This window comes from Flavobacterium sp. 9AF (assembly GCF_902506265.1).
Lineage (GTDB): Bacteria > Bacteroidota > Bacteroidia > Flavobacteriales > Flavobacteriaceae > Flavobacterium.
In genome coordinates, this window is record NZ_LR733556.1 from 2,270,186 (window position 1) to 2,326,699 (window position 56,514).

General features: G+C 31.4%; 69 protein-coding genes (2 of these 69 only partly in view). 59 read left to right on the plus strand and 10 right to left on the minus strand.

What is annotated here, in order from left to right:
* Together HALO113_RS10205 and HALO113_RS10210 are read left to right on the plus strand one after the other, a co-directional pair.
* Positions 1-670, plus strand: partial view of a YjjG family noncanonical pyrimidine nucleotidase gene (locus HALO113_RS10205; protein ID WP_159778928.1) — the 3' portion only. The gene continues 20 nt to the left of window position 1, outside the view; the window shows 670 of its 690 coding nt (coding positions 21-690); its start codon lies beyond the left edge, outside the window; its stop codon occupies positions 668-670.
* A 1-nt stretch (position 671) separates the two neighbouring features.
* A complete protein-coding gene (locus HALO113_RS10210; protein WP_159778929.1) occupies positions 672-1,415 on the plus strand; it encodes a hypothetical protein in 744 nt (247 codons plus the stop codon).
* 178 nt (positions 1,416-1,593) lie between these two features.
* On the opposite strand, the gene HALO113_RS10215 is transcribed toward HALO113_RS10210, so the two are convergent.
* The 3 genes from HALO113_RS10215 to HALO113_RS10225 form a co-directional block, all read right to left on the minus strand.
* Positions 1,594-2,871, minus strand: coding sequence for a replication-associated recombination protein A (locus HALO113_RS10215; RefSeq protein WP_159778930.1), 1,278 nt, complete (start codon positions 2,869-2,871; stop codon positions 1,594-1,596).
* 73 nt (positions 2,872-2,944) lie between these two features.
* A complete protein-coding gene (gene yiaA, locus HALO113_RS10220; RefSeq protein WP_159779597.1) occupies positions 2,945-3,409 on the minus strand; it encodes an inner membrane protein YiaA in 465 nt (154 codons plus the stop codon).
* Positions 3,410-3,509: 100 nt separating this feature from the next.
* The gene (locus HALO113_RS10225) at positions 3,510-4,073 is read right to left on the minus strand and encodes a Crp/Fnr family transcriptional regulator (protein WP_159778931.1); all 564 of its coding nucleotides are present in this window, start codon (positions 4,071-4,073) and stop codon (positions 3,510-3,512) included.
* Positions 4,074-4,158: 85 nt separating this feature from the next.
* Between HALO113_RS10225 and HALO113_RS10230 the strand changes: the two genes are divergently transcribed.
* The gene (locus tag HALO113_RS10230; protein ID WP_159778932.1) at positions 4,159-4,914 is read left to right on the plus strand and encodes a rhomboid family intramembrane serine protease; all 756 of its coding nucleotides are present in this window, start codon (positions 4,159-4,161) and stop codon (positions 4,912-4,914) included.
* 13 nt (positions 4,915-4,927) lie between these two features.
* On the opposite strand, the gene rlmB is transcribed toward HALO113_RS10230, so the two are convergent.
* From rlmB to HALO113_RS10260, 6 genes are all read right to left on the minus strand, one after another.
* Positions 4,928-5,665: a 23S rRNA (guanosine(2251)-2'-O)-methyltransferase RlmB gene (rlmB, locus tag HALO113_RS10235; RefSeq protein WP_159778933.1), complete on the minus strand. Its 738-nt coding sequence runs from the start codon at positions 5,663-5,665 to the stop codon at positions 4,928-4,930.
* A 62-nt stretch (positions 5,666-5,727) separates the two neighbouring features.
* Positions 5,728-6,657: a Calx-beta domain-containing protein gene (locus HALO113_RS10240; protein ID WP_159778934.1), complete on the minus strand. Its 930-nt coding sequence runs from the start codon at positions 6,655-6,657 to the stop codon at positions 5,728-5,730.
* 13 nt (positions 6,658-6,670) lie between these two features.
* A complete protein-coding gene (locus tag HALO113_RS10245; protein ID WP_159778935.1) occupies positions 6,671-7,603 on the minus strand; it encodes a hypothetical protein in 933 nt (310 codons plus the stop codon).
* A gap of 10 nt (positions 7,604-7,613) precedes the next feature.
* Complete coding sequence (locus tag HALO113_RS10250; protein WP_159778936.1) at positions 7,614-9,038, minus strand: SusD/RagB family nutrient-binding outer membrane lipoprotein; 1,425 nt, start codon at positions 9,036-9,038, stop codon at positions 7,614-7,616.
* A gap of 11 nt (positions 9,039-9,049) precedes the next feature.
* Positions 9,050-12,205: a SusC/RagA family TonB-linked outer membrane protein gene (locus tag HALO113_RS10255; protein ID WP_159778937.1), complete on the minus strand. Its 3,156-nt coding sequence runs from the start codon at positions 12,203-12,205 to the stop codon at positions 9,050-9,052.
* Positions 12,206-12,300: 95 nt separating this feature from the next.
* Complete coding sequence (locus HALO113_RS10260; RefSeq protein ID WP_159778938.1) at positions 12,301-13,962, minus strand: hypothetical protein; 1,662 nt, start codon at positions 13,960-13,962, stop codon at positions 12,301-12,303.
* Positions 13,963-14,235: 273 nt separating this feature from the next.
* Here HALO113_RS10260 and rpsL point away from each other — a divergent pair, with 273 nt between their 5' ends.
* The 36 genes from rpsL to HALO113_RS10440 all read left to right on the plus strand — a co-directional run bounded on the left by rpsL (position 14,236) and on the right by HALO113_RS10440 (position 36,317).
* A complete protein-coding gene (gene rpsL, locus HALO113_RS10265) occupies positions 14,236-14,643 on the plus strand; it encodes a 30S ribosomal protein S12 (RefSeq protein WP_159778939.1) in 408 nt (135 codons plus the stop codon).
* A gap of 21 nt (positions 14,644-14,664) precedes the next feature.
* Positions 14,665-15,141: a 30S ribosomal protein S7 gene (gene rpsG, locus HALO113_RS10270; protein ID WP_130734238.1), complete on the plus strand. Its 477-nt coding sequence runs from the start codon at positions 14,665-14,667 to the stop codon at positions 15,139-15,141.
* 17 nt (positions 15,142-15,158) lie between these two features.
* Positions 15,159-17,315 (plus strand): elongation factor G, encoded by a 2,157-nt coding sequence (fusA, locus tag HALO113_RS10275; protein ID WP_159778940.1) that lies wholly within the window; start codon positions 15,159-15,161, stop codon positions 17,313-17,315.
* An 11-nt stretch (positions 17,316-17,326) separates the two neighbouring features.
* A complete protein-coding gene (gene rpsJ, locus HALO113_RS10280; protein ID WP_045968439.1) occupies positions 17,327-17,632 on the plus strand; it encodes a 30S ribosomal protein S10 in 306 nt (101 codons plus the stop codon).
* A gap of 229 nt (positions 17,633-17,861) precedes the next feature.
* On the plus strand, positions 17,862-18,479 hold the full coding sequence (rplC, locus tag HALO113_RS10285) for a 50S ribosomal protein L3 (protein WP_159778941.1): 618 nt from the start codon (positions 17,862-17,864) through the stop codon (positions 18,477-18,479).
* Positions 18,479-19,108 (plus strand): 50S ribosomal protein L4, encoded by a 630-nt coding sequence (gene rplD, locus HALO113_RS10290; protein ID WP_159778942.1) that lies wholly within the window; start codon positions 18,479-18,481, stop codon positions 19,106-19,108. The genes rplC and rplD overlap by 1 nt, the downstream gene beginning before the upstream one ends.
* A gap of 8 nt (positions 19,109-19,116) precedes the next feature.
* Positions 19,117-19,407, plus strand: a complete 291-nt coding sequence (gene rplW, locus HALO113_RS10295) for a 50S ribosomal protein L23 (RefSeq protein ID WP_159778943.1) — start codon at positions 19,117-19,119, stop codon at positions 19,405-19,407.
* A gap of 6 nt (positions 19,408-19,413) precedes the next feature.
* Complete coding sequence (rplB, locus tag HALO113_RS10300; protein ID WP_159778944.1) at positions 19,414-20,238, plus strand: 50S ribosomal protein L2; 825 nt, start codon at positions 19,414-19,416, stop codon at positions 20,236-20,238.
* A gap of 10 nt (positions 20,239-20,248) precedes the next feature.
* Positions 20,249-20,527, plus strand: a complete 279-nt coding sequence (gene rpsS, locus HALO113_RS10305; protein WP_045968430.1) for a 30S ribosomal protein S19 — start codon at positions 20,249-20,251, stop codon at positions 20,525-20,527.
* A 9-nt stretch (positions 20,528-20,536) separates the two neighbouring features.
* Complete coding sequence (gene rplV, locus HALO113_RS10310; protein WP_159778945.1) at positions 20,537-20,947, plus strand: 50S ribosomal protein L22; 411 nt, start codon at positions 20,537-20,539, stop codon at positions 20,945-20,947.
* An 8-nt stretch (positions 20,948-20,955) separates the two neighbouring features.
* On the plus strand, positions 20,956-21,681 hold the full coding sequence (gene rpsC, locus HALO113_RS10315) for a 30S ribosomal protein S3 (protein ID WP_159778946.1): 726 nt from the start codon (positions 20,956-20,958) through the stop codon (positions 21,679-21,681).
* Between the two features lie 19 nt (positions 21,682-21,700).
* The gene (rplP, locus tag HALO113_RS10320; protein ID WP_045968424.1) at positions 21,701-22,120 is read left to right on the plus strand and encodes a 50S ribosomal protein L16; all 420 of its coding nucleotides are present in this window, start codon (positions 21,701-21,703) and stop codon (positions 22,118-22,120) included.
* 12 nt (positions 22,121-22,132) lie between these two features.
* Positions 22,133-22,324, plus strand: a complete 192-nt coding sequence (gene rpmC, locus HALO113_RS10325) for a 50S ribosomal protein L29 (RefSeq protein ID WP_159778947.1) — start codon at positions 22,133-22,135, stop codon at positions 22,322-22,324.
* 17 nt (positions 22,325-22,341) lie between these two features.
* Positions 22,342-22,599 (plus strand): 30S ribosomal protein S17, encoded by a 258-nt coding sequence (rpsQ, locus tag HALO113_RS10330; RefSeq protein ID WP_159778948.1) that lies wholly within the window; start codon positions 22,342-22,344, stop codon positions 22,597-22,599.
* A gap of 2 nt (positions 22,600-22,601) precedes the next feature.
* Positions 22,602-22,970: a 50S ribosomal protein L14 gene (gene rplN, locus HALO113_RS10335; RefSeq protein ID WP_007803649.1), complete on the plus strand. Its 369-nt coding sequence runs from the start codon at positions 22,602-22,604 to the stop codon at positions 22,968-22,970.
* 11 nt (positions 22,971-22,981) lie between these two features.
* Positions 22,982-23,296 (plus strand): 50S ribosomal protein L24, encoded by a 315-nt coding sequence (rplX, locus tag HALO113_RS10340; protein ID WP_159779598.1) that lies wholly within the window; start codon positions 22,982-22,984, stop codon positions 23,294-23,296.
* Positions 23,297-23,298: 2 nt separating this feature from the next.
* Positions 23,299-23,850, plus strand: coding sequence for a 50S ribosomal protein L5 (gene rplE, locus HALO113_RS10345; protein ID WP_140996205.1), 552 nt, complete (start codon positions 23,299-23,301; stop codon positions 23,848-23,850).
* A 3-nt stretch (positions 23,851-23,853) separates the two neighbouring features.
* Positions 23,854-24,123 (plus strand): 30S ribosomal protein S14, encoded by a 270-nt coding sequence (gene rpsN / locus HALO113_RS10350; RefSeq protein ID WP_130734248.1) that lies wholly within the window; start codon positions 23,854-23,856, stop codon positions 24,121-24,123.
* A gap of 104 nt (positions 24,124-24,227) precedes the next feature.
* A complete protein-coding gene (rpsH, locus tag HALO113_RS10355) occupies positions 24,228-24,626 on the plus strand; it encodes a 30S ribosomal protein S8 (protein ID WP_130734249.1) in 399 nt (132 codons plus the stop codon).
* A gap of 16 nt (positions 24,627-24,642) precedes the next feature.
* The gene (gene rplF / locus HALO113_RS10360; protein ID WP_159778949.1) at positions 24,643-25,185 is read left to right on the plus strand and encodes a 50S ribosomal protein L6; all 543 of its coding nucleotides are present in this window, start codon (positions 24,643-24,645) and stop codon (positions 25,183-25,185) included.
* Positions 25,186-25,196: 11 nt separating this feature from the next.
* Positions 25,197-25,547: a 50S ribosomal protein L18 gene (gene rplR / locus HALO113_RS10365; protein ID WP_130734251.1), complete on the plus strand. Its 351-nt coding sequence runs from the start codon at positions 25,197-25,199 to the stop codon at positions 25,545-25,547.
* Between the two features lie 6 nt (positions 25,548-25,553).
* A complete protein-coding gene (gene rpsE / locus HALO113_RS10370) occupies positions 25,554-26,078 on the plus strand; it encodes a 30S ribosomal protein S5 (RefSeq protein ID WP_159778950.1) in 525 nt (174 codons plus the stop codon).
* 13 nt (positions 26,079-26,091) lie between these two features.
* On the plus strand, positions 26,092-26,274 hold the full coding sequence (gene rpmD, locus HALO113_RS10375) for a 50S ribosomal protein L30 (protein WP_130734253.1): 183 nt from the start codon (positions 26,092-26,094) through the stop codon (positions 26,272-26,274).
* A gap of 11 nt (positions 26,275-26,285) precedes the next feature.
* Positions 26,286-26,738 (plus strand): 50S ribosomal protein L15, encoded by a 453-nt coding sequence (gene rplO / locus HALO113_RS10380; protein ID WP_159778951.1) that lies wholly within the window; start codon positions 26,286-26,288, stop codon positions 26,736-26,738.
* Positions 26,739-26,751: 13 nt separating this feature from the next.
* Positions 26,752-28,095 (plus strand): preprotein translocase subunit SecY, encoded by a 1,344-nt coding sequence (gene secY, locus HALO113_RS10385; RefSeq protein WP_159778952.1) that lies wholly within the window; start codon positions 26,752-26,754, stop codon positions 28,093-28,095.
* Positions 28,096-28,105: 10 nt separating this feature from the next.
* Positions 28,106-28,321 carry a translation initiation factor IF-1 gene (infA, locus tag HALO113_RS10390; protein WP_045968400.1) on the plus strand — a complete coding sequence of 72 codons (216 nt, stop codon included), beginning with the start codon at positions 28,106-28,108 and terminating at the stop codon, positions 28,319-28,321.
* Positions 28,322-28,331: 10 nt separating this feature from the next.
* Complete coding sequence (gene ykgO, locus HALO113_RS10395; RefSeq protein ID WP_002987490.1) at positions 28,332-28,448, plus strand: type B 50S ribosomal protein L36; 117 nt, start codon at positions 28,332-28,334, stop codon at positions 28,446-28,448.
* Positions 28,449-28,450: 2 nt separating this feature from the next.
* Positions 28,451-28,825 (plus strand): 30S ribosomal protein S13, encoded by a 375-nt coding sequence (rpsM, locus tag HALO113_RS10400; RefSeq protein WP_045968397.1) that lies wholly within the window; start codon positions 28,451-28,453, stop codon positions 28,823-28,825.
* Positions 28,826-28,837: 12 nt separating this feature from the next.
* Positions 28,838-29,221 carry a 30S ribosomal protein S11 gene (gene rpsK / locus HALO113_RS10405; protein WP_130734256.1) on the plus strand — a complete coding sequence of 128 codons (384 nt, stop codon included), beginning with the start codon at positions 28,838-28,840 and terminating at the stop codon, positions 29,219-29,221.
* Positions 29,222-29,309: 88 nt separating this feature from the next.
* Positions 29,310-29,915 carry a 30S ribosomal protein S4 gene (rpsD, locus tag HALO113_RS10410; RefSeq protein ID WP_159778953.1) on the plus strand — a complete coding sequence of 202 codons (606 nt, stop codon included), beginning with the start codon at positions 29,310-29,312 and terminating at the stop codon, positions 29,913-29,915.
* Between the two features lie 20 nt (positions 29,916-29,935).
* On the plus strand, positions 29,936-30,928 hold the full coding sequence (locus tag HALO113_RS10415; protein WP_159778954.1) for a DNA-directed RNA polymerase subunit alpha: 993 nt from the start codon (positions 29,936-29,938) through the stop codon (positions 30,926-30,928).
* A 62-nt stretch (positions 30,929-30,990) separates the two neighbouring features.
* The gene (rplQ, locus tag HALO113_RS10420; protein WP_159778955.1) at positions 30,991-31,482 is read left to right on the plus strand and encodes a 50S ribosomal protein L17; all 492 of its coding nucleotides are present in this window, start codon (positions 30,991-30,993) and stop codon (positions 31,480-31,482) included.
* A gap of 85 nt (positions 31,483-31,567) precedes the next feature.
* A complete protein-coding gene (locus HALO113_RS10425; RefSeq protein WP_159778956.1) occupies positions 31,568-32,248 on the plus strand; it encodes a hypothetical protein in 681 nt (226 codons plus the stop codon).
* 92 nt (positions 32,249-32,340) lie between these two features.
* Positions 32,341-33,450, plus strand: coding sequence for a glutamine-hydrolyzing carbamoyl-phosphate synthase small subunit (gene carA, locus HALO113_RS10430; protein ID WP_159778957.1), 1,110 nt, complete (start codon positions 32,341-32,343; stop codon positions 33,448-33,450).
* A 101-nt stretch (positions 33,451-33,551) separates the two neighbouring features.
* Positions 33,552-34,844, plus strand: coding sequence for a phosphopyruvate hydratase (eno, locus tag HALO113_RS10435; protein ID WP_159778958.1), 1,293 nt, complete (start codon positions 33,552-33,554; stop codon positions 34,842-34,844).
* A gap of 189 nt (positions 34,845-35,033) precedes the next feature.
* The gene (locus HALO113_RS10440) at positions 35,034-36,317 is read left to right on the plus strand and encodes a citrate synthase (protein ID WP_159778959.1); all 1,284 of its coding nucleotides are present in this window, start codon (positions 35,034-35,036) and stop codon (positions 36,315-36,317) included.
* A 48-nt stretch (positions 36,318-36,365) separates the two neighbouring features.
* On the opposite strand, the gene HALO113_RS10445 is transcribed toward HALO113_RS10440, so the two are convergent.
* On the minus strand, positions 36,366-36,746 hold the full coding sequence (locus HALO113_RS10445; RefSeq protein WP_159778960.1) for a hypothetical protein: 381 nt from the start codon (positions 36,744-36,746) through the stop codon (positions 36,366-36,368).
* Positions 36,747-36,880: 134 nt separating this feature from the next.
* On the opposite strand from HALO113_RS10445, the gene HALO113_RS10450 reads away from it, so the two are divergent.
* The 20 genes from HALO113_RS10450 to HALO113_RS10545 all read left to right on the plus strand — a co-directional run.
* A complete protein-coding gene (locus HALO113_RS10450) occupies positions 36,881-37,795 on the plus strand; it encodes a dimethylarginine dimethylaminohydrolase family protein (protein ID WP_159778961.1) in 915 nt (304 codons plus the stop codon).
* A 49-nt stretch (positions 37,796-37,844) separates the two neighbouring features.
* Entirely contained in the window at positions 37,845-38,213 is a 369-nt protein-coding gene (locus HALO113_RS10455) for a four helix bundle protein (RefSeq protein ID WP_159778962.1), read from the plus strand.
* A 94-nt stretch (positions 38,214-38,307) separates the two neighbouring features.
* Complete coding sequence (gene ctlX / locus HALO113_RS10460) at positions 38,308-39,246, plus strand: citrulline utilization hydrolase CtlX (RefSeq protein WP_159778963.1); 939 nt, start codon at positions 38,308-38,310, stop codon at positions 39,244-39,246.
* A complete protein-coding gene (locus HALO113_RS10465; protein ID WP_159778964.1) occupies positions 39,247-39,660 on the plus strand; it encodes an Rrf2 family transcriptional regulator in 414 nt (137 codons plus the stop codon).
* Between the two features lie 75 nt (positions 39,661-39,735).
* Positions 39,736-39,969 (plus strand): DUF2061 domain-containing protein, encoded by a 234-nt coding sequence (locus HALO113_RS10470; protein ID WP_159778965.1) that lies wholly within the window; start codon positions 39,736-39,738, stop codon positions 39,967-39,969.
* Positions 39,957-40,682 (plus strand): phosphoadenylyl-sulfate reductase, encoded by a 726-nt coding sequence (locus HALO113_RS10475; protein ID WP_159778966.1) that lies wholly within the window; start codon positions 39,957-39,959, stop codon positions 40,680-40,682. Before HALO113_RS10470 ends, HALO113_RS10475 begins: the two co-directional genes overlap by 13 nt.
* An 18-nt stretch (positions 40,683-40,700) precedes the next feature.
* Positions 40,701-41,594 (plus strand): sulfate adenylyltransferase subunit CysD, encoded by an 894-nt coding sequence (gene cysD, locus HALO113_RS10480; protein ID WP_159778967.1) that lies wholly within the window; start codon positions 40,701-40,703, stop codon positions 41,592-41,594.
* 110 nt (positions 41,595-41,704) lie between these two features.
* The gene (locus HALO113_RS10485; protein WP_159778968.1) at positions 41,705-42,949 is read left to right on the plus strand and encodes a sulfate adenylyltransferase subunit 1; all 1,245 of its coding nucleotides are present in this window, start codon (positions 41,705-41,707) and stop codon (positions 42,947-42,949) included.
* A 226-nt stretch (positions 42,950-43,175) separates the two neighbouring features.
* On the plus strand, positions 43,176-44,423 hold the full coding sequence (locus tag HALO113_RS10490) for a T9SS type A sorting domain-containing protein (RefSeq protein ID WP_159778969.1): 1,248 nt from the start codon (positions 43,176-43,178) through the stop codon (positions 44,421-44,423).
* A gap of 41 nt (positions 44,424-44,464) precedes the next feature.
* Positions 44,465-45,052: a transglycosylase domain-containing protein gene (locus HALO113_RS10495; protein WP_159778970.1), complete on the plus strand. Its 588-nt coding sequence runs from the start codon at positions 44,465-44,467 to the stop codon at positions 45,050-45,052.
* Positions 45,053-45,433: 381 nt separating this feature from the next.
* Positions 45,434-45,976 (plus strand): hypothetical protein, encoded by a 543-nt coding sequence (locus tag HALO113_RS10500; protein WP_159778971.1) that lies wholly within the window; start codon positions 45,434-45,436, stop codon positions 45,974-45,976.
* An 810-nt stretch (positions 45,977-46,786) separates the two neighbouring features.
* Positions 46,787-48,982, plus strand: a complete 2,196-nt coding sequence (locus tag HALO113_RS10505) for an ATP-dependent endonuclease (RefSeq protein WP_159778972.1) — start codon at positions 46,787-46,789, stop codon at positions 48,980-48,982.
* On the plus strand, positions 48,979-50,868 hold the full coding sequence (locus HALO113_RS10510; protein WP_159778973.1) for a UvrD-helicase domain-containing protein: 1,890 nt from the start codon (positions 48,979-48,981) through the stop codon (positions 50,866-50,868). Before HALO113_RS10505 ends, HALO113_RS10510 begins: the two co-directional genes overlap by 4 nt.
* 231 nt (positions 50,869-51,099) lie before the next feature.
* The gene (locus HALO113_RS10515; RefSeq protein ID WP_159778974.1) at positions 51,100-51,417 is read left to right on the plus strand and encodes a hypothetical protein; all 318 of its coding nucleotides are present in this window, start codon (positions 51,100-51,102) and stop codon (positions 51,415-51,417) included.
* Between the two features lie 423 nt (positions 51,418-51,840).
* Positions 51,841-52,359, plus strand: a complete 519-nt coding sequence (locus HALO113_RS10520; RefSeq protein WP_159778975.1) for a hypothetical protein — start codon at positions 51,841-51,843, stop codon at positions 52,357-52,359.
* Between the two features lie 375 nt (positions 52,360-52,734).
* Positions 52,735-53,109, plus strand: a complete 375-nt coding sequence (locus tag HALO113_RS10525; RefSeq protein ID WP_159778976.1) for a hypothetical protein — start codon at positions 52,735-52,737, stop codon at positions 53,107-53,109.
* Positions 53,110-53,120: 11 nt separating this feature from the next.
* Complete coding sequence (locus HALO113_RS10530; protein ID WP_159778977.1) at positions 53,121-53,261, plus strand: hypothetical protein; 141 nt, start codon at positions 53,121-53,123, stop codon at positions 53,259-53,261.
* 30 nt (positions 53,262-53,291) lie between these two features.
* Complete coding sequence (locus tag HALO113_RS10535) at positions 53,292-54,227, plus strand: hypothetical protein (RefSeq protein WP_159778978.1); 936 nt, start codon at positions 53,292-53,294, stop codon at positions 54,225-54,227.
* 261 nt (positions 54,228-54,488) lie between these two features.
* A complete protein-coding gene (locus HALO113_RS10540; protein ID WP_159778979.1) occupies positions 54,489-56,165 on the plus strand; it encodes a CocE/NonD family hydrolase in 1,677 nt (558 codons plus the stop codon).
* Between the two features lie 229 nt (positions 56,166-56,394).
* Positions 56,395-56,514, plus strand: partial view of a hypothetical protein gene (locus tag HALO113_RS10545; protein WP_159778980.1) — the 5' end (the start) only. Its footprint extends 306 nt past the window's final position; the window shows 120 of its 426 coding nt (coding positions 1-120); its start codon is at positions 56,395-56,397; the stop codon falls past the right edge of the window.

A 56,514-nucleotide genomic window follows, 5' to 3' on the forward strand; every position in this document is an offset into this window, starting at 1 on the left:
ACATATTTTCTTTGATTTAGATCATACGCTTTGGGATTTTGATAAGAATTCTGAGGTTGCTTTTGAGATTATTTTTAAAACGTATAATTTTGATTTTTCTGTAACTGATTTTTTACATCATTATGTACCTAAAAATCAGTATTATTGGTCGCTTTATCAAGTGAATAAAATTTCTCAGGAAGAGTTAAGATTTAAAAGGTTAAATGATGTTTTTGAAATCCTAAATAAACCCATAACAAAAGATTTGGTGCATCAAATTTCTGATGATTATATTGAATTATTACCCAATAGCAATTATCTTTTTGATGGCGCTATAGATATTTTGGAATATCTAAAACACAAATATCAGTTGCATATTGTTACCAATGGTTTTCATTTGGTTCAGGATAAAAAAATGAAGAATTCCAATATTTTTCATTATTTTAGTACAATTACAAATTCTGAAATAGCGGGTGTTAAAAAACCTAATCCTACCATATTTCAATATGCTTTAAATTTAGCAAAAGCTAAAAAAGAAGACTGTATTATGATAGGAGATAGCCTTGAAGCTGATGTTGAAGGGGCTTTAAATTTTGGTATAGACGCTATTTTTTTTAATGACAAGAAAATAGAGATAAATAAAAACATTCCTCAAATAAATCATTTAATCGAACTAAAAAAAATTTTATAAAATGAAAAAAATAGTATTAATCATTTGCTTCTTTTTAAGTATAGCTGTTCATTCTCAAGAAAAGTATAAATATGTTATTGTGCCTAAACAATTTTCTTTTTTTAATGAACCTAATAAATTTAATTTAAATAGTTTAACCAAATCTTTTTTTGAATCGGAAGGATTTACTGTTTTTTTTGAAGGAGACGATTTACCCGATATTTTAGTTAGAGATAGATGTAATGCATTATATGCAGATGCTATTGAAAATAATTCAATGTTTGCTACAAAGATTGTTATTCAAGTAAAAGATTGTCAAAATAAGATTCTTTTGAATAGTTTAGAAGCGGTAAGTAGAGAGAAGAGTCTTGAAAAAGCCTATGTGCAAGTTTTTAGAGAAGCATTAACCTCTTTGAAAGGGAAAATTGATTTTGAGTCTAGGTTTTCTACTCCAGTTACTACAAATTCAAATGAAACAATTGCAATAAGTGAGGCCAAAGTGCTTTCAAATAATGTGGTTGCAATTACTCAAGAAACAAGCAATAAAAATTTATTATTTGCCTTGCCTACAGAAAATGGCTTTAAACTAGTGAATGCAGTCCCTAATGTTATTTTTGAACTTCAAAAAACAACTATTTCCGATCTTTATTTGGCTGAAAGAGGCATGTTAGACAATGGGATTTTTTATAAAAAAGGAGAAAAATATTTTTATGAATATTACAAAAAAGGAAAGTTAATCATTGAAAATGTTGAGGTTAAGTTTTAGAAATAATTAAGAGGTTGTCCAAAAAGTCTACAAAGGTATCATTCTGTATTTATTTGACTTCGTTGAGTCTTCAATTTCAGAATTTTGAAATGTTGATTATTAGTTTAATTTAGAATCTGAAACAAGTTCAGATTGACAAAAATCATTATTTTTTGGACCACTTTTTTGTTTAATTTTTTTAATATCTATATTTATCTTTCCATCTGTTTTTTAAGAAAGCCCTCAGTTCTTTCTCACGTGCGTTATCACCTGGTTCGAAAAATTTAGTTTCACTTAATGCTGTAGGTAAAAATTCTTGTTCAGCAAAGTTATTAGGAAAATCATGTGAGTATTTATATTCTTCTCCATAGCCTAATTCTTTCATTAATTTTGTCGGCGCATTTCTTAAGTGTAAAGGAACAGATAGATCACCCGTTTGTTTTACCACTTGTTGCGATTTGTTTATAGCCATATAACTGGCATTACTTTTTGCAGATGAAGCTAAATAAATGGCACATTGACTTAATATTATTCTGCTTTCTGGATAACCAATTGTAGTTACAGCTTGAAATGTATTGTTTGCCATTATTAATGCTGTAGGATTTGCATTACCAATGTCTTCACTTGCTAAAATGAGCATCCTACGAGCAATGAATTTAACATCTTCACCGCCTTCAATCATTCTGGCTAACCAATATATTGCTCCATTTGGGTCACTACCTCGTATCGATTTAATAAATGCAGATACAATATCATAATGTTGTTCTCCAGTTTTATCGTACAATACCGTGTTTTTCTGTACTAAATGAGTTACTCTTTCATTAGTTATCTCTATGATTTCAGTGTCAGAAGCATTAATGACTAGTTCAAAAATATTTAACAATTTCCGGCCATCACCTCCAGAGAGTCTTAATAAAGCTTCGGTTTCAATTAATTGAATGTTCTTTGTTTTTAAAAGAGTATCTGTTTTTATGGCTCTTTCTAATAAAGCTTCTAGGTCTTCTTTTGTAAAGGCATTTAAAATATAAACCTGACATCTTGACAAAAGAGCAGGAATCACTTCGAAACTTGGATTTTCTGTAGTTGCGCCAATAAGCGTAACCCATCCTTTTTCAACAGCTGCAAGCAAAGAGTCTTGTTGCGATTTACTAAAACGATGAATCTCATCGATAAATAAAATGGGGTTTTTAGCTGTAAATAATCCGCCACTTTGTTTTGCTTTTTCTATAACTTCCCTAATATCTTTAACACCCGAATGAATAGCACTCAATTGATAAAAAGGACGTTTGCTTTCTTGTGCCATTATTTGAGCTAAAGTCGTTTTACCTGTGCCTGGTGGTCCCCATAAAATCAAACTGGGTATAATTCCTTTGTTGATTTGATGTGTTAAAGATCCGTTTTCACCTACTAAATGTAATTGACTTATATATTCATTTAGAGTTTGTGGTCTTATTCGTTCTGCTAAAGGTGCTTCCATAATGTAAAATTACATTATTTAAAAATTAGCAAAAAATAAAGGTTTGAATTTTTTATCCAAACCTTATTTAATTTTAATCATTATTTTTTTCAAACTTAGTCACTACAAGTAAATCTCTAGTGTTTTTTTGAACTGTTATAGCTGAAAATAAACTTAATAAGAAAGACATAGCATAAAAACCTTTTTCACTTAACAGTAAATCAGCATTCCATAATCCTATAATTAGGAGTAATATGGATACCAAAGTTGTAAACCAACTTATTCCATAATACATGTCTGTTACAGCAATACCTTCAATTCGATCTCTGACTGATTTTTGCACTGAAATTACTGAGAAGAGTCCAAATAGTAGGATAGCAAAGTAATATCCTTTTTCATTTAACTCCATTTGTGCGTTCCATAGACCAATGCAATATGAAATCATTCCAGTTAATAATGCTATCCATGAAGCACCTATAAAGGCATTTGTAGGTTTAATAGCTTTGTTTTCAAAAATGTTCTTTCTTGTTTTAAGCACGTTTGTTTCAGAAGTTTCCATTTGAGTTGTTTCCATTATTTTTAATTTTTTAATTCAATAACAAAGAAATACAGATTGCTTACACAAAACAATGAACTTCGGTTAACAAATTTGAAAGGGATTAAATTTTACCTCTAATTCGACTTAAAGCTTGAGGTGTAATTCCTATGTATGAAGCAAGATATTTTTGAGGAATTTCTTGTATTAGTTGAGGCTGTTCTTTAACTAAATTTAAATAACGTTCAGTGGGAGAATCTTTTAGAAAAGATAATTCTCTTTTAGACTTGTATCTAAAGAATTCTTCTGCAAAAATTCTTCCAATAGATTCACCGCATTTTGTTTTTTGGTATATTTCATACAAATCTTTTTGCGTAATAAAAATAACTTTTCCTTTTGTAAGGCTTTGAATACAGGCTACACTTGGGGTTTGAGTTAGAAAAGAAGAATAGCTGCTTAAAAAATTATTAGGAAAACCAAAATCTATAGTTACATCTTTTTCCGGCATTTCAATGTATAAACGGAATATGCCATGTTGAATAAAATAAATTTTATCTTCAATTTGATGTGTTTCAATAATAAACTCTTTTTTTTTAAATTGCTTTTGTTGTAATTTAGAAGAGATGAATAACCAATCTTCTTCAGAAATTGTCGTTTTATTTTTTAATATTTGAAGTAAATCTTTCACTAGTCTTTCTATGACAAAAAAGCGGATAATAAAGAGTGGTGTTATATTTGAAATAATAATGTAGCAAATTAAAAGCTTTTAAATTATGAAACAAACGATACAAGATCATCAATTTAAATTTACTCAGTCTGTACTTGTGCTTCCAGTTATATTTATTCTATTGCTCTGGATTGTTTTTGTATTTGAAAAATTCTTTGGTTTGAATTTTCATCATTATGGAATTTATCCAAGGGAAAAATTTGGATTAAAAGGAATATTCTTTAGTTGGGCTATTCATGGTAATCTTGGTCATATCGCAAATAATTCGATAGCTCTTTTTGTCTTATTGTTTTTTTTACGATTTTTTTACAAAAGTCAATCGGTCATTGTGATTGTTTTTGGTATTCTTTTTTCGGGTTTAGGAACATGGTTATTAGGAAGACCAAGCTATCATATAGGAGCGAGTGGTTTAATCTATGTTTTAGTGAGTTTTATATTTTTTAAAGGTATTTTTACTAAATATTTTAGATTAATGGCTCTTTCATTTGTAATTGTTTTGTTATATGGAGGAATGATTTGGTATATGTTTCCCAATGTGGAAAAAGGAATTTCTTGGGAGGGTCATTTAAGCGGTTTTTTAACAGGGTTATCTCTCGCATTAATTATTAGAACACCACAATTTGGAAAACCAGTAATTTATGATTGGCAAAGACCAGATTTTAATCCTGAAAATGATTCTTTTATGAAGAATTTTGATGATAAAGGGAATTTCAATCCACCACCGAAACCAGATGAAACTATAAAAGATTACTTTACTTCCTCTTTAAAAGTAATTTATGAATTTATGGGGTTGAAAAAATAATAGTAATTTCTTCTTATATAATTCTTTGTCTTACAGCTTCATAAAGAAAAGCCCCACAAGCAACAGAAACATTTAGAGATTCTATAGTTCCAAACATTGGTAGTTTCGCTTTATGATCAACAATTTTTAGTACAGATGGATTTACACCTCTGTCTTCACTTCCCATAATAATTGCAGTTGGATTTGTGAAATTTATATCATAAAGTGTGTTTTCAGTTTTTTCTGTTGCTGCAACGGTTTGTATTCCGCTTGCTTGTAAATAATAAATGGCATCTTTAATGTGTTCTACTTTACAAATTGGAACGTTAAAGACTGCACCAGCACTTGTTTTAACTGTATCGCCATTTACAGGTGCAGAACCTTGTTTTTGGATAATAATTCCATTAACACCAGTGCACTCTGCAGTTCTTATAATTGCTCCAAAGTTTCTAGCATCAGATAATTGATCTAAGATAAGGAAAAGAGGACTTTTTTGTGAATTTACTGTTTTTTCAATCAAAGTTTCTAAATCATAAAAAGATACTGGAGAAATTGTAGCAACAGCTCCTTGATGATTTTTTGAAGTTAACCTGTTTAATTTTTCAACAGGAACATATGAAAAATTAATGTTGCCCTTTTTCATAGTTTTCATCAATTCCTGCATTAATTCTCCTTGATTTTCTTTTTGAATAAAAACTTTGTCGATTTCTTTTCCTGCTTGAATGGCTTCAATAATTGCTCTAATTCCGAATATTTGATTCTCTTTTTCCATGGTGCAAATTTATAAAAAAACCACCTCAAATGAGGTGGTTTTAATATTTAATATGAAATTAATTATTTTTTATTTTTATTTAAAATTTTTGTCCTTATTGCTTGTGAAATATTATTATACCTACCTTGAAAAACTTGAGCACTATTTTGGTCTGTTATAGTGTAAGTTTGTCCTGTTTTAACTATAGTATATTCTATATAAGCATTACTATTACCATCATCTAAACCTCCATCAGAAAGCAGAAAATAATTTGAAACATCTAATGATTCTGTTGGAGTTTGCCCACCAATTTTTGAAAATTCAACATTTGCAGGAATATTAATTGCAGCGGTTTCTCCATCATTTGTCCATAAGCTAACGACTAATGTGTATGTGTCATCTGGCATAAGAGAAGAAATAATGATTTCTTCAGGACAACTACTGTAGCTTGTTTCCACATAGTTTCCACCAGAATCTAATAATTCTAAATCCATATCAATATCGCAAAAATCTGTTGATCCATTATTACCATTAAAAGTACCATCCCAACTTAATTCAATTCTCAAGTTATCGCTGTTACCTATTTGAACAGTTATTTCTTGAGGGTCAAAATTAGCATTAGCAAATCTTTCATCTCCTATTTTCAAGGTAAATGTTTCAGTTGGTTCATAAGTTTCATCATATAAAATGGAAATAGAACCTGTAGCTGAAAGTTGATAAGCAGGAATTGTAATGGAATGATCATAATTGAAATCCTCACCTTCAGTTGCAGTACCGCTTACTAAAGAAACGTATGCAACTACATCAGCAATTTGAGGTTTATCTAATGAAATTGTATAAGTTAACACATCTTGATTTTCTTCATTATAAACTGTGGATTGAGAAAAATTTAGATTTAATGTAGCTTTAGCATCTGAAGTAGTTCTTGTGCTGTCTCCAGTATGATCGTCAGTATTACAACTCATTGTTAATAGAAGACCTAATCCTAACAATTTTATTTTTATATTTTTCATAATTTTTAGTCTCTTAGTTTACAATTTTTTCTAACTCATGATAGAATACTCTTGGCCCTGAACCCGTAGTGAAATATCCATAACTCATGTATAATTTATCTTTACCTTCCACATTATCTCTAACTCCTCTATTTGATGTAGATGTACAATCGATAGATACATCAGCAAAATCAGTAGGATTTGTTGCACAAGTTATAAAAGGTTGTCCATTTCCTAATTGTGGGGATCCATCAGGTCTATTAGCTGGATAAGTAATAACATCATTAGAATCCATATTGAAATAGTATTCATTATTGTTAAAGATTCCAAAATATTCTACTACTTTATAAGTGGTTTCATCTACAGATTCAATTGTTGTAGATCCAGGCCAATCAGCTGTTCCAGTTGAAAAAACACCTAATCTATAATATGCTCCAAAATTGCATTTATAAGTACCAGCAAATCTAGTTCCTACTGCAACTTTAGCGGTAGAAGCATTTTCTAGAACTTTTCCATCTGTCAAAGTTGAAACAAAAACTAATGTCCAAGATTCACCTATTTGTAATGTTGTATCACTTGTTGGAAGTGGAGAACCACCAATTGATAAACCTTGTATTAATTCTGGATAAGTAAATGTGAATTCATAATTATTAAACGAAACCCCTGTATCTAGGATTAATGTCTTTAGTAAAGTTCTGTTTGAATTTGTAAAACTTCCATCAAGATTTTTTTTACTAAAAAATTTGTATACATCAACTTTTGTTGTTTTTTCTTCACCTTGAATGATATCAAAGTTAGCCTTGTATTGATAAGTATCTCCGTTGCCAACCACATAACCAACAAGTTTTGATTTTACAGTTACTAATCCGCCTTGATTCTCATTTTGTGTTAGTAAATCATTATCGGCTGTACATGAAGTTATAAGTACAGCTATAATTAATGTTAAGTATAAATTGATTTTTTTCATAATATTTTTTTTAATTCATCCACCATACTGATGAAGTTAATTCATCACCATTTGATAAAGTTGCAATTGCTGCTAAATAATTATCTCTATTTATATTAATAGAATAAGTTGGATAATAATATCTTTTAGGGATACTTGGTATTGCTGCATTTAAAGCAGGAGATAGTGCAGGAACCCCAGTTCTTCTCCACTCTGTCCAAGCTTCTACTCCTTGTCCATAAAGAGCGATCCAGTTTTGTTCACCTATTTTAACCTTCCCGTCTGCTTGAGTGGTAAATACAAGACTTGGTAAAGCTAAGTAGGCATCGATTTCAGTTTGTGGAACTCCATTAAAGACTAAGCTAGCTTCAATTCCTTCTAGATAATAATTAAATGCAGCTGTTTGACCACCTGAGATTAAACCTCTATTGGCAGCTTCAGCTAATAAGAATTTAACTTGTGAATGTGATAAAATGACACCTGGTAAAGTTGGAGATAAATAAAATGTACCTGGTGAAGAGAATCCATTATAATTACTTGTGTTTTCTTGTCCTGGTATATTTCCTACATATTGTCCAGAGCTATTAGTTTGTGATATAATAGGTCTTCTAGGATCGTTAAGAGTTGTTAATTTATCAACCAAAACTGAACTATTTTTAAATTCAGCTCTATTTCCAAAAATTATAGTTTCATAAATTGGATTAGCATCTGGTTGAGCAGCTAAATAAATTAATTGAGCACTATCTTCATTAGAATCCATTAAATTTGCATCATTTACTAATGCTTGCAAGCTAGCACTAACATTAACTTTGTTTGAAATTCTCATCAAAACTTTAAATTTAAGGGAATTTCCTAATTTACGCCATTTTGAAATATCTCCTCCATAAATTAAATCAGAAGTACTTGGAACTTCACCTTGATTTAGTGCTAATAATTGTTCCGCTTGAGTTAAATAGTTAATTATGCCAGTATAAACATCTTCTTGACTATCAAATTTTGGTTTTAAATTCCCAGCTTGACCAACTTCTGAGAAAGGAACAGGACCATAAATGTCTGTTAAAATTTGAAATGCATTCGCTTGTAAAATTAATGAAATACCCTTAAGATTATTGTTGCCTTCCTTATCTGCTATTGTATACATACTTTTAGCATCTGAAATTACATCTGCATATAATTGATCCCAAATTCCATCTATGACTCCTCTTCTAGGGAGGTATTTTTCTTCATCATTATATTGTACTTTTGACCAATGTTGAGCCCAACATAGACCCATATCACCTCCCACAAATGTGTCGTATATAGCATTCTGATTGACTCTAACAATATTTCCTAAGAATAAATGTGCAGGCACTTCAGTAGGATTGTTTGGGTCAACATTTACTTCTTCGAAATTACTCGTACAGTTTTGTAAAAGTAAACTCGTAAAAAGTATAAAAATTAATTTAACGTTTTTCATATTTTATTTTTTTAAAATTGCACATTCAAGTTAAAACCTATGTTTCTAGCGCTTGGTAATTGACCAAATTCTTGTCCTTGTTCTCCATTAGCACTGCTAAATCCTGATTCAGGATCAATATGAGGTGTTTTCTTGTAAAGAATTGCAAGATTTCTTGCTACTACTGACAATTTAATATTATCTATAGAAGTGTTGTCTAACCATTTTTTAGGCAAACTATATCCTAGTCTTACTTCTCTTAATTTAACATAACTAGCATCAAAGATTGAGCTTTCTTCATTGTTATTGCCATAGACAGCCTGATTGAACTTTTTAGCTTCAGTAACAACATTGTTAGGAATCCATCCACCATTTCCATCTGAAATAACACCATCTCCAACTATTCCTGTTTCTCTTCCATAGAGAGTTTCTGCAAGAACTCCAGAATATCTGCCCCAAGCATATGTCATTGAATGTATTTTGCCTCCCATTTTTGCGTCAACTAGAGAGCTTAATGTGAAATCTTTATAACCTAGACTTAAATTTATACCTCCAGTCCAGTCTGGATTTATGTCTCCTAAAATCTTTTGAGTATTATCTACAACAGGTAAACCATTTTCGTAAATTATATCACCGTTTTCATTTCTTTCAAATCCTCTTCCAACTAATAAACCGAAAGGTTGACCTGGTTGAGCTTGTAAAGTTAATCCCCATTGCCCTCCTAATTCATAAGAATCTAAGCCGCCCAGACTTATAACTTTATTTTTATTTGTGGCAAAATTTAAGTCTATATCAAAGAAGAAATTTTCCTTTTTAATTACATTTACGCCTAATTGAACTTCAAAACCTTTATTTTCCATTTGCGCAAAATTACCAAAAGATCTTTGATATGTAGTTGCAGGATCAACGTCAGCAGCAAGTAATAAGTCATTACTTTTTTGAATATAATATGTTGCTGATAGTTTTGCTCTACTTTGAAATGCATACAAATCAAATCCAACTTCGCTACTTACTACATTTTCAGGTTTAGCATTAGGATTAAATTGTGTATTATTATTTGTTGCTTGATTACCCCAACCATTATTGTTTAATACAAATGTTGTGTTGATATTGTAAGGTCCAATTTCACCTAATCTTCCTACTTTAGATAAACCACCTCTTAACTTGAAAAAGTTAATTGTTTCAGATTCAATCTTTAATAAATCCGTTAAAACGGTAGATAATGTTGCTGAATAGTAGAAGAATGAATTGTTTTCTTTTGCTAATACAGAAGCCCAGTCATTTCTAGCTGTTAAGTTTAAAAAGATTGCATTTTTGTATGAAATATCTCCGAATCCAAGTAAACTATTAATTCTTTGCTCTTGGTAATTATTAGTTTGTTGAGCAATTGAACCTGTTTTTAAGTTCGATAAGTTGTATAAAAAAGGTAATTCAAGTGCAGGTGCAAGTCCAGAATTAAACGTTCTAATTCTTCTCATGCTATTTGAACCAAAATTCAAATTGAATTTAAAGTCTTCTCCTAATGAATTATTATATTTTGCTAAAAATTCCAAATTCGTTTCTCTATAGCTTCTAGCTACACTTTGAAATGATCCATCAATAGTTTCATTTGTACCTACTGCTTTTATTAATGATTCTTGTTGAGAGAATTGATCTATCATTAATTTCCCAGATACACCAAATTTATCAGAAAAATCATAATTCATTCCTACATTGCCATATATTCTATCTCTTGAATAAGTGTTTTTGTTGTTTTCAAGAACCCAATATGGGTTGTTTTGAAAATTATTATTCCAGTTAATAGGAACTTGAGCTGATAGATTGTCATATGATGGAGATAATGGTAAATTTCTCCAATCTTTTAAATCTGAAAAATTAATATTCCTTGCTGACCAAATAAACTGTTGCATAACGTTTTCTGAGTTATAACCTACCGTAGGTAAATTATTACTTTTTTCATTTACATAGTTTAAACTGAAATTGGTTGATAATTTATCTGATGCTTTGTGAGAACCATTTAAGCCAATATTAACTTTTTTGAAATCGGTAAAAGGAACCATTCCTTTTTGGTCGCTATTACCTACAGATAATCTATAAGTTGTTTTTTCATTTCCTCCTTGAAATGCTAAAGTATTGCTAATGTTTAAACCTGTATTGAAGAAGTTTTTAACATTATCTGGATGTGAAATCCATGGAGATGCTCCACCACCATATTTAAAAGAATCCCATTGTACAAATTCTAATCCAGAATCTAAAGGTGCTCCCCAACTTTCATCTACACCATCGCCAGTACCACTTCCTGCACCGTCCACATATTCGAAGTAATTTGCGATAGATCCTCCGTTTGGATCACTTCCTTGTCCGTAGGAATTTTGATAATCTGGTAAAACCAAAGGATTACTGAAAGTTATGTTTGTATTAAAGCTTACACCTAGTTTTTCTGAATTTTTTCCTCTTTTTGTAGTTATGATTATTGCACCGTTTCCAGCTCTAATACCATATAAAGCTGCTGCAGTTGGTCCTTTTAAAACTTCAATCGATTCAACATCATCTGGGTTTATATTTGAGATACCATTTGGCAAATCCCTTCCTCCTCCTGAACCTGCATTTCCATAGTTAGTATTGTCCATTGGTACTCCGTCAACTATGAATAAAGGTTCTGTATTTCCTGTTATGGATGAAATACCTCTAAGGATAATTCTAGATGAAGACCCAACAGATCCGCTACTGCTAGTTATTTGAACACCCGCAATTTTTCCAGATAGAGAATTTATAACGTTAGATTCTCTACCTTCAGTCATTTCATCCCCTTTGATGTTTTGGCTTGCATAACCTAGGGATTTTTCTTGTCTTTTGATTCCTAGAGCAGTAACAACAACTCCTTCTAATGTAGTTATGTCTTCTTGCAAAGTCACTTTTAAAGTTGTAGAATTTACAATAACTTCTTGTGTCTTCATGCTTACATAACTAAAAACAAGAATAGAACCTTGTTTTACATCAATTTTAAAATTACCATCAAAATCGGTTTGTGTACCATTGCCTGATCCTTTTTCTTGAATTGCGACACTTGGTAATGGGAGCCCATTTTGATCTACAACTGTACCAGAGACAGTTTTTACCTGAGCAAAAGCAATTTGCCCTAACATTACTACTAATACAGTTAGTAATACGTTAAATTTAGACCTCATATTTGTTAATTTGAATTAGTTGCCCAAAATTCAAAAAAAAAAGCTTTTAATCCTAATATTATTTAATATTTTTTTAACATTTAGTATTATTAATATTAAAAAATTGCTTTAAAACTAATTTGAATAACTGAGTTTGAAAGTTTTATTTTTTGGTTATTTAAACTTCCATTAGAATAGATTATTTGAAGTAATCCGTTGTTTGTTAGTAGTTTGATTCCTAATCCAGTTCCTAGTAGTTTGTTATTTTTTAATATTGTTTTATCTTGAGTGTAAGCATAATCTAAAACAGAATATAATTGTAAGTTTGGAGATGTTGAATATTGATATTCGGTCATTATTCCGGAAAAAAAGTTGGTTTGTAGAGAGTTTTCTCTAAATCCTCTTATGGAATTAATCCCTCCAAAGCGATAAAGTTCGTTAGTTAAGTAATTGTCGCTATTTAAGTAGTAAGTATTGCTTTTAATTAAGATATTGTTTTTATCGTTTAATTCAATTAATCGAGATGCTTCGATTTGTCCAAAATATTGTGTATTATTTTCTGTTTTATTTGTGCGATATCCTAATCCAGATTTAAAATCGAACCTTGTCTTTTGTTCGTTAAATTGATTAATGTTGTTTTTTTCGTTGTATTCATAACCAAATGTATAAAATACATTTTGAAAGTTTTGGAGATTGTTTGAATTGATATTTTGTATATCAACAGAGGTGGTTTTTTGTATGCCTACTAATGCTTTTTGATTAAATGAGAAATGATAAGATAAATTTAAATTTAGTTTTGTATTTTGAAAGCTTGAATCTTGTTTGAAAATGTTTAATTCTGATTGTATTCCGAGTTTTGTTTTAAATAGGTATGGAAGTTCATTTTCTATTGAAAAGAGAGTTTCTTGATTGCCATTGTTTTTCCAGAAAAATTTAATTTTTTCACCAGAATTTAAGGTGTTAATAAGAAGGAGATCCAAATAGCCATTAAAAACTAGTTTTTCCTCTTTGTTGTTAGCAAATCCAATAAAGCCGTCAAATTTGTTGGATTTCGTTTTGGTTATGTATGTGAAGATTTTTGTGGAATTTTCTGTGAATAAAATTTCAGGGTATTTTAATTGTTTTACATAATTAAGGGAATTTATTTGATTATTTATTTTTGATATTAAATTTTGATTGAAAGTTTTGTTTTTAATATATTTATTAAGTTGAATTTTTATGTTCTTTGGAAATTTTTCATAACCAAGTATGATTATTTCATCTGCCATTCTTTTTGAATCCAATTCGAAATGTAAGTCGCAATATAAGACGTTGTCTTTAATCTGATGGTTTGTTAATGATATTTTGGCTAATGGATATCCTTTTTTTTCTAATTCTTTTAGTTTATTGGTTATACAATTTTCAGTTGTAAAAAAAGGAATTGATAATGTGTCTTTTTGAATGGATAATAAGTTTTTATACTCCGCATTAATGTTGCGAGTTGTTATGATAGTTTTTTTTATAAGGTTGCCTAAGTGATACTGGTATAGAAATGTACTGTCATTAATCTTTTCTTGTTTGGTAATGGTATGATTTATATAGCCAATCCTTATTAATATTGAATCAATTTTTTTTACTTCATCTATAATACTGCTTACTGTAATGTGTTTTTTTGTGTAAGAAATACTGTCTATTACTTTTTGTTCTTTATTAGTTTTTCCATTGATATTGAGTTGTAATGATTGACTCTGTAGGTATACTGAGTTGATAAAGAATAATATTATGTATAATAATCTCATTGTTGTAAAATAACGCAAATTTGCTAAATAAATTTTGATTTGAGTTTATTGAGGGCTTTTTAACTAATTTAGAGTATGCTTTTTAATGATTTCTGATTAAAATATAACCCGAGTTTTTATTGTAAATCTCGATGTAGATTAAATATTTGTTAATAAAATTTTAATAAGCTTGAAAATAAACAATTTAGATTTGTTTTGTAAAAAAATATAATTACATTTGCACCCCCTTAAATAGAATCAGGGGGATTAATTTTAGTAATTTTATAAACAATTATGCCAACAATTCAACAATTAGTAAGAACTGGAAGAGCCAAAATAACTAAGAAGAGTAAATCGGCTGCTTTAGATTCTTGTCCTCAAAGAAGAGGGGTTTGTACGCGTGTTTATACTACAACACCAAAAAAACCAAACTCGGCAATGCGTAAAGTTGCCCGTGTTCGTTTAACAAATGGTAATGAAGTAAATGCTTACATCCCTGGAGAAGGACATAATTTACAAGAGCACTCGATAGTATTAGTTAGAGGTGGAAGGGTAAAAGATTTACCAGGTGTACGTTATCACATCGTTCGTGGTGCATTGGATACTGCTGGAGTAGCAGGTAGAACACAACGTAGATCTAAGTATGGAGCTAAACGTCCAAAACCAGGACAAGCACCTGCAACAACTGGAAAGAAAAAGTAATTAATCTTTTAAAGAAAAGACATGAGAAAAAGACAGGCTAAAAAGAGACCTCTTTTACCGGATCCAAAATTTAACGATCAGTTAGTGACACGTTTTGTTAATAATTTGATGTGGGATGGTAAAAAATCAACAGCTTTTAAGGTTTTTTATGATGCATTAGACATTGTAGAAACTAAAAAGCAAGATGCAGAAAAAACTGCATTGGAAATTTGGAAAGACGCATTAACTAATGTTATGCCTCATGTGGAAGTTCGTTCTCGAAGAGTAGGAGGGGCTACATTTCAAATACCAATGCAAATTCGTCCTGATAGAAAAATTTCTTATTCTATGAAATGGATGATTTTATATGCAAGAAAAAGAAATGAAAAATCAATGGCTAGTAAGTTGGCTTCTGAAATTTTAGCTGCTGCTAAAGAAGAAGGTGCTGCTGTTAAGAAAAGAATGGATACTCATAAAATGGCAGAAGCGAATAAAGCTTTCTCTCACTTTAGATTTTAATTCATAAAACAAAAGAAATGGCTAGAGATTTAAAATATACAAGAAATATAGGAATTGCGGCTCATATTGATGCGGGTAAGACTACAACAACTGAGCGTATTCTTTTTTATACTGGGAAATCACATAAAATTGGGGAGGTGCATGATGGCGCTGCAACAATGGACTGGATGGCTCAAGAGCAAGAGAGAGGTATTACTATTACTTCTGCTGCTACAACTTGTGAGTGGAATTTTCCAACTCAGCAAGGTAAATTATTACCAGAGTCACAAGCTTATCATTTTAATATTATTGATACTCCTGGGCACGTAGATTTTACTGTAGAGGTTAATCGTTCATTACGTGTATTGGATGGGTTGGTTTTCTTGTTTTCTGCAGTTGATGGTGTGGAACCTCAATCTGAAACAAACTGGAGATTAGCTGATCAATATAGAGTTCCTCGTATGGGATTTGTTAATAAGATGGATCGTCAAGGGTCTAACTTTTTAGCAGTTTGTCAACAGGTAAAAGATATGTTGAAATCTAATGCGGTGGCAATTACTTTGCCAATTGGTGAAGAAGCAGATTTTAAAGGTGTTGTTGATTTGGTTAAAAATCAGGCTATTGTATGGCATGATGAAACACAAGGTGCTACATTTGATATTATTGATATTCCTGCCGATATGGTGGATGATGTTAAAAAATATCGTTCAATTCTTATAGAGGAAATCGCTACTTACGATGAGAATTTATTAGATAAGTATATGGAGGATGAAAACTCTATTACTGAGGAAGAAATTAATACGGCTTTACGTGCGGCAACAATAGATATGGCAATTATCCCTATGATTGCTGGTTCTTCTTTCAAAAACAAAGGAGTTCAGTTCATGTTAGATGCTGTATGTAAATATTTGCCGTCTCCATTAGATAAAGAAGGTATTGAAGGTATTCATCCTGATGATGCTGATTTATTGGAAGAAGATCAAAAGAAAATCTTACGTCGTCCAGATACAAAAGAGCCATTTGCAGCTTTAGCTTTTAAAATTGCTACTGATCCATATGTGGGTCGTTTAGCTTTTTTCCGTGCTTATTCTGGTCGTTTGGATGCTGGTTCTTATATCTTGAACACTCGTTCTGGAAACAAAGAGCGTATTTCTCGTATTTATCAAATGCACGCTAATAAACAAAATCCAATCGAATTTATTGAAGCTGGAGATATTGGTGCTGCTGTTGGATTTAAAGATATCAAGACTGGAGATACAATGTGTGATGAAAAACACCCAATTATTCTTGAGTCTATGAAATTCCCTGATCCAGTAATTGGTATTGCGATTGAGCCTAAAACTAAAGCAGATGTTGATAAAATGGGTATGGCTTTGGCAAAATTAGCTGAAGAAGATCCAACTTTTACTGTTAGAACAGATGAGGCTTCAGGTCAAACTATTATTTCTGGTATGGGTGAGCTACACTTGGATATCTTGGTAGACCGTATGAAACGTGAGTTTAAAGTAGAAGTAAATCAAGGTGAGCCTCAAGTAGAATATAAAGAAGCGTTTACTAAGTCTGCTCAGCATAGAGAGGTTTATAAAAAGCAATCTGGAGGTCGTGGTAAATTTGGTGATATTGTTTTCAGATTAGAGCCTGCGGATGAAGTTGATGGTAAACCAGCAATGGGATTACAATTTGTTAACGAGGTTAAAGGAGGTAACGTTCCTAAAGAGTATATCCCTGCTGTTGAAAAAGGATTTAGAGAAGCAATGAAATCAGGTCCTTTAGCTGGATATGCTGTTGATAGCTTGAAAGTTACTTTGTTGGATGGGTCTTTCCATCCTGTGGATTCTGATGCATTATCTTTCGAATTGGCTGCTAAATTAGGTTATAAAGAGGTAGCTAAAGCTGCTGGTGCTGTAATTCTAGAGCCGATTATGAAAATTGAGGTTATTACTCCAGAAGAAAATATGGGTGATATTGTTGGTGACTTGAACAGAAGAAGAGGTCAGGTTAATAACATGGGAGATAGATCAGGAGCAAAAACAATCAAAGCTGATGTTCCTTTATCTGAGATGTTTGGATATGTTACAACCTTGAGAACTTTGTCTTCAGGTAGAGCAACATCTACAATGGAGTTCTCTCACTATGCTGAAACACCATCTAATATTTCAGAAGAAGTAATTAAAAAAGCAAAAGGTAACGCTTAATTCTTAAGAAAATGAGTCAAAAAATCAGAATAAAATTAAAATCATACGATCATAATTTAGTAGATAAATCTGCTGAAAAAATCGTAAAGACTGTAAAAAGTACAGGTGCTGTAGTTACTGGGCCAATTCCATTACCTACTAATAAAAAAATCTTTACTGTTTTACGTTCGCCACACGTTAATAAGAAGTCTAGAGAACAGTTTGAATTGAGTTCTTACAAGAGATTGTTAGATATTTATAGTTCTTCTTCTAAAACTATTGATGCTTTAATGAAATTAGAATTGCCTAGTGGAGTTGAAGTAGAAATTAAAGTGTAAGTTTTTTGCTGTAATAAAACAGTATAAATAATATGAAAAACCGTTAGTATGTTAGTACTACGGTTTTTTTAATAAAAAAATAAAGGCCTTTTTTTGTTTGTAAAATAGGTAACTAATTATTTTTGCGAGAATTAAAAAATAATTATATATTTGCACCCTCAAAATGAGGTAGTGCATATATTTTATATGTGTAAAAGTTAAAATAGTTTAATTAATTAATTAGTTTTATATGTCTGGGTTAATCGGAAGAAAAATTGGCATGACTAGTATCTTTGATGAGAACGGGAAGAATATTCCTTGTACTGTTATCGAGGCTGGTCCATGTGTTATTACCCAAGTCAGAACCAATGAGGTTGACGGGTATAGTGCTCTTCAGCTTGGTTTCGATGACAAAACTGAAAAGCATTCTGTAAAAGCTGAAGAAGGTCACTTCAAAAAGGCTGGTACAGTTGCTAAGAAGAAAGTTGTTGAATTCAAGTACTTTGAAGAAGATTACAAGTTAGGGGAAGTGCTAACTGTGGATTTGTTTAACGAAGGGGAATTTGTTGATGTTCAGGGTGTTTCTAAAGGAAAAGGTTTTCAAGGGGTAGTGAAGCGTCACGGTTTTGGTGGTGTTGGTCAATCAACTCATGGACAACATAATCGTTTAAGAGCTCCTGGATCTGTTGGAGCATCTTCTTATCCTTCAAGAGTATTTAAGGGAATGAGAATGGCTGGTAGAATGGGTGGTGAGAACGTTACAGTTCAAAATCTCAAAGTTTTAAAAGTTGTTGCTGATAAAAATCTTTTAGTTGTTAAAGGATGTGTTCCAGGACATAAAAACTCTTATGTAATCATTCAGAAATAATGGAAGTAAAAGTATTAGATATCAACGGAAAAGATACTGGAAGAAAAGTTCAACTTTCTGATTCGGTATTCGCAATTGAGCCAAACAATCATGCTGTATATCTTGATGTAAAACAGTATTTAGCAAATCAAAGACAAGGTACTCATAAGTCAAAAGAGAGAGCTGAAGTAACTGGTAGTACACGTAAGATTAAAAAGCAAAAAGGAACAGGTACAGCTCGTGCAGGAAGTGCAAAAAATCCTTTATTTAAAGGAGGGGGTACTGTTTTTGGTCCTAGACCAAGAAATTATTCTTTTAAATTGAATAAAAATTTAAAAAGATTGGCTAGAAAATCGGCTCTTTCTTTGAAAGCAAAAGAGTCTAATTTAATAGTTTTGGAAGACTTTAATTTTGAAACACCAAGTACTAAAAATTTCATTAATGTATTGAAAGCTTTAGGGTTAGATAATAAAAAATCTTTATTTGTGTTGGGTGATTCAAATAAAAATGTATATTTGTCGTCACGAAATTTAAAGACGTCATCAGTAGTAACTTCTTCAGAATTAAGTACTTATGGTATTTTAAATGCTAATAATTTAGTTGTTTTAGAGGGTGCTTTAAGCGGAATTGAAGATAATTTAAGTAAATAATTAAGGTTATGAGTATCATTATTAAGCCTATTATAACTGAAAAAATAACTAAAGATGGTGAAGTTTTTAACCGTTTTGGTTTTGTAGTAGATAAAAAAGCTAATAAAATTCAAATTAAGAATGCTGTAGAAGCAGCATATGGTGTGAATGTTGTTGGTGTTAATACAATGAACTATAGAGCTGATAGATCGGTAAAATACACTAAAAGTGGTTTGATCAGTGGTAAAACTAATGCTTATAAAAAAGCGGTTGTTCAAGTACAAGAAGGAGAAACAATAGATTTTTATACTAATATCTAATAGAAAATGTCAGTTAGAAAATTAAAACCTATTACCCCAGGTCAGCGTTTTAGAGTTGTGAATAGCTTTGACACTATTACAACTGATAAGCCGGAGCGTTCATTAATTGCACCGAAAAAAAACTCTGGAGGTAGAAATAGTCAAGGAAAAATGACCATGCGTTATGTAGGTGGTGGTCATAAACAAAAGTATCGTATTATTGATTTTAAAAGAACAAAAGTTGGTGTTCCAGCTACAGTTAAAACAATAGAATATGATCCAAATCGTTCAGCTTTTATTTCGTTATTGGCTTATGCTGATGGAGCTAAAACATATGTTATTGCTCAGAATGGTTTACAAGTTGGGCAAACTGTAGTTTCTGGTCCAGATGCGTCTCCTGAAATAGGAAACACATTGCCTTTAAGTAAAATTCCTTTAGGTACAGTTATTTCATGTATCGAATTAAGACCAGGTCAAGGAGCTGTTATTGCTCGTTCTGCAGGTACTTTTGCTCAATTAATGGCAAGAGATGGTAAGTATGCTACAATTAAAATGCCTTCAGGTGAAACAAGATTAATCTTGTTGACTTGTTCGGCTACTATTGGGGCGGTATCGAATTCTGATCATCAATTGGTTGTTTCAGGTAAGGCTGGTAGATCAAGATGGTTAGGTAGAAGACCTAGAACAAGACCAGTTGCAATGAACCCTGTTGATCACCCAATGGGAGGTGGTGAAGGACGTTCATCAGGAGGTCACCCTCGTTCAAGAAAAGGTTTACCTGCTAAGGGTTATAGAACTCGTTCTAAAGTTAACCCAAGTAATAAGTATATTGTAGAACGTAGAAAGAAATAATTAGATAAACATGGCACGTTCATTAAAAAAAGGACCTTATGTTCACTATAAATTAGAGAAAAAAGTTCAAGAAAATATAGAGAAAGATAATAAAGCTGTTATTAAGACTTGGTCTAGAGCTTCTATGATTACTCCGGATTTTGTTGGTCAAACTATCGCAGTGCATAATGGTCGTCAATTTGTACCAGTTTACGTTACAGAAAACATGGTAGGACATAAATTAGGGGAATTTTCGCCAACTAGATCTTTCAGAGGTCATGCGGGTGCAAAAAATAAAGGTAAAAAATAATAAGAAGCTATGGGAGTTCGTAAAAGAGAAAGAGCAGAGCAGATTAAAGAAGCAAAATCACAAGTGGCTTTTGCTAAGTTAAATAACTGCCCTACTTCACCTAGAAAAATGCGTATTGTAGCAGATTTAGTTAGAGGTCAGAAAGTAGAATTAGCTCTTAATATATTAAGATTTAATAGTAAAGAAGCTTCTAGAAAATTAGAGAAGTTGTTATTGTCTGCTATAAATAATTATGAGCAGAAGAATACTGAAACTAGTGTTGAGGAAGCAGGCTTATTTGTAAAAGAGATTAGAGTGGATGGAGGTATGATGTTAAAGAGATTGCGTCCAGCACCACAAGGTCGTGCACACAGAATTAGAAAACGCTCAAATCACGTAACTATCGTGTTGGGTTCAAATAATAACACACAAAGCAATTAATAAACAGTATGGGACAAAAGACAAATCCAATCGGGAATAGACTTGGTATCATCAGAGGATGGGACTCAAACTGGTATGGAGGAAATGATTATGGTGATAAAATCGCTGAGGATTTTAAAATCAGAAAATATATCCATGCGCGTTTATCAAAAGCTAGTGTTTCTAAAGTAATTATTGAAAGAACTTTGAAACTTGTAACCGTTACTATCACTACTGCTAGACCTGGTATTATTATCGGAAAAGGTGGTCAAGAGGTAGACAAGTTAAAAGAAGAACTTAAAAAAGTTACAGATAAGGAAATTCAAATCAATATTTTTGAAATTAAACGTCCTGAGTTAGATGCTTATTTAGTGGCTAACAGCATTGCTCGTCAAATTGAAAGCAGAATTTCTTATAGAAGAGCTATCAAAATGGCAATTGCGGCTGCAATGAGAATGAATGCTGAAGGAATTAAAGTTTTAATTTCTGGTCGTTTAAACGGTGCTGAAATGGCTCGTTCTGAAGGATTTAAAGATGGTAGAATTCCTTTGTCAACTTTCAGAGCTGATATTGATTATGCATTAGCTGAAGCTCATACTACTTATGGTAGAATGGGGATTAAGGTATGGATAATGAAAGGTGAGGTTTATGGGAAAAGAGATCTTTCTCCGTTAGTAGGTATGGATAAACCAAAATCTAAATCTACAGGATCTACTGGAAAAACTAAACCTGCAAATTCACGCAAAAGAAAGTAATTTTTTAAATTAAAGAAAAATGTTACAGCCTAAAAGAACAAAATACCGTAAGGTACAAAAAGGTAAAATGAAAGGTGTGTCTCAAAGAGGACATGAACTTTCAAATGGTATGTTTGGAATTAAATCTTTAGATTCAACTTTTATAACTTCTCGTCAAATTGAAGCAGCTCGTATTGCAGCAACTCGTTTCATGAAAAGGGAAGGTCAATTATGGATTAAAATTTTCCCAGATAAGCCAATTACTAAGAAACCTCTTGAAGTACGTATGGGTAAAGGTAAAGGTGCAGTTGAATATTGGGCTGCAGTTGTGAAACCTGGAAGAATTATGTTTGAAGTTGGAGGAGTTCCTCTTTCTGTTGCTAAAGAGGCATTACGTCTTGCGGCTCAAAAACTTCCAGTAAAAACTAAGTTTGTCGTTGCTAGAGATTTCGAAGCATAATCAAAAAATATTATGAAACAATCAGAAATAAATAATCTATCTGCAGCTGAGTTACAACAAAAACTTAGTGAGTTAAAAAGAAGATATAATGAGTTAAAAAATGCTCATACAATATCTCCTATAGAAAATCCTCTTCAAATTAGAACTATCAGAAGAGAAGTTGCTAGAGTAGCAACTGAATTAACTAAAAGAGAGTTACAATAATTGTATTCTGCTGAAAGATGGAAAAAAGAAATTTAAGAAAAGAAAGAGTTGGTGTTGTTACTAGTAACAAGATGGAGAAATCTATTGTTGTTTCTGAGACTAGAAGAGTAAAACACCCATTATACGGTAAGTTCGTGTTAAAGACTAAAAAATATCATGCACACGACGAAAAGAATGACTGTAACATTGGTGATACAGTAAAGATCATGGAAACAAGACCTTTATCTAAAACTAAATGTTGGAGATTAGTTGAAATCATTGAAAGAGCGAAATAACCATGGTACAACAAGAATCAAGATTAAAAGTAGCAGATAACACGGGAGCTAAAGAAGTTTTAACTATTCGTGTTTTAGGAGGAACGAAACGTCGTTATGCCTCTGTAGGAGATAAGATTGTAGTTTCTATTAAAGATGCAACTCCAAACGGTAACGTAAAAAAAGGAGCTGTATCTACTGCAGTTGTTGTACGTACTAAAAAAGAAGTGAGAAGAGCTGATGGATCTTACATCCGTTTTGACGATAACGCATGTGTATTGTTAAACGCTGCAGGTGAAATGAGAGGTACTCGTGTTTTTGGTCCAGTTGCAAGAGAACTACGTGAAAAACAATTCATGAAAATTGTATCATTAGCACCTGAGGTGCTTTAATTCTAAAGATGATGACAAAGCTAAAAATTAAATCAGGAGATGTGGTAAAAGTGATTGCTGGAGATCATAAAGGTCTAGAAGGTACAGTTTTACGCGTTATCCGTGACAAAAATAAAGCGGTAGTTGAAGGTGTAAATTTGGTTTCTAAACACACTAAACCAAGTGCAAAAAGCCCTCAAGGTGGTATCGTTAAAAAAGAAGCTCCTATTCATATTTCAAATTTATCTTTAATTGATCCAAAATCAAAATCAGTTACTAAGGTAGGTTTTAAAGTTGAAGGAGATAAGAAAGTAAGAGTTTCAAAAAAATCTAATCAAGTATTATAGTAATGGCTTATATACCTAGATTGAAAGAAGAATATAAGAGTAGAGTAATCTCTGCTCTTACTGAAGAATTCGGTTACAAAAATGTAATGCAAGTTCCAAAACTTGAGAAAATTATTGTAAGCCGTGGAGTTGGTGCTGCAGTTTCTGATAAGAAATTAGTTGACTATGCAGTAGAAGAAATAACAAAAATTACAGGTCAGAAAGCAGTAGCTACAATTTCTAAAAAAGACGTTGCGTCTTTTAAATTAAGAAAAGGTATGCCAATAGGTGCTAAAGTAACTTTACGTGGTGAAAGAATGTATGAATTCTTAGATAGATTGATTACATCTTCTTTACCTCGTGTAAGAGATTTTGGTGGAATTAAATCAACTGGTTTTGATGGTAGAGGTAATTATAACTTAGGAGTTTTAGAGCAAATCATTTTCCCAGAAATTGATATTGATAAAGTAAATAAAATTGCTGGTTTTGATATTACTTTTGTTACTTCTGCAAACACAGATAAAGAAGCAAAATCATTATTGTCAGAACTAGGTTTACCTTTTAAAAAGAATTAAGACATGGCAAAAGAATCAATGAAAGCCCGTGAGGCGAAGAGAGAAGCTTTAGTAGCTAAATATGCAGAAAAAAGAAAAGCTTTAAAAGAAGCTGGAGATTATGAAGCATTACAAAAATTGCCAAAAAACGCTTCTCCTGTTCGTTTGCACAATCGTTGTAAGTTAACTGGAAGACCAAGAGGTTATATGCGTCAATTTGGAATTTCTCGTGTAACTTTCCGTGAAATGGCAAATCAAGGATTAATTCCAGGAGTTAAAAAAGCTTCTTGGTAATATCGCAATTTTTTTATACTTTTGCAATCCAAAAAATAATTTTAATTGGTTAAAGGTTCATTAGGTGAGTACCTAATGAAAACCGTAGCCGCAAATTTATACATATGTATACAGATCCAATTGCAGATTTTCTTACAAGAATTAGAAATGCTGTTAGAGCGAATCACAAGATTGTTGAAATTCCAGCTTCTAACTTGAAAAAAGAAATCACAAAAATTTTATTCGATCAAGGATATATCTTAAGTTACAAATTTGATGATAGTTCTGTTCAAGGGACTATTAAAATTGCTCTTAAGTATGATAAAGAGACTAAAGAGTCTGTTATCAAAGATATCCAAAGAATTAGTAAACCAGGTTTGCGTAAATATGCTGGCTCTACTAAATTACCTAGAATTTTAAACGGTTTAGGAGTTGCTATTGTTTCAACTTCTAAAGGTGTTATGACTGGTAAACAAGCTAAACAGCTTAATGTTGGTGGAGAAGTAATTTGTTACGTATATTAATATTAAAGACGAAGGAATGTCAAGAATAGGTAAAAATCCAGTTGCAATTCCAGCAGGAGTAACCGTAGAGGTTAAAGATGCTGTAATTACAGTAAAAGGAAAATTAGGCGAGCTTTCTCAGGAGTTTTCTGATGTTACAGTGAAAGTTGAAGATAATCAAGTTATCGTTGAACGTTCATCAGATCAAAAAGACGAGAGAGCGAAACATGGACTTTATCGTGCTCTTATCAATAATATGATTGTAGGAGTTTCAGAAGGGTTTACTAAACAATTAGAACTTGTTGGAGTTGGGTATAGAGCTTCAAATCAAGGTCAAAGACTTGATTTAGCTGTAGGTTTTTCTCATAACATTGTTATGGAAATTGTTCCTGAAGTTGTAGTTGAGACAATCTCTGAAAAAGGTAAAAATCCAATAGTAAAATTATCATCATTTGACAAACAATTATTAGGCCAAGTATCTGCTAAAATCAGAGCTTTCCGTAAACCAGAACCTTATAAAGGAAAAGGTATTAAGTTTGTAGGTGAAGTATTAAGAAGAAAAGCAGGTAAATCAGCTTAAAAATTAAGACTATGTCATTAACAAAAACTGAAAGAAGACAAAGAATAAAATTCAGAATTAGAAAAGTTGTAAGCGGAACTGCTTCTCAACCTAGACTTTCTGTATTTAGATCTAATAAAGAAATCTATGCACAAATCATAGATGATGTTAACGGTGTTACACTAGTTGCTGCTTCTTCTCGTGATAAAGAAGTAACTAAAGGTACAAATGTTGAAACTGCTAATGCAGTTGGGAAATTAGTGGCTGAAAGAGCTCTTAAAGCTGGAATAAATACTATTACTTTTGATAGAGGTGGGTATTTATATCATGGTCGTGTTAAATCATTAGCAGAAGGAGCTAGAGAAGCTGGACTTAAATTCTAAGAAATTATGTATCAAAAATATAAAAACGTAGAACTAGTAAAACCAAGTGGTCTTGAATTGAAAGACCGTTTGGTTAGTGTAAACCGTGTAACTAAAGTTACTAAAGGAGGTAGAGCATTTGGTTTTTCAGCTATTGTTGTAGTTGGAGATGAAAATGGAGTGGTTGGTCACGGATTAGGTAAATCTAAAGATGTTTCTGAAGCTATTGCTAAAGCAGTAGAAGATGCTAAGAAAAATCTTGTAAGAATACCGTTAAGCAGTGCAACTGTACCTCACGAACAAAAAGGGAAATTTGGTGGAGCTAGAGTATTTTTAATGCCTGCTTCTCATGGTACTGGAGTAATTGCTGGTGGTGCTGTGCGCGCGGTATTAGAATCTGTTGGTGTACACGATGTATTATCAAAATCTCAAGGTTCATCAAACCCTCATAACGTTGTAAAAGCTACTTTTGATGCTTTATTACAAATGAGAAGTGCTTTGACTGTTGCTAAACAAAGAGGTATTTCTTTAGAAAAAGTATTTAAAAGTTAAAAATTCAAGGAAAATGGCAAAAATTTTAGTAAAACAAGTTAAAAGCAAAATCAATTGTCCTGAAACTCAAAAAAGAACTTTATTGTCTTTAGGGTTAAGAAAATTAGGACAAGTTGTTGAGCATGACGCAAGTCCTGCTGTCCTTGGAATGGTAAATAAAGTTAAACACTTAGTTTCTGTAGAGGAAACTAAATAATAATATTCGTTATGAATTTAAGTAACTTACAACCAGCTGAAGGTTCAGTTCACAACCAAAATAAAAGAGTAGGTAGAGGAGAAGGTTCTGGTAAAGGTGGTACAGCCGCTAGAGGACATAAAGGAGCTAAATCTCGTTCAGGATACTCTAAGAAAATTGGTTTTGAAGGAGGTCAAATGCCACTTCAAAGACGTGTTCCTAAGTTTGGATTTAAAAATATTAATAGAGTTGAATATCAAGGTGTAAATCTTGATACTATTCAATCTTTAGTGGATAATGGTATTGTTACTGATATTTTAGATTTATCAGTAATGATTGATAGTCGTTTGGCTACAAAGAATAGCTTAGTAAAGATTTTAGGTAGAGGTGAGCTAAAAGCTAAACTTAAAGTAAGTGCTCACAAATTTACTGCTACTGCAAAAGCTGCTATTGAGGCAGCTGGTGGAGAAGTAGTAACTTTATAATCCTTTTAGTAAAATGAAGAAATTTATAGATTCTTTAATCAATGCTTGGAAAATAGAAGAGTTAAAAAATAGAATTTTATTAACTCTAGGAATGTTATTGGTGTATCGTTTTGGTGCTCAAGTAACACTTCCTGGTATTGATGCTACTAAATTAGGAAATCTTACTAATCAAACAGATCAAGGTATTGGATGGTTAATTAATGTATTTACAGGGGGCGCGTTTTCGCAGGCCTCTGTATTTGCATTAGGTATCATGCCGTATATTTCAGCTTCAATTGTTGTTCAGTTAATGGGTATTGCAGTACCGTATTTACAAAAACTTCAAAAAGATGGTGAAAGTGGAAGAAAAAAAATCAACCAAATTACAAGATGGCTTACTATCTTGATTACTTTAGTACAAGGCCCTGGTTATATTTATAATTTATATAAAACATTACCAGCTGATGCCTTTTTACTTGGATTTACTTCTTTCTCATTTCTTTTTTCTTCAGTTTTAATCCTTGTTACTGGTACAATTTTTGCGATGTGGTTAGGAGAAAAAATAACTGATAAAGGTATTGGGAATGGTATTTCTTTATTAATTATGGTTGGTATTATTGCAAGAATGCCTCAGGCATTTATACAAGAAATTAGTTCAAGAACTATTCAAGCTAATGGAGGTATCATGATGATAGTTCTTGAAGTTGTATTGTGGTTTATAATTATTATTGCTTGTATATTACTTGTAATGGCTGTAAGAAAAATTCCAGTTCAATATGCAAGAAGAACAGTTTCTGGAGATTTTGAACAAGATATGATGGGATCAAGACAATTTATACCTTTAAAGCTTAATGCTTCTGGTGTAATGCCTATTATATTTGCTCAAGCAATAATGTTTATTCCTGCTGCTGTATCTGGACTTTCTCAATCTGATACCGCTAAATCGTTAGCTAGTACATTTAGTAATCCTTTTGGATTAGTGTATAATATAGTATTTGCTTTGTTAATTGTAATTTTTACGTATTTTTACACCGCAATTACTGTGCCTACTAATAAAATGGCAGATGATTTAAAGAGAAGTGGTGGTTTTATTCCTGGAATTAGACCTGGTGTTGAAACAGGTGATTACCTTGATAAAATCATGTCTCTGATAACTTTTCCAGGTTCTTTATTCTTGGCTTTAATAGCAGTATTTCCTGCTATAGTTGTTAGTCTTTTAAAAGTTCAAGGAGCATGGGGTTATTTTTATGGAGGTACTTCTTTACTGATTATGGTAGGGGTAGCGATTGATACTATTCAACAAATAAATTCTTATTTATTGAATAAACACTATGATGGATTGATGAAAACTGGTAAAAATAGAAAAGCGGTAGCTTAAATTATTTTTTATGGCAAAACAATCAGCAATAGAACAAGATGGAACAATAGTTGAGGCATTGTCGAATGCTATGTTTCGTGTAGAATTAGAAAACGGACATGTTGTAATTGCTCATATTTCTGGTAAAATGCGTATGCATTATATTAAATTATTACCAGGAGATAAGGTAAAACTTGAAATGAGTCCTTACGATTTAACAAAAGCAAGAATTACATATAGATACTAAAGCTAGTAAAATGAAAGTAAGAGCATCAGTAAAAAAGAGAAGTGCCGAGTGCATTATAGTACGTAGAAAAGGAAGATTATACGTGATTAATAAAAAGAATCCTAGATTTAAACAAAGACAAGGATAATTATGGCAAGAATTGCAGGGGTAGATATACCTAAACAGAAAAGAGGAGTTATTGCTTTAACATACATTTTTGGTATTGGCAGTAGCAGAGCTAAAGAAATTTTAGCTAAAGCTCAAGTTAGCGAAGATAAAAAAGTTCAAGATTGGAATGACGATGAAATCAGCGGTATTCGTGATGCTGTATCGTATTTTAAAATTGAGGGTGAATTACGTTCTGAAATTCAATTAAACATTAAACGTTTAATGGATATTGGATGTCAAAGAGGAATCCGTCATAGAGCAGGACTTCCTTTAAGAGGTCAAAGAACGAAAAACAACTCTAGAACTAGAAAAGGTAAAAGAAAAACTGTTGCTAACAAGAAAAAAGCAACTAAATAATAAGTAAGTAATATGGCTAAGGCAACAACAAAGAAACGTAAAGTTATCGTTGAATCTACAGGAGAAGCACATATTAATGCTACTTTTAACAACATCATTATTTCTTTGACAAACAAGAAAGGTGAAGTTATTTCTTGGTCTTCAGCTGGTAAAATGGGCTTTAGAGGTTCTAAAAAGAATACTCCATATGCAGCTCAAATGGCAGCAGAAGATTGTACTAAAGTAGCACTAGAGGCTGGACTTAAAAAAGTAAAAGTTTATGTTAAAGGTCCTGGAAACGGAAGAGAATCTGCAATACGTTCAATTCACAATGGTGGAATTGAAGTATCTGAGATAATCGATGTAACTCCAATGCCTCATAATGGATGTAGACCTCCAAAAAGAAGAAGAGTATAATTATAAGTATAACCAAGATAGAATAACGATTATCGAAGGATATAAATTTGACCTGAATTCATAATCACTATCTTAATTAATTTTAAAAATGGCAAGATATACTGGTCCAAAAACAAAAATTGCTCGTAAATTTGGCGAGGCAATATTCGGAGAAGATAAAGCCTTCGAAAAAAGAAATTACCCTCCAGGGCAACATGGTTTAGCAAAAAAGAGAGGTAAAAAATCTGAATACGCTGTTCAGTTAATGGAAAAACAAAAAGCTAAATATACCTATGGTATTTTAGAGCGTCAGTTCAGAAATTTGTTTGAAAAAGCTTCTGCAGCTTCTGGTGTAACAGGTGAAATCTTATTACAATTATGTGAAGCTCGTTTAGACAATGTTGTTTACAGAATGGGTATCGCTCCATCTCGTAGAGCTGCTCGTCAAATCGTAACTCATAGACATATTACTGTGAATGGTGAAGTGGTTAATGTGCCATCATATCATTTAAAAGCTGGTGATAAAGTTGCAGTACGTGAAAAATCTAAATCTCTAGAAGCTATTGAAAGATCTTTATCTAATTCTTCTCAAGTTTATGAGTGGATTACTTGGAATAATGAAACTAAAGAAGGTACTTTTGTTTCAGTTCCTCAAAGACTTCAGATTCCAGAAAATATTAAAGAGCAACTAATCGTTGAGTTGTATAACAAATAAAAACTGACTTTAGTCGAAATATGGCATTATTTAATTTTCAAAAGCCCGATAAAGTTATCATGATCGATTCAACCGATTTTGAAGGTAAATTTGAATTTAGACCTTTAGAACCAGGTTATGGATTGACTGTTGGTAATGCATTAAGAAGAGTCTTACTTTCTTCTCTAGAAGGATATGCTATTACATCTGTAAGAATTGAAGGTGTTGAACATGAATTTTCAACAATATCTGGTGTAGTAGAGGATGTTACAGAAATTATCTTAAATCTAAAACAAGTTCGTTTTAAAAGACAAATAGAAGATGTAGATAATGAATCTGTTTCTATTTCAATTTCTGGAAAGGAACAAATAACTGCAGGTGATTTTCAAAAATTCATTTCAGGTTTTCAAATTTTAAATCCTGATTTCGTAATTTGTAATCTAGATAGTAAAACAACTATCAATATGGAACTTTCTATTGAAAAAGGTAGAGGTTATGTTCCTGCTGAAGAAAACAAAAAGGCAAACGCGCCTATTGGAACTATTTTTACTGACTCAATCTATACTCCTGTAAAAAATGTGAAATATAGCATTGAAAATTTCCGTGTTGAACAAAAAACGGATTATGAAAAATTAGTTTTCGAAATCATAACTGATGGATCTATTAATCCAAAAGATGCGTTAACTGAAGCAGCTAAAACGTTGATTCACCACTTTATGTTGTTTTCTGATGAGAGAATTACACTTGAGGCTGATGAAATTGCTCAAACTGAATCTTACGATGAGGAATCATTACACATGAGACAGTTGTTAAAAACTAAACTTGTGGATATGGATTTATCAGTTAGAGCTTTAAATTGTTTAAAAGCGGCTGAAGTAGATACACTTGGAGACTTAGTTTCTTTCAATAAAAACGACTTAATGAAATTCCGTAATTTTGGTAAAAAATCTTTAACTGAACTAGATGAATTAGTTGCAGCTAAAGGCTTGAATTTTGGAATGGATTTAGGTAAATACAAATTAGATAAAGAATAAATAACTTCATATTTTGCTCTCCAAAGCGGATTGTAGCAAGATGAAGATTAAATAGTAACGTCATGAGACACGGAAAAAAATTCAATCACTTAAGCAGACAAAAAGGGCATAGAACTGCTATGTTGGCTAATATGGCTTGTTCTTTAATAGAGCATAAACGTATTAATACAACAGTTGCCAAAGCAAAAGCTCTTAAACAATTTGTTGAGCCTTTAGTTACTAAATCTAAAGAAGATACAACTCATAATAGACGTATTGTGTTTTCTTATTTAAGAAATAAATATGCTGTAACTGAATTATTCAGAGAAGTATCAGCTAAAGTTGGCGATCGTCCAGGAGGTTATACACGTATTATTAAAATGGGTAACCGTTTAGGTGATAATGCAGATATGGCGATGATCGAATTGGTTGACTTTAATGAATTATACAGAGGCAACAAAAAAGAAGAGAAAAAAGCAACTACACGTCGTAGTAGAGCAAAAAAATCAGAAGCTAAACCAGCTACTGAAGCTCCTGCTGCTGAAACTTCTGAAAATTCTGAAGCTACTGAATAATCATGAAATAATGATTAAAATATAAAAGGATAGACTATTTTAGTTTATCCTTTTTTTTTATAAAAAATATAAAACATAAGAAGACATGAAAAATGCATTTATTTATTTATTGCTATTAATCTCTAGTTCAGTATTTTCTCAAAACAAAAAAGAATCAGAGAATTCAATAAATTTTACTACTCAAATAACAGGTAATTTATTAAGTAATGGAATTTGGATGCCAAAAATGAATGAAAATGAAGTAATCGAAGGTTCTAAGTATTTATTTGATAATGAGTATGATGATTATATAGTGACAGATTTAAAAGGAAATAAATTTCAAATTTCAAATTTAAATTATGATTTAGTAAATAAGCAATTATTTACTAAAGTATCTAATGATTCAATTTTTATTTATAATCTTGATAACTTGGACTTTATAACACATAATAACAAACAGTATAAAATTTATCAAAATGAAGTCTTTCTTATGCTGTTTAAAAATAATCAAAATACTTTGTTAAAACATTTTTTTGCTTCTGTTCAAAATGCAGTTATTAATCCTATGACAAAAGAAGTGATTAGCCCTAAAAAGTATGTTTTGCATCTTAAATATAAATTGATTACTAAAGACAAACTAGTTGTTTTTAAATTAAATAAGAAGTCTGTTTTGGATTTATTTCCTTTTGACTCAAAAGATAAATTATTGGAATTTGTTAAGCAAAAAAACTTGTCTTTTTCAAAAGAAGAAGATATAGTAAGTATTTTGAAATTTATGAATGAATAGAGTTAATTTTGTTTTGACTAATAACTTTATATTTTTTATCATTTATCTCTTTAATAATTTTTTTGCATTAAATTTGCACAAACAACACACAAATGAAATATAATAAAAGACAACAGGCTATCTTATTGCTAAAAGATGGTACAATTTTTCATGGAAAATCTATCGGTATTGAAGGAACAACTTTCGGAGAAGTTGCTTTTAATACAGGTACTACTGGATATCAAGAAATTTTTACTGATCCCTCTTATTTTGGACAAATTATGGTTACCACAAATGCTCACATAGGTAACTATGGCGTTAATAATAATGAAGTAGAATCAGATAGTGTGAAAATTTCTGGATTAGTTTGCAAAAATTTTAGTTTTAATTTTTCAAGAGATAATGCTTCTGAGGGATTATTTGATTATTTAAAAAAGCAAAATTTAATTGTAATTTCTGATGTAGATACAAGAGCTTTGGTTAGTTATATTAGAGAAAATGGTGCAATGAATGCTATTATATCTACAGATGGTACTCCTATTGAAACCTTAAAAGAAAAATTGAAGAATGCTCCTGAAATGAACGGTCTTGAACTGGCATCAAAAGTTTCTACAAAAGAACCTTATTTTTTTGGAAATAAAGACGCCAAATATAAAATCTCAGCTTTAGATTTAGGAATTAAAACAAATATTCTAAGAAATTTAGCAAACAGAGATTGTTACATAAAAGTGTTTCCTTATAATGCTGGTTTTAATGATTTAAAATCTTTTCAACCTGACGGTTACTTTTTGTCAAATGGACCTGGTGACCCTGAACCATTACATAGTGCACAACAAGTAGCAAAAGATATACTAGAAGAAAATAAACCACTTTTTGGGATTTGTTTAGGACACCAAGTGATTGCCTTAGCAAATGGTATTTCTACTTACAAAATGTTTAATGGTCATAGAGGGATTAATCACCCAGTTAAGAACTTAATTACAGGTAAAGGTGAAATTACTTCTCAAAATCATGGTTTCGCAGTTGTAAAAGAAGAATTGGCAAATCATCCAGAATTAGAATTAACTCACGAACATTTAAATGATGGAACAGTAGCAGGAATGAGAATGAAAAATAAAAATTGTTTTTCTGTTCAATATCATCCTGAAGCAAGCCCTGGACCACATGATTCATCTTACCTTTTTGATCAATTTATTGAAAATATAAAATCTTCAATTAACTAAAACGTTATCGTTTATAAGTTTTTTGAATTTGACAATTTAATTACATTTTAAATTTTAAATTTGTTATTATTCGTAAAAAATACTAACTAAAAATACAAAGAATGAGCATAATTATTAAAGTTCACGCAAGACAAATTTTAGATTCTAGGGGTAATCCTACAGTCGAAGTAGATGTGATTACCGAAAATGGAATTTTAGGTAGAGCAGCAGTTCCAAGTGGTGCTTCAACTGGTGAACATGAGGCTGTTGAATTACGTGATGGTGGAAAAGCTTTTATGGGTAAAGGAGTTTTAAAAGCTGTAGAGAATGTGAATACAACAATAGCTGCTGAAATTGTTGGTATGTCTGTTTTTGAGCAAAATGCTATCGATAAAACCATGATTGATTTAGATGGGACATCAAATAAATCAAAATTAGGAGCTAATGCTATTCTAGGTGTTTCTTTAGCAGTGGCTAAAGCTGCAGCCAATGAGTTAGGATTGCCTTTGTATAGATATGTGGGCGGTGTATCAGGAAATACTTTACCTGTGCCAATGATGAATATTATAAATGGTGGTTCTCATTCTGATGCACCTATTGCTTTTCAAGAGTTTATGATTATGCCAGTAAAAGCAACATCTTTTACTCAAGCTATGCAAATGGGTACAGAAATTTTTCATAACTTAAAAAAAGTATTACACGATAGGAATTTATCTACTGCAGTAGGTGATGAAGGTGGTTTTGCACCCAATTTAGCCGGTGGAACAGAAGATGCTTTAGATTCTATTAAATTAGCAGTTACTAATGCTGGTTATGTTTTTGGGGAAGATATTAAAATCGCTTTAGATTGTGCTTCTGCTGAATTTTATGTAAACGGAAACTATGATTATTCTAAATTTGAAGGGCCAACAGGTAAAGTAAGAACTTCTGCTGAGCAAGTAGATTACTTAGCTGAATTAGTAGCTAAATATCCAATTGTTTCTATTGAAGATGGTATGGACGAAAATGATTGGGACGGTTGGAAATTATTAACTGATAGAATCGGAGATAAAGTACAATTAGTTGGGGATGATTTATTTGTTACTAATGTTGAAAGATTATCACAAGGAATTTCTAAAGGAATTGCAAACTCAATCTTGATTAAAGTGAATCAAATTGGTACACTTTCTGAAACGATTGCTGCAGTAAATATGGCTCATAATGCAGGTTATACTTCTGTAATGTCGCATCGTTCAGGAGAAACTGAAGATAACACAATTGCCGACTTAGCAGTAGCTTTAAATTGTGGACAAATTAAGACAGGATCTGCTTCTCGTTCAGATCGTATGGCAAAATACAATCAATTATTAAGAATTGAAGAGGAATTAAATGAAGTTGCTTATTTCCCTGGCGAAAAAGCTTTTAAACAAAAATAAAAAAACAATTAATGTTATTTAAAACACCTATAAATTTTTGTAGGTGTTTTTTTTATGAATGTTAATTTTAAAAATCATAAAAAACAATATTACGATAACGATATATTATTAGTAATTCCTTTAAAATTCCATTAGAATTCGTTAAATTCGCAGAATACTTTACTAATTTTCAAAAAACACATAATATATATGTCGAAAACTGCAATATTAGAGATCGATGGCAAAAAGTATGAGTTTCCTGTAATTGTTGGAACTGAAAATGAGGTTGCTATCGATATAGAGAAGTTGCGTGGTGCAACTGGTGCTATTACATTAGATCCAGGATATAAAAATTCTGGTTCATGCAAAAGTGAAATTACTTTTTTAGATGGAGAAGAAGGAATTTTACGTTATAGAGGATATTCTATCGAAGATTTAGCGGATAAAGCTGATTTTCTTGAGGTAGCTTATCTTTTGATTTTTGGTGAATTACCAAATAAAGCTCAATTAGAAAAATTTGAGAACGATATTAGAAAACACACACTAGTAAATGAGGAAATGAAATCTATTTTAGAAGGTTTCCCTAAAACAGCTCATCCAATGGGAGTTTTGTCTTCTCTGACTAGTGCACTAACAGCATTCAATCCTAAATCTGTGAATGTTGAAAATGAAAAAGAGTTATATGATGCCATTTGTAAGACCATGGGGAAATTCCTTGTTATTGCAACTTGGACATACAGAAGAAGAATGGGCTTCCCTTTGAACTATTATGATAATACAAAAGGTTATGTGGAAAATTTTATGCGTTTAATGTTTGAAATTCCTACTGAACCTTACAAAATGGACAAAAGAATAGTGGATGCATTAGATAAATTATTTATTCTTCATGCAGACCATGAACAAAATTGTTCCACTTCTACTGTAAGAATCGTTGGTTCATCTCATGCTGGATTATTTGCTTCAATTTCTGCAGGAGTTTCTGCTTTATGGGGACCATTACATGGTGGTGCTAATCAAGCTGTACTTGAAATGTTAGAAGAAATCAATAACAATGGAGGTGATGTAGCAAAATATGTTTTAAAAGCAAAAGATAAAGACGATCCATTCCGTTTAATGGGCTTTGGACATAGAGTTTATAAAAACTTTGATCCTAGAGCGACCATTATTAAGAAAGCGGCAGATGAAGTTTTAGACGCTTTAGGGGTTGATGATCCATTATTAGATATTGCTAAGCAATTGGAAAAAGTAGCTTTAGAAGATGACTATTTCAAATCAAGAAATTTATATCCAAACGTGGATTTCTATTCTGGAATTATATATCGTGCTATGGGAATACCAGTAGAAATGTTTACTGTTTTATTTGCTATTGGTCGTTTACCAGGTTGGATTGCACAATGGAAAGAAATGCGTATTAATAAAGAGCCAATAGGACGTCCAAGACAAGTATATACAGGAAGTCCTTTAAGACCTTTTAAAGAGGTCAACGAAAGATAGAAATAAAAAAATCCGAGCAAATGCTCGGATTTTTTATTAAAAAACAGATTATGCTGTGGGTTTGTTTTCTTCCTCTGTTGATTTTTCTTCTGTTGCGCTCTGCGAAGGATTAGTTTCTTTTTTATCGTTCTTTAATTCTTCAATTTTTTCTTCTACCTTTTCAATTATTTCTTCAAAAGCTTCCTTGGCTTGCTGTGATTTTTCTTCCGCCCACTCACTTGCTTCGTCTAATTTCTCTTTAGCATTTTTAATAAACTCTTCTGTTTTTTCAGAAAGGTGTAACTCGTCTATCTTTTTGGATGCAGATGCTGCTAAATCTTCTAGCGATTCTTTCGCTTCCGTTGCAAATTCAGATGCTTTTTCAATTGTCTCATCTGCAGTTACTTTGGCTTTGCCAAATAATGAATTAAAAAAATTTGAAAGTCCCATAATATTTTTCGTTTTTTATCAAATGTATAAATTTTATCTTTATAAAGATTTATTTTTTTAGAATTATGCAATTTCATTCCTTTTTCTATCTTTGCCTTGTGATCGTCAATAATTGACGAATTAATTACCCAAAAATGTTGCAATTAAATATTAAAAACGAGTCTTCAAGACTAAGAGCTGTTGTTTTAGGAACTGCAGTTAGTAATGGGCCAACTCCTAAAGTGGAGGAAGCTTATGATCCAAAATCATTAGAACATTTATTAGCAGGAACTTATCCAATAGAAGCGGATATGGTAAAAGAAATGGAAGCTTTTAATGCGGTATTTGAAAAATATGATGTTCAGGTTTTTAGACCCGAAATTATTGAAAATTACAATCAAATCTTTTCAAGAGATATCGGTTTTGTTATTGATGATATTTTTGTAAAAGCAAATATTCTTCCCGATAGAGAAAGAGAATTGGACGCCATTCAATATGTTTTAGATCAAATCGACCCAAATAAAATTGTGAGACCACCAGAAGAAGTCCATATTGAAGGTGGAGACGTCATGGTTTGGAACGATTATATTTTTATTGGGACCTATAAAGGTTCCGATTATAAAGATTATATTACAGCGCGAACCAATATGCATGGCGTAAATTATATTAAAGATTTGTTTCCGCATAAAATTGTAAAAGAATTTGATTTGGTAAAATCTAAAATTGAACCTCGTGATAATGCATTACATTTGGATTGTTGTTTTCAACCTTTGGGAACCAATTTAGGTATTATCTATAAAAGTGGTTTTAGAGAAGAAGCCGATTATATGTATTTAGTAAATCTTTTTGGGAAAGAAAATTTATTCCATATTGATAGAGAAGAAATGTATCATATGAATTCAAATATTTTTTCAATTGCACCAGATGTAGTCGTTTCTGAAAGGAATTTTACACGTTTAAATGATTGGATGAGAAGCAAAGGAATCACTGTAGAAGAAATTCCGTATGCAGAAATAGCAAAGCAAGAAGGACTTTTAAGATGTTCAACCTTGCCTTTAATTAGAGATTAAGAGAAGTTCTAGGTTCTAAGTTCTAAGTTGTAAAATTTAAATGTAGAGGATGAAAAGTTATAAAGATTTAGATATATATAATTTAGGATTAGAATTGTTCTATATTGCTTATTTATATTCTTTAAAATTACCAAAATATGAGATGTATGAATTAGGAAGACAATTAAGAAGGGCTTCGGATTCTGTTACTACAAATATTGTAGAAGGTTATGGTAGAAAAAAATATAAAGCTGATTTTATAAAGTTTCTTGTTTATTCACATTCAAGTTGTCTAGAAACAAAAGGACATTTGCTTAAAATCAGACGTTTATATCCTGATTTAGTATCAGACGCTGATAGATTTATAAATGAATATGATATATTAGGAGCCAAAATATTTAATTTTATAAAATATGTAGAGAATAATTGGAAAACCTAAAGTCGATATTGAAAAGGATATAGAAAAAAATAACTCACAATATAGTAGAAAAGAAAACAGAAAACAGAAAACTGACAACCTATAATAGAATAAAATGAATCAAACAACAAATACCATACTAATGATTCGTCCGGTAGCTTTCCGAATGAACGAACAAACCGCTGTAAATAATTATTATCAAAAAGTATTGGATGATTTATTACCAGCGACCGTTAACGCAAAAGCACAAGCTGAATTTGATGCCTATGTTGAGAAATTACGAGCGGTAGGAATACAAGTTATTGTTGTAGATGATACGGTAAATCCAGATACACCCGATAGTATTTTTCCAAACAATTGGGTTTCTTTCCATGAAACAGGAGATGTAGTTTTGTATCCCATGTTTGCTGAAAACAGAAGATTAGAACGTAGAGAAGATATCTTAGATATTATTGAAGATAATGGTTTTGTGATTAACGAAATCATGGATTATACCGAAGCTGAGGAAGATGGGTATTATTTAGAAGGTACAGGAAGTATTGTTTTGGATAGAGCCAATCAAATTGCTTATTGTGCGTTATCTCCAAGAGCCGATGAAGAATTGTTTATCGAATTTTGCGAAGATTTTGAATACGATCCTGTTATTTTTGAAGCTTTTCAAACTGTAAATGGCGAACGCAAGCCTATTTATCATACGAATGTGATTATGTGTGTGGCTGAAACCTTTGCTGTTATTTGTGCGGATTGTATCGATGATAAAGCCGAAAGAAAAATGGTGCTTTCTAAATTGAAAGAATCTGGAAAAGAAGTTATTGTAATCAGCGAAGAACAAGTTAATAATTTCGCTGGAAATATGTTGCAAGTAAGAGGCGCAAGTGACGAACGTTTCTTAATTATGAGTAATGCAGCTTACGAAAGTTTAACACCGTCTCAAATTGAAAAAATTGAAAAACATTGCAAAATCGTGCATGCTAGTTTGGATATTATTGAGGCTTGTGGTGGAGGAAGTGCACGTTGTATGATGGCAGAAGTATTTTTACCAAAAGCAGAATAAATGTTATCAAGAAAAACTAAATATGGGATTAAGGCATTAATTTATATTGCAAAGCAAGATGATTTAATGCCCGTCCTTATTTCTGAAATTTCAGAGAAAGAGAATATTTCTAAAAAGTTTTTAGAAGCGATTCTTTTAGACTTAAAAAAAATTGGTCTAGTAGGCTCCAAAAAAGGAAAAGGAGGCGGTTATTATTTATTAAAAAACCCTAAAGAAATTACTGTGGCTACCATTATCCGTTTTTTAGACGGACCAATTGCTTTATTGCCTTGTGTAAGTCTAAATTTCTACGAAAAATGCGACGATTGTCCGAGCGAAGAAACTTGTTCGTTAAATAAATTGATGATTCAGGTGCGAGATAACGCACTTAACGTATTGGAAAAGAAGACTTTATATGATTTAGCAAATTTTTAAAAAAAATTTTCAAAAATACCCTAGTAAATCGATAGACTAATAGTATATTTGAAAAATGAAATAAATGTAAAAGTTATGATACTAGATTTGATTAGATCAAAAAAGTCATTTGAACTTGGAAAAGAGGTTAAAGTGTCTGCTTATAAGGCAATTACGTGGCGTATTGTAGGAACTATGGATACAATGGTAGTGTCTTATTTTATGACAGGCAGCTTTAAAGTCGCTTTCTCAATTGGAGGATTTGAGGTGTTTTCAAAAATGATATTGTACTTTTTTCACGAAAGAGCTTGGGCAAAATGGACAAAATAAAAGAAAGGTTAACCCAACTTAATGCGGTTTTACAAGAATTAAGTTTAGAAGAAAGTTTGGCTTTTGTAAATGAGAATGTAGAAGGCAAGAAAGTATTCTCTACTTCATTCGGAATTGAAGATCAGGTATTGACTCATTTTTTGTATCCTCTTAAAAATGATTTTTCATTTTTTACTTTGGATACTGGAAGAATGTTCAACGAAACCTATGAGGTGTTTCAAAAAACACAAACGAAATACAAAGGATTAGAAATAAAAACCTATTTACCGAATCAGGAAGAGGTTCAACAGTATATCGATACTGATGGTATTAATGGGTTTTATGATAGTATTGAAAGCCGAAAAAAATGTTGCTTTGTACGAAAAGTAATTCCTTTACGTAAAGCTTTAGAAGGTGCTTCGGTTTGGGTAACGGGTTTACGAGCAGAACAATCTCAGAATAGAGAAAGTATGGCTTTTTTAGAATGGGATGAGGACAACCAATTAATCAAATTCAATCCGTTGTTGCATTATACTTTGGAGCAGTTAGAAACCTTGGTTAGCCAAAACAATATTCCTTTAAACAGTTTGTATAAAAAGGGATATTTAAGTATTGGTTGTGCTCCATGTACCAGAGCTTTAGCTGAAGGAGAAGATTTTAGAGCCGGTAGATGGTGGTGGGAAAACGGAAAAAAAGAATGCGGATTACATATCCATATAGCAAACAATAATTAATTTTTAAAAGTAAGTATAATGCGAAATTATTTAGAAGAATTAGAAAACGAGAGCATTTATATCTTAAGGGAAGTAGCAGCTCAATTTCAAAAGCCTGTGCTTTTATTTTCGGGTGGTAAAGATTCAATAACAGTAGCACGATTAGCGCAAAAAGCGTTTTATCCTGCTAAAATACCGTTTGTCTTTATGCATATCGATACAGGTCATAATTTTCCAGAGACCATTACTTTTAGAGATCAATTAATTGAAGAATTAGGTGTGGAACTTGTTGTGCGTTATGTTCAAGATAGTATCAATTCCAATAAAGCTCAGGAAGAGACTGGGAAATATGCAAGTCGAAATTCGTTGCAAACGGTAACGCTTTTAGATGCCATTGAAGAATTTGGCTTTGATGCATGTATAGGTGGTGCTCGTAGAGACGAAGAAAAGTCGAGAGCCAAAGAACGTATCTTTTCGGTACGTGATGATTTCGGACAATGGGATGCCAAAAAGCAACGTCCAGAAATGTTTACCATCTTAAATGGGAAAATTAATTTTGGTGAAAACGTACGAGCGTTCCCAATTAGCAACTGGACGGAAGAAGACGTTTGGAGTTATATTAAGCAAGAAAATTTAGCGTTGCCTTCTATTTATTTCGCACACGAAAGAAAATTAGTAAAAAGAGACGGTGCCTTTTTAGCGCATTCGGATTATTTGAATTTAGTTGATACCGACGAAATTGTAAACGACGTCGTTCGTTTTAGAACGGTGGGAGACATGACGTGTACCGCTGCTTTGGTTTCCAACGCTGCCACTATTGAAGAAGTGATGTATGAAAACAAAGCTTCTAAATCATCTGAAAGAGGTGCGCGAATCGATGACAAACGTTCGGAAGCTGCTTTGGAACAAAGGAAAAAAGGAGGGTATTTTTAATGAAAGGATTATTAGATTGTTAGATTATTTGATTTTTTGAAGCATATCTTCGGCCTACTCAATAATCTACCAATCAAACCATCCAATAATCAAACTATCGAATAAAACAAATGGAATTACTAAAAATAAATACAGCAGGAAGTGTAGATGATGGAAAAAGTACCTTAATAGGGCGCTTCCTTTACGATAACAATGCACTAACGATTGAACAAGAAGAGTTGGTGCGCAAGAAAACAAAAGAAAAAGGATTAGAAGATTTAGATTTTTCGGTGATTACCGATGGATTAATTGCAGAAAGAGAGCAAGGGATTACCATAGATGTCGCGCATATCTATTTTTCTTCAGCCGTGAGAAAGTTTATTATTGCCGATAGTCCAGGGCATATTGAATATACCCGTAACATGGTAACCGGAGCGTCCAATTCCGATTTATCGATTATCTTGATTGATGCTCGTAAGGGGTTATTGGAACAAACCCACCGTCATTATTTTATCAGTCGCTTGTTGCGTTTGCAATCGGTGGTGTTTTGTATCAACAAAATGGATTTGGTCGATTATAGTGAAGACGTGTATTTGAACATTGCTGCTGATATTGACAAAATGATTAAACAATTAGAACCATTGGAACAAGAGATTGCCATTATTCCTATAAGTTCTTTAAAAGGGGATAATGTGGTGCATTTTTCTAAGCAAATGGATTGGTACAAAGGAGAAACTTTGTCTACCGTATTGCATGGTTTCAACAAAAAAGAAGAAGATAAGAAACCTTTCCGTATGGATGTACAACAAGTATATCATGTACAAAATGAAAATTTTGTTGATTATAGAGCTTATGCGGGAAGAATTAGTTCGGGGAGTGTAAAAGTAGGCGAAACGTTAACGATTTTACCTTCTGGAAAAGCTTCTGAAGTAGTGGAAGTACGTAAGTTTACCAACACTTTAGACGAAGCGCACACCGGAGATTCAATTCAAGTGCGTTTGAAAGATGATATTGATATCAGTCGGGGCATGTTATTCGTAAAAGAAAGTCAGGACCATCTTTTTGCTAAAGAGTTAAAAGCCCGCTTGGTTTGGTTAGATGAAAAAGCTGCGAACACTTCAGCGAAATATCATATACAAACGGGTTCGCGCACAGGAGTGTGTAAGATTCAAGAGATTGAGTATTTAATCCAACCCGAAAATCCATTAGAGCATGTAGCTTCACACGAATTGAAATTAAACGATATTGCATTGGTACAATTAAAATTGGCCAACCCCATGTATTTGGATGCTTTTGCAACGAATAAAGCAAATGGGGCTTTTATTTTAATTGATACACAAACGAATAACACGGTTGCTGTTGGCTTTGTTCAATAGTTGAGTGTCATTTATAATTTGGTGGATAATCCCTAAGGTATTTTGCTTTAGGGATTTTTTTATAACAAGATAAAACACTTGAATAATTCAGTTGTAGTTTAAATAAATACGGATATGCATTCATTTGTTTTAAAATGTTTAAAAGTTTAATATATCTTTGTTAAGATCCTGAAAAAGAAACTTTTCAAGATAAAAAGTTATATGAATTGCTTTAATTTTATTTTGTATGAAAAAAACATTACTTCTGTTATTCTTTGTTTCATTTCATTTTGCTTTTAGTCAAACGAATGTAAGTGGAGGAATTTTTAGTAATACTATTTGGACAGTTAGTGGCAGTCCTTATGTTTTAACTGGAGATGTTGCTTTGTTTCCTGGTTATTCTCTAACTATTGAACCAGGTGTTGTAGTAAAATTTAATGTAGCCGCTAAGTTAATTCTTAGAGGACCGCTTTATTGTAATGGGACTGCCCAAGATAAAATAACTTTTACTTCAAATGCTTTAACTCCTACAAAAGGAGATTGGTATGGAATTCAAATAGAAAATTCTCAAGGAGGTAAAATTTTAGGTTCTAATCTTATAGGAGAATATGCAACTAGATTTATGGAAATCAAGAATCCTTCAAGTGGTGAAATTTTAAATATTGTTGATTCTGAAATTCGATATAATGATTTTGCTTTTTATGGGCACGATGGTAATTCTACACATACTGTAATTTTGGATAACCTAAGTGTTCATGATAATACCTATGCATACATTTATGCTCAAAATGTAACTGTAACTAATAGTGTTTTTTCCAATGGAGAAAAAGGAATACATTGTTGGGAATCTACACCAAATATGCATGTTACGAATTGTGAATTTTATAATTTTAGTATAAGAGCCGTAAGCATGAAAGGAGAAGTAAGTTATTGTCATATTCATGATAATGTTTTAGGAATTAACATGGTAAATGGGTTTTTCATGACTCACTCTACAGTAGAAAATAACGTTGTTGGGATTGAATTGACTTATCCATTACAAATTTCAGGAAACCCTATTCATGATAATACGATTTGTAATAATTCGGAATACAATTTCAAATATTTAAATAGTTACCCTATAGATATTTCTAATAATTGTTGGTGTAGTTCCGATACAAATGTTGTTGCTGCAAAGATATACGATGCTTATGATGATGCTTCCTCTGGGATTGCTACATTTACTCCTATGAATAGCAGTTGTACTTTAGATGTTGATGTGGTACATACCAATCAAGAATTTGCTTTTTATCCAAACCCAGCAACCCATCAAGTTACTTTTTTACATGATGGTGCGTTAGACTTTGTAATTTATGATACTACAGGAAAAATGATAAAACAAGGCGTTTTACAAAAGAATTTATTGCTTTCTGATATGCATTCGGGATTTTATTTTATTAGAATTTCTAAACCCAATAGTGGTGTTTTTCAGTTGAGTAAACTAATCAAACAATAATTTTGGGAGATTGCTTTATCAAAAAAATAGCATTGAAAGTCATGCGAAAAAAAATTAGAAATACCCTTGTATTTGCGTTGTCTTTTGGATTGTTATTCTTGTTGGGTTTTTATATTTATTTAAGAAATGGAATTGACTCGGTAATGACCCCAGCGAAACAGGAAAAGGTTTTTGCATCGATACAGGCAGCACCCGCTTTACCAGAATCTTTTTATGAGCAATATGAGAAAATCAATCCGAACGGATTGGAACGTGGCTATACCGCTTCTTTGTTGTCTCGGTTTTTTGGTAAACCAAAGCCTTGTGCTTGCGAAACCATTTATGTGCATCCTGGTTATTTTGATGCTTACAACCGATTTGCACCTCCTATTTTTATGTATGAAGCGACTCGTAAAGTGGGTGGAAAAAAATGTTTGGATTTTGCTTTACAAAAGATAAATTTTGCTAATGGTGCTATGGGTGTTGTAGCTGCTAGCAAACAGTATTTCCAGAAAGACTTAGCTTCATTAACCGATAGCGAAGTGTTGGATTTGTTGCTTATGATGGAAAACTCCAGTTATTTTAATTTGTTGCGAGAAAAAGGCAGGGAAAGATTAGAACAGCGAAAAGCGGTTTTATTAAGGAAATAAAACATCCGTTCGAGTGTTCCGATGCGAATCGGAAGGTTTTGAGAACGGTTTTTTATTACTATTTTTCTGGTTCTCGATACAATTTTCTTCCCAAAGTGTTGGTCGAAAATCACTCGAACTGACGAAAAATAGTGTTTAGAGGTAACGTGCTTTATAGGAAGTTTTTATAATTCTATTTTATTAAAATTTTGTATGGATGCAGTTATTAAAAACGTCAGTTCGAGTGTTCCGATGCGAATCGGAAGGTCTTGAGAACGGTTTTTTATTACTATTTTTCTGGTTCTCGATACAATTTTCTTCCCAAAGTGTTGGTCGAAAATCACTCGAACTGACGCAAAATAGTGTTGAGAAGTAAAGTAATTCATTAAATAATATTATATCATGATAAAAAAACTATTGCTTTTCATTTTGCTATGTCAATTTGGATACGCCCAACATACCGAACGCTTTATTGCTTTGGTAAGCGAATTAGAAGGCACACCTTTAGACAGTATTACTCTTTTTTATAAGGTAAACACTGTGGAATGGAAAGGTCCAGCAATACAATATTGTTATATGAAAAAGCCTTATGAAACTTATACAGGAGAATGGACTCATTATGACCGAAAGGGAAACAAAATAAGTACCGTTGTGTTTGGTTTGTATGGAAATGTCTTAACTTTTGTTACTTATAATAAAGACGGATGGATTAGTTCTGAATCAGTGACCTATGAATTAGATACAACCGCTAAAAATTTAACCGAGTTTTTTGAATCTAACGGGCATTTGCTTTTTAAAAGAAAAGAGCGCACGTATCGATATGATAAAGCGTTACAAAAAAGGTATTTGTATCAAGAAGGAGAAAATTGGAATGGTAAGAAAAGAGGTGTTTGGAAAACCTATGCAGCAGATGGTACGGTTGTCAAAGAAAAACAGTATTCGTAATATATGGCAAAGGAATCGTTATGGTTCCTTTTTTTTTGAAGTTAATTAGAAGTATAGTGCTATTTTTCTGGTTCTCGATACCATTTTCTTCCCAAGGTTTTGGTCAAAAATCACTCGAACTGACGCAAAATAGTGTTGAGAAGTAAAGTGCTTTATAGGAAGTTTTTATAATTCTATTGTATTAAAATTTGTATGGATGCAGTTATTGCAACCATCAGTTCGAGTGTTCCGATGCTAATCGGAAGGTTTAGAGAACCGTTTTTAATTTTATTTTTCTTCCCAAGGTTTTGGTTGAATAGCGTTTTAACTCACAAAAAGGGCTTATTGAGTGCTTATTTTTTACCAAAAAACGCTGTTTTTTATCTTACCTATATAAAAGTAGTGGTACAAACCGGTATAAAATATTTTTTATAATGTATTGTTTTTGATTGGAATAGTTTAAAACTATTAGAGTTTTAGCGAAGCCATCTGAGTAGGAGTTAGGCTATCTGAGTAGTACAATTTTAGAACAGAGTAGGTTGTTGAACGTTTTTATAGGGTGCTGGTCGATTCGTACTCTTTTTGCCAGTTTCTTTTTCTTATAGTTAACTAAATTTCTTACTAAAATGTTTTTTTGTACGTATAAATACGTATAAAAAAGGGTGAAAAATACGTATAAATACGTATTGTGGGTAGAGGTTGAAAAAGTTATATTTGGAAATACTGAAATAACCTTTGCATATACACTCTAAAAAGTAAATTGACGCATTGAGTAGCTTGTATATACTAGTTATGGGAAATGCTACTAACACTACTCATTTAAAATAAACCATGAAAATTGACTTTGTAAGAATCAAAAATTTTAGAAAACTTAAAAATTGTAAAATTGAGTTTTCCGATAAAGAAACATTATTTGTTGGTGCAAACAATAGTGGAAAAACTACCGCTATGGATGCGCTTATAACTTTCCTTGGGCGTAAACAATTTAAGACTCAGGATTTTACAATCACAAATTGGACAGAGTTAAAAAAAATTGCTGAAAGTTGGGTTACTAAAGAAACAATAGAAGAAGAAGAAAAAAGCTTTAAATTATTAGAGCCTCATTTACCTTCGTTAGATTTATGGTTTAATGTTGATATTTCAGAATTAAGATATGTAAGTCATATAATTCCGTCATTAGATTGGAGCGGAGGATTAATAGGTATAAGGCTTATTTTACAGCCAAAAAACTTAGAATCATTAGTTGAAGAATATGTTCTATCGAGAAAGAAAATAGTAGACTTAATAACAAAGACAGGTAAAAATATAGAGCTTTGGCCTGCTGATTTTTGGCAGTTTTGCGAAAAAAAGTTGAATACGTTATTTGAGGTGAAATCATATCTATTGGACCCGGATAAACATGACGAGGACCAGAATATTTCAGACAACAATATCGAACTTGAAGGAAATCCTCTAAATGGACTAATTAAAATAAATACAATAAATGCTCAACGGGGATTTAGTGACGCAAATTCTGACACTCCAGAGGCAAATAGTACTAAATCATTATCTTCTCAACTTCGTTCATATTATGAAAGCCATTTAAATCCATCAATTGACCCAAATGAACAAGATCTAGTAGCAATTGAAAAATTAAATGAAGCTCAAAATACTTTTGATAAAAACTTAACTTCAAGTTTTGAAGCACCTCTTGAAGAACTAAAAGTTTTAAATTATCCTGGTTTTGGTAATCCCCAAATTACATTATCATCTCTTATTAAAGCCACTGATGGACTAGATCATGAATCAGCTGTAAGGTATAATTTATTAGAAGGGCTATCCTTACCAGAAAAATATAATGGACTTGGCTATCAGAACTTAATTTCTATCGTTTTTAAATTAATTGGATACCGAGATGAATGGATGAGGAAAGGTAAAAAGACATTTGAACATGATGATATTATAGAACCTATTCACTTAGTACTGATTGAAGAACCAGAAGCTCATTTACATGCACAAGTGCAACAAGTTTTTATAAAAAAAGCGTATGAAATATTAAGAAATCATGGAAATTTAGGTGCAAATAAAGAGTTTACTACACAATTAGTAATCAGTACACATTCTAGTTATATAGCTCATCAAAAATTTGAAAGTTTAAGATACTTTAAAAGAAATAATACTGCTAATTCAACACCAACTACAGATGTATTGAGTTTAAAATCCGTTTTCGATTCTTATATTAAAGAAGAAAAAGAAACTGAAAAATTTGTAATAAGATATCTAAACACAACTCACAATGATTTATTTTTTGCAGATGCGGCTATTTTAGTGGAAGGACCTGCAGAAAGAATGCTTATACCACATTTTATTAGAAATTACCATAATGTTCTTGATAGTTGTTACATTACTATTTTAGAAATTGGAGGAAGTCATGCTCATAGGTTAAAGCCACTTATAAAAAAATTAGGTTTAGCTACTTTAATTATCACTGACCTTGACTCCCAAGAAAAACAAATAGATAATTCAACAACCCCTCCAAAAGAAAGTTTTAAGAAGTGTCAACCAAAAATAGGTGTAAATCAAATTACTAATAATGATACTTTAAAAAATTGGAATCCGAATTTAACAAATATTGATGATTTAATTAGTCTAAAGATAGAGGATAAGCTATTAAAAGATTATCCAGTTAGAGTTGCCTATCAAACTGAAATTGATATTGCAGGTGTAAAAGTTTATCCATATACATTTGAAGATGCTCTTGTTCTAGAAAATATTGAAAAATTTAAAGCAATAAATGCAACTTCAGGTTTATTAAAAAAGATGGTTCAAGCTGTTAATGAACCTAATACTATCAATTCTGCTAAAATGGCTTATGAAGCTATAAACAGCAGTGGTGTAAAGAAGGCTGAATTTGCCCTTGACGTAATGTATCTAGAAGCTCCTGAAGAGCTAAATGTACCAACATATATAAAAGAAGGTTTAGATTGGTTGGAGAATTTTTTACAACCAATAAAAAATATTGCAGAACAAGAAACTCCAATAAAATGATAGCAAAAGACAACGATATTGATAAAAAAGTTGACGAAGATATTTTCAACTGTTTAAATCCAAAATCATTAAAAAGTTTTTTCCTTTTTGCAGGAGCTGGTTCTGGGAAAACAAGAACCTTGGTAAATGTTTTAACTAAATTTAAAGAATCATACGGTTATGATTATAAAATACGCAATAAAAAAATTGCCATAATAACTTATACCAATGCAGCAGCGGAAGAAATCAATCATAGACTTTCGTACGATTCAATTTTTGAAGTCAGTACAATACATAGTTTCTGTTGGGAGTTAATTAAAAACTTTACAATAGATATAAAAAAATGGATTGAGCAAGACATTAATGAATCAATAATTGACCTAGAAGATAAATTGTCAAGAGCTCGAGATCCTAATAATAAAACAGCCATATCGAATAGAAAAAAATTAGAATCGAAAGAAAAACGATTAACTGCTCTATTATCAATTTCTAAATTTGTATATAATCCAAATGGTGACAATTACTCGAAAGCATCACTAAATCATTCTGAAGTTATTTCTATTGCATGTTCTTTTCTAACATCCAAAAATCTATTTAAACAAATTTTGACTAACAAGTATCCAATTGTATTAATCGATGAAAGTCAAGATACTAAAAAGGATTTAATTGAGGCTTTATTTATGGTTCAATTTCAATATAAAAATTCATTTATGTTGGGATTGTTTGGTGATACGATGCAACGTATATACAGTGATGGCAAAGAAAGACTTGGTGAAGACTTATCTGAAGATTGGTTAAAACCAATAAAGCAAATGAATCATAGGTCAAAATCTAGAATTATTGAATTGAACAATAAAATAAGAATGGATATTGATGGACAACAACAATTAGCTCGTGTTGAAAATTCTGGAGGGAAGGTTAAATTATTCATAGTTACTCGCGGTATAAATAAAATAGAGACTGAAGAATCAATTAAACAAAAAATGTATGATTTTACAGGCGACAAAAAATGGATTGACAAATTAATCTCGAAAGATAAAAATGATGTTCCTGTAAAAGTTCTTACACTAGAGCATCATATGGCAGCTATAAGAATGAGGTTTAATAACTTTTTTACGCCACTATATAATGTCGACAGATTAAAGCAAGGTTTATTAGAAGGAACTCTTTCTTCTGTTAACTTCTTTACGAAGATAGTATTACCTTTGTATAATGCTCATAAAGAAGGGAATAAATTTGAAATCTTTAATATCGTAAAACTTGAATCACCAATATTTGATAAAGATTATATAATTAAAGAAACAGATAAAAAAACAATTCTTAATAATGCTAAAACTAATGTCGATAGTTTATTAAAATTATGGGATAATGATAACCAGCCAACTTTAAAAGAAATAATTATAGAGGTTTCCAAAACTGGAATTTTCAAAATTCCAAACGAACTTAAAATTTCTATTGAAAGGTTAAAAAGCGAAGGTGAAGAAGAAAATGAAAATGATGATGAAGCATTATTGGCTTGGGATTTAGCTCTCGATGCTAATTTTGTCGAAATAATTAATTATAATAATTACATATCGGACAGTTCTAACTTCGGTACACATCAAGGTGTTAAAGGTTTGGAATTCGAAAGAGTAATGGTAATAGTTGATGATGAAGAATCTAAAGGGTTTATGTTTAGTTATGACAAACTTTTCGGAATAAAAGAGTTAACAAAAGGAGATAAAGATAATATTGCGGTAGGAAAAGAAACTGGAATAGATCGTACATCAAGACTTTTCTATGTGGCATGTAGTAGAGCAAAAAAAAGTCTAGCAATTGTTGCTTATACAGACCAACCTGACCAACTAAAAATTAATTTATTGGCTTTAGAATGGTTTAAAGAAGATGAAATAGAATTATTGAAATAAGTACTTTTTATAACAGCAAGTAAGCGCAATTGCCTAATTTTCAGCCACTTAAAGTGTTTTTTTTCCAGCCCCTAGCTCTGCAAAGTCTCCCGTCTTTGAGGCCTAATTAATAACTGTTCGTTAATTTACTAACACAAAAAAATCATTTATAAAATAGTTAAATCAATGGTTTTTATAATTTAGCGTAAATTCTCCTGGCTTTGTGTAGCTGGATAAAAAAATACTGTTTCAATGAAAGAATGTTTAATACTCTTTTTCTTATCAATAATTCTTGGTTGCAAAAAATCAGAAAAAGAAGCATGTTTTTCTAAAGTCAATTTTGATAAAGTCTTCCACTATTTGGAGTCTAACGATAGTTACGTTCCTGATGATTTAGAAATTGTCCTGATTGATAGTGTGACTATTTGTATTAAAAAAAATGGTTACACTTTATCCAAAATCAAGAGACAATCTGGAATTGTGTCTCCATTAAAATATAAACCTCAAAATGAAAAATGGACTGTAAAAACGAATCAAATCTTTTGTGAATTAGTTCTAAAAAGTCAATAAAGTTATTTTTCGGACTCCCGATAACCCGATAGCACGGATTTACTTAGTCTATTCGGCTGAAGCCTCGGGTGTAATCCGTTCGCGCTCCACAAAGTCTTATAGCTTTAAAGTAATAAGTAAAAAAATGTATGCCTGCTTATTGTAAAAAGAAGTTGGAAAAGGTATATTTGGAATATGCTAAAAGTGAAACAAACCTTGGTATATACATCCTAAAAAAGGTAGATTGGCGCTATTGAGTAGCGTGTATATACTAGTTATGCCCAGCTGAGGTTTATACTGCCGTTTGAAGATTACAGTCTAATTAAAAAATATTGGCGTACAAATTGGAAAGACTATTTGTAAACTTGGTTTTGGGTTACGCCACTTTCTTTAGCGGCGGACCGTTAGCAGAAATTTAAGGAAGATTCGATTCAAAAAACAAATATGAATTTTGAAAGTAAAATATTAAAAAATACTAAAATATCAGAGGATTATTTTGATGGAGATTACAAATTTGATTTCTTGCCTAATATAATTGGAATTCAATATGCGATTACTAACACAGTTGAAAAAAAGATCATTAATGAACTGAGAACTAATAGATTTGAAAAATTCACTCATTTAGAAAATTTATTTATCAAGTTAATTAACTTCTTAAATAAAAATGAATTTGAGAATTATAAAGTCGAAATATCTCAAAAACTTAGCGATGAATCACTTAAACATTGGAAACCTGAGAAAAGAGAAAAAGAAAGAAAAAGACTTTGCAATGAAATTTATTTAGATAGTATTGGAATAGAATGGAGAAAAGATTTCTGGGATTTTGAAAACGACGAAATTATCTATAATGAAAAATATGAAATTGTATTGGGTTTTACTGATGATAAACATAGAGACGAGCGCAGCATTACTGTAGAAATCAACCCTGAAAATCTACAAATTGACGATGTTTTTTTTGAATAATAAACTTCTGCTAACAAGCGTTTGACAAGATTGCGAATTTTGTAGTAAATTCACGTTTATAAATCGTAAGAAATTTTATCTTTAACAGAAAATAATCAGCTCTAAAACCCGCCCGAATGCAAAGCCCGAAACCGATATGCATCAGCTTAAAAAACTGTACGGAAAATAGAAAAAAAAGAAATGGCATTATTTCACCTCTTATTTGAACTAATTAAAATATCAATTTTAAGCTGTATTTATGCAAGCTTAACACTTTTGGTTTTTAAAATAATTGCAATTTATAAACCAAATTCTTGGTTCGACAGAGTTTCAAAGATAAAGCTTAAACTTTGGGTTTTAAGCGGTCTATGTATATCTATTTTTCTTTTCTTTTTTATGTTTTCTCACTTTGGTGACCACGGACTTGGTGACAGTGCAAGAATTCCTATCGGACACGGAAAAGCAATTCAAGAAGTAGATGGAATGCAAGCATATATCCAAGATGAAGGACCAATAAGTATGATAGAAATTGACAGATTCATAATAGCAGATGATTTTGTATATGGCTTTATTAGTGAAGGAAATGAAAATTATGAAGGAAGCTATTTCGTCTATGACTTGGTCAATAATTCCGTCAAAACTTTTGAAGAAGAAAATGACTATATAAATATATTGAAAACCAAAAACCTTGATTATAATACAGATTATAAAAATTTTGGATATTATTATAGTCAATATTGGTATGGATGGAGGTTTTGGCTTTTACCATAAAGAAATAGAAAATGATAAAAGCCGAACGCATAACAGTGGTTTGGAGCAATTGCTACATTTACAATAGAAAACACGTTCGATTTTTTACTAAAAAACGTATCTTAGCTAGAAATAATTGTGCTACTTATTTGCTACTACAAGGAGCTGTGTAACGTTTTGCCTCAACTATTAAAAAACAGAGAATGAAATTTAAAATTGGAATTTTAGTAGTATTCTTTTCTTTGAATTGCTTTGCTCATAAAGGTATATTGATGCAAAAAATATATGGTAATGTGAAAATCAGTATAAAAACAGGATTTGAATATTCTGATATTGATAAAATCCAAATTATTGGTCAATTATCTCAAAAACTATCTGATCGTTTGCATTACAAAGACACGGTCTTTATTGAATATGTACAAGACTACAGAAACATATATAAAAATGATTTGTATCTGTTGGAATACAATAACTCGAACTACAAAATAATCGGTGGGATTAAATCGGAATACAATAATGAATCAAATAACTCAGGTCTATCTATTAGAATTTGTGCAGACAGAATTTCTATTGTAAATACTTTAAAATTTGTGGAATTCACTATAAATAATAAAGATAAAACAAACAATTACGTTTCCAAGAAAACAATTGGTCTAAATGATAATGAAGATGAAGCATTACTAGATTCATTGCGAACCATAGCAACAAATGATGATTTAATTACTAAAATCATTACATCAAAGTCGGAATTGATTAATGACATAATCTCTGATAAAATCCCTATCAAAAAGCAAGACCATTTTGGAATCGAAATTTATTGGCAAAATGATAAATTTTTATTTGAATACAATCATATTAATAGTGATAGACAAGAATATGTATTTGAAGTAACAGACTATTTTTATCATGAATATTTAAATGAAAATGATATTTTGATTTTTGTGGATAAAAATGCTTTCTATTATTTAGAGGGAACCAACCATGAGGAAAAAGAATTAATAAAAATGGACAACGAAAGTTACGCCCCTTTAAGCATTTTTGATTTTGGGAATAAAATATTGCTCCACCCATTTAGAAATAGAAACGAATTAAGTATATTTTTGAAAGACAAAAACAAAGTAATATCTAAATTTGAATAACAAAAACCAACCGCAAAACAATGATTATAAGTAAAGGCTTATTCTCTTTGTACAATAAAGACTGAGTTTTTTATTTTAAGTAGCGTGTAAACCTGTATTATAAAAGAAATCAAAAAAAGTATATTTGGAGAAAACTAAAAGTGAAACATGCCTTTGTATTTCTTTTCAAAAAAAGGGTAGATTAGTGATATTTTTAGATGTATAAATAAGTGAGAGGCAAGCGTAACAAACGAGACAACAAATGACAAACTATAATAAATTATGAGATTTTTACTAACCGTTTTTATTTTGACAATTAGTTCAATAATGTTTGGTCAACAGCAATCTCAACATGATAGTATTTATATCATTCGGGATAGTGTACTTATTCCAACAAGAAGTGGAGTTGATATTTCAGCAATAATAGTTCAAAAAAAGACAAATACACATCCATTGCCAGCTATTTTGTTTTATACAACCTATTATCAGGATGCAAGCGATGCCTTATTTGGTAAAAAATCAGCCGATAGAGATTATGTAGGAGTTATAGCATATGCTCGAGGGATTAAAACAAACTTAAAAGAATACAAACCTTTTGAAAACGAAGGAACAGATGTTTATGATATAATTGATTGGATTAGTAAACAAAAATGGTGCGATGGAAACGTAGGAATGTATAGTGGTAGTTATACAGGTTTTTCACAATGGGCTGCTGTAAAAAATAGTCATCCTGCTTTAAAAACGATTGTTCCTCAAGTGGCTGTTATGCCAGGATATGATTTTCCAATGGAAAACAATGTTCCGTTATCTCATATTTTAAGTTGGAGCAATGACAATATTTATAAAAATAAATTTTTGCCAAGAGGTTTACCATTTGACTATTTCAATAAGGGGATAGCTTACAACAAACTTGATAGTTTAGCAGGAATTCAAAATTCAATTTTCCAAAATTGGCTATCTCATCCAGCTTATGATAGTTACTGGCAATCCATGGTACCCACACCTAACGAATACTCAAAAATAGATATTCCTATCTTAACAACGACAGGCTATTATGATGGTTCTCAAATTGGAGCTATGCAATATTTCAAACTGCACAATCAATACAATAAAAAGGCGAATCATTATTTTGTAATTGGTCCTTACGACCATTTTGGTGGACAACGCAGACCTTCAAAAAACATAATGGGCTATGAAATTGATAGTGTTGCCAATATTAGTATGGAGAAATTAGCTTATGACTGGCTTGACTTCATTTTAAAAGGAAAACCAAAACCTGAATTACTTAAAGATAAAGTTAATTATCAAGTAATGGGAACTAATGAATGGAGACACTCATCATCATTACAGAAAATAAACAATGATACATTAACTTTTTACTTAGATCACACAATGCTTGTAAGTGAAAAACCAAGTAAAAAAAGTTTTAAAAAACAAATGATAGATTTTAAAGATAGAGAAAACCAAAATAATTATTATACCCCAGAAATTATATTTGACACATTAGATGCAAGTAACGGATTGATTTTTACTACAAAGCTTTTTCAAAAGGAGTTCATTATTAATGGTTCATTTACAGGCAATCTTTGGACGACTATTAATAAAAAAGATATGGATGTTTCGTTAGCATTATACGAACTAATGCCAAATGGTAAATATTTTTTTCTTACCCGTTATGTTGGTAGAGCTAGTTATGCCAAAGACAATTCTAAAAGACAACTTTTAAAACCAAATAAAAAAGAGAACATACCATTTGAAAATACACGGTTTGTAAGTAAAAAAATCAGTAAGGGAAGTCGACTTGTAATTTTGCTCAACATCAACAAGCATCCATTTGAAATAATCAATTATGGTTCAGGAAAGGCTGTATCAGAAGAAACAATACAAGATGCAGGAGAACCATTACAAATAAAATGGCACAATGATAGTTTTATTAAAATTCCTATATCGCAATACTAGTCAGGACTACAATTAATCCTCTGTTTCTCAAAGTTTAAAGTTTTTGATTGCATACTTTCACATTAAGAAATATTGTAAAAAGAAATCGAAAAAGATATATTTGAAGGAAACTAAAAGCGAAACAAGCCTTTGCATTAGCTGTCAAAAAATAAAATTAGCATTGCTGTATAGGTTGTAAAATGTATTGTTACGAATTTTAAGAAACGAATATAAAACGAATATAAAACGGATGTCAAAAGGAGGAGCAATAGCAATTGGTTTATTAATTGAAAAATTTCAAGAGTTCCTAGAAAATCTTTTCGAACCCAAAAAGAAGACCAAACTTGAAGAATTATACGAGCTTGATAGT

Excerpts from the sequence above, each read along its gene's own strand:
- secY (WP_159778952.1), top strand. The coding sequence starts at position 26,752 with ATGAAGAAATTTATAGATTCTTTAATCAATGCTTGGAAAATAGAAGAG.
- HALO113_RS10215 (WP_159778930.1), bottom strand. The coding sequence starts at position 2,871 with ATGGAAGCACCTTTAGCAGAACGAATAAGACCACAAACTCTAAATGAA.
- rplW (WP_159778943.1), top strand. The coding sequence starts at position 19,117 with ATGAGTATCATTATTAAGCCTATTATAACTGAAAAAATAACTAAAGAT.
- cysD (WP_159778967.1), top strand. The coding sequence starts at position 40,701 with ATGCGAAATTATTTAGAAGAATTAGAAAACGAGAGCATTTATATCTTA.
- rplQ (WP_159778955.1), top strand. The coding sequence starts at position 30,991 with ATGAGACACGGAAAAAAATTCAATCACTTAAGCAGACAAAAAGGGCAT.
- rpsS (WP_045968430.1), top strand. The coding sequence starts at position 20,249 with ATGGCACGTTCATTAAAAAAAGGACCTTATGTTCACTATAAATTAGAG.
- rpsC (WP_159778946.1), top strand. The coding sequence starts at position 20,956 with ATGGGACAAAAGACAAATCCAATCGGGAATAGACTTGGTATCATCAGA.
- rpsQ (WP_159778948.1), top strand. The coding sequence starts at position 22,342 with ATGGAAAAAAGAAATTTAAGAAAAGAAAGAGTTGGTGTTGTTACTAGT.
- rplX (WP_159779598.1), top strand. The coding sequence starts at position 22,982 with ATGACAAAGCTAAAAATTAAATCAGGAGATGTGGTAAAAGTGATTGCT.
- rpsL (WP_159778939.1), top strand. The coding sequence starts at position 14,236 with ATGCCAACAATTCAACAATTAGTAAGAACTGGAAGAGCCAAAATAACT.
- HALO113_RS10260 (WP_159778938.1), bottom strand. The coding sequence starts at position 13,962 with ATGAGATTATTATACATAATATTATTCTTTATCAACTCAGTATACCTA.
- HALO113_RS10490 (WP_159778969.1), top strand. The coding sequence starts at position 43,176 with ATGAAAAAAACATTACTTCTGTTATTCTTTGTTTCATTTCATTTTGCT.
- rplO (WP_159778951.1), top strand. The coding sequence starts at position 26,286 with ATGAATTTAAGTAACTTACAACCAGCTGAAGGTTCAGTTCACAACCAA.
- rplD (WP_159778942.1), top strand. The coding sequence starts at position 18,479 with ATGGAAGTAAAAGTATTAGATATCAACGGAAAAGATACTGGAAGAAAA.
- infA (WP_045968400.1), top strand. The coding sequence starts at position 28,106 with ATGGCAAAACAATCAGCAATAGAACAAGATGGAACAATAGTTGAGGCA.
- rpsM (WP_045968397.1), top strand. The coding sequence starts at position 28,451 with ATGGCAAGAATTGCAGGGGTAGATATACCTAAACAGAAAAGAGGAGTT.
- carA (WP_159778957.1), top strand. The coding sequence starts at position 32,341 with ATGAAATATAATAAAAGACAACAGGCTATCTTATTGCTAAAAGATGGT.
- HALO113_RS10515 (WP_159778974.1), top strand. The coding sequence starts at position 51,100 with ATGAAAGAATGTTTAATACTCTTTTTCTTATCAATAATTCTTGGTTGC.
- HALO113_RS10240 (WP_159778934.1), bottom strand. The coding sequence starts at position 6,657 with ATGAAAAATATAAAAATAAAATTGTTAGGATTAGGTCTTCTATTAACA.
- HALO113_RS10525 (WP_159778976.1), top strand. The coding sequence starts at position 52,735 with ATGTTTTCTCACTTTGGTGACCACGGACTTGGTGACAGTGCAAGAATT.
- HALO113_RS10505 (WP_159778972.1), top strand. The coding sequence starts at position 46,787 with ATGAAAATTGACTTTGTAAGAATCAAAAATTTTAGAAAACTTAAAAAT.
- HALO113_RS10450 (WP_159778961.1), top strand. The coding sequence starts at position 36,881 with ATGTTGCAATTAAATATTAAAAACGAGTCTTCAAGACTAAGAGCTGTT.
- HALO113_RS10520 (WP_159778975.1), top strand. The coding sequence starts at position 51,841 with ATGAATTTTGAAAGTAAAATATTAAAAAATACTAAAATATCAGAGGAT.
- rpsK (WP_130734256.1), top strand. The coding sequence starts at position 28,838 with ATGGCTAAGGCAACAACAAAGAAACGTAAAGTTATCGTTGAATCTACA.
- rpsJ (WP_045968439.1), top strand. The coding sequence starts at position 17,327 with ATGAGTCAAAAAATCAGAATAAAATTAAAATCATACGATCATAATTTA.
- rpsH (WP_130734249.1), top strand. The coding sequence starts at position 24,228 with ATGTATACAGATCCAATTGCAGATTTTCTTACAAGAATTAGAAATGCT.
- HALO113_RS10415 (WP_159778954.1), top strand. The coding sequence starts at position 29,936 with ATGGCATTATTTAATTTTCAAAAGCCCGATAAAGTTATCATGATCGAT.
- rpsD (WP_159778953.1), top strand. The coding sequence starts at position 29,310 with ATGGCAAGATATACTGGTCCAAAAACAAAAATTGCTCGTAAATTTGGC.
- HALO113_RS10485 (WP_159778968.1), top strand. The coding sequence starts at position 41,705 with ATGGAATTACTAAAAATAAATACAGCAGGAAGTGTAGATGATGGAAAA.
- rpsE (WP_159778950.1), top strand. The coding sequence starts at position 25,554 with ATGTATCAAAAATATAAAAACGTAGAACTAGTAAAACCAAGTGGTCTT.
- rpsG (WP_130734238.1), top strand. The coding sequence starts at position 14,665 with ATGAGAAAAAGACAGGCTAAAAAGAGACCTCTTTTACCGGATCCAAAA.
- HALO113_RS10255 (WP_159778937.1), bottom strand. The coding sequence starts at position 12,205 with ATGAGGTCTAAATTTAACGTATTACTAACTGTATTAGTAGTAATGTTA.
- yiaA (WP_159779597.1), bottom strand. The coding sequence starts at position 3,409 with ATGGAAACTTCTGAAACAAACGTGCTTAAAACAAGAAAGAACATTTTT.
- HALO113_RS10445 (WP_159778960.1), bottom strand. The coding sequence starts at position 36,746 with ATGGGACTTTCAAATTTTTTTAATTCATTATTTGGCAAAGCCAAAGTA.
- rplP (WP_045968424.1), top strand. The coding sequence starts at position 21,701 with ATGTTACAGCCTAAAAGAACAAAATACCGTAAGGTACAAAAAGGTAAA.
- HALO113_RS10540 (WP_159778979.1), top strand. The coding sequence starts at position 54,489 with ATGAGATTTTTACTAACCGTTTTTATTTTGACAATTAGTTCAATAATG.
- rplC (WP_159778941.1), top strand. The coding sequence starts at position 17,862 with ATGTCTGGGTTAATCGGAAGAAAAATTGGCATGACTAGTATCTTTGAT.
- HALO113_RS10465 (WP_159778964.1), top strand. The coding sequence starts at position 39,247 with ATGTTATCAAGAAAAACTAAATATGGGATTAAGGCATTAATTTATATT.
- rplN (WP_007803649.1), top strand. The coding sequence starts at position 22,602 with ATGGTACAACAAGAATCAAGATTAAAAGTAGCAGATAACACGGGAGCT.
- HALO113_RS10425 (WP_159778956.1), top strand. The coding sequence starts at position 31,568 with ATGAAAAATGCATTTATTTATTTATTGCTATTAATCTCTAGTTCAGTA.
- HALO113_RS10535 (WP_159778978.1), top strand. The coding sequence starts at position 53,292 with ATGAAATTTAAAATTGGAATTTTAGTAGTATTCTTTTCTTTGAATTGC.
- HALO113_RS10500 (WP_159778971.1), top strand. The coding sequence starts at position 45,434 with ATGATAAAAAAACTATTGCTTTTCATTTTGCTATGTCAATTTGGATAC.
- rlmB (WP_159778933.1), bottom strand. The coding sequence starts at position 5,665 with ATGGAAAAAGAGAATCAAATATTCGGAATTAGAGCAATTATTGAAGCC.
- eno (WP_159778958.1), top strand. The coding sequence starts at position 33,552 with ATGAGCATAATTATTAAAGTTCACGCAAGACAAATTTTAGATTCTAGG.
- rpsN (WP_130734248.1), top strand. The coding sequence starts at position 23,854 with ATGGCAAAAGAATCAATGAAAGCCCGTGAGGCGAAGAGAGAAGCTTTA.
- HALO113_RS10210 (WP_159778929.1), top strand. The coding sequence starts at position 672 with ATGAAAAAAATAGTATTAATCATTTGCTTCTTTTTAAGTATAGCTGTT.
- rplV (WP_159778945.1), top strand. The coding sequence starts at position 20,537 with ATGGGAGTTCGTAAAAGAGAAAGAGCAGAGCAGATTAAAGAAGCAAAA.
- HALO113_RS10495 (WP_159778970.1), top strand. The coding sequence starts at position 44,465 with ATGCGAAAAAAAATTAGAAATACCCTTGTATTTGCGTTGTCTTTTGGA.
- fusA (WP_159778940.1), top strand. The coding sequence starts at position 15,159 with ATGGCTAGAGATTTAAAATATACAAGAAATATAGGAATTGCGGCTCAT.
- rpmC (WP_159778947.1), top strand. The coding sequence starts at position 22,133 with ATGAAACAATCAGAAATAAATAATCTATCTGCAGCTGAGTTACAACAA.
- HALO113_RS10530 (WP_159778977.1), top strand. The coding sequence starts at position 53,121 with ATGATAAAAGCCGAACGCATAACAGTGGTTTGGAGCAATTGCTACATT.
- HALO113_RS10440 (WP_159778959.1), top strand. The coding sequence starts at position 35,034 with ATGTCGAAAACTGCAATATTAGAGATCGATGGCAAAAAGTATGAGTTT.
- HALO113_RS10245 (WP_159778935.1), bottom strand. The coding sequence starts at position 7,603 with ATGAAAAAAATCAATTTATACTTAACATTAATTATAGCTGTACTTATA.
- HALO113_RS10250 (WP_159778936.1), bottom strand. The coding sequence starts at position 9,038 with ATGAAAAACGTTAAATTAATTTTTATACTTTTTACGAGTTTACTTTTA.
- HALO113_RS10470 (WP_159778965.1), top strand. The coding sequence starts at position 39,736 with ATGATACTAGATTTGATTAGATCAAAAAAGTCATTTGAACTTGGAAAA.
- rplE (WP_140996205.1), top strand. The coding sequence starts at position 23,299 with ATGGCTTATATACCTAGATTGAAAGAAGAATATAAGAGTAGAGTAATC.
- HALO113_RS10230 (WP_159778932.1), top strand. The coding sequence starts at position 4,159 with ATGAAACAAACGATACAAGATCATCAATTTAAATTTACTCAGTCTGTA.
- rplF (WP_159778949.1), top strand. The coding sequence starts at position 24,643 with ATGTCAAGAATAGGTAAAAATCCAGTTGCAATTCCAGCAGGAGTAACC.
- HALO113_RS10510 (WP_159778973.1), top strand. The coding sequence starts at position 48,979 with ATGATAGCAAAAGACAACGATATTGATAAAAAAGTTGACGAAGATATT.
- rplB (WP_159778944.1), top strand. The coding sequence starts at position 19,414 with ATGTCAGTTAGAAAATTAAAACCTATTACCCCAGGTCAGCGTTTTAGA.
- ctlX (WP_159778963.1), top strand. The coding sequence starts at position 38,308 with ATGAATCAAACAACAAATACCATACTAATGATTCGTCCGGTAGCTTTC.
- rplR (WP_130734251.1), top strand. The coding sequence starts at position 25,197 with ATGTCATTAACAAAAACTGAAAGAAGACAAAGAATAAAATTCAGAATT.
- HALO113_RS10455 (WP_159778962.1), top strand. The coding sequence starts at position 37,845 with ATGAAAAGTTATAAAGATTTAGATATATATAATTTAGGATTAGAATTG.
- ykgO (WP_002987490.1), top strand. The coding sequence starts at position 28,332 with ATGAAAGTAAGAGCATCAGTAAAAAAGAGAAGTGCCGAGTGCATTATA.
- rpmD (WP_130734253.1), top strand. The coding sequence starts at position 26,092 with ATGGCAAAAATTTTAGTAAAACAAGTTAAAAGCAAAATCAATTGTCCT.
- HALO113_RS10475 (WP_159778966.1), top strand. The coding sequence starts at position 39,957 with ATGGACAAAATAAAAGAAAGGTTAACCCAACTTAATGCGGTTTTACAA.